This window comes from Spirosoma fluviale, from assembly GCF_900230225.1.
Taxonomy (GTDB): Bacteria; Bacteroidota; Bacteroidia; order Cytophagales; family Spirosomataceae; genus Spirosoma; species Spirosoma fluviale.
The window spans coordinates 1381479-1431395 of record NZ_OCNH01000002.1; the positions used below are offsets into that span (position 1 = coordinate 1381479).

The window sequence follows — 49917 nt, forward strand, 5'->3', positions numbered from 1 at the left end:
TCCGGACGCGCCTGATTGCGGCCATCTGCGGTATTGAGCGAACGTCGTTCAGAACCCAGCAGCAACTTGCTGACTTCGACCCGGTTGAACTGGCGAAAATCATGATATCGGGTTCGCTGCCCGACCGCAAAATGCTGTTTGCGCCACTACCAAACTTTATTTTTACGCGCGACATTGGCATTGTTATCAATGACCATATTCTGCTCAATAAACCCGCCAAACTGGCTCGAACCCGTGAGGCATTGCTAACGCAGTACATTTTCTTTAACCACCCGTTGTTTGCCGGTTACCAGGATAAGATTCTTGAAATACCGGATAATGAACATGCCTTTCTGCTCTCCGACGCCGATTCAAAACGAGACATCACGCTCTCGACGCTGGAAGGGGGCGATGTGATGATGATTGGCAAACGCCACCTGATGATCGGGGTTAGCGAACGCACCACCTTATACGCGGCCCAGCAGGTAATGCGGTTGGTGTTTAGTAGAAATGTGGTCGATACGGTTACCATTCTGCAAATTCCCAAGAAGCGCGACTACATGCACATTGATACGGTGTTTACGCAGGTAAAACGCAATGTATGGGTGTTGCTGGGTTCGCTGGCCCGCACCGGCGACGAAGCGAAGAAGCGCGATGTGATCCACTTTTTCGCCCCTAAAGATGTGTCGGAAGACCTGAAGATTATGCAGTTCATTAAAGGGCTGGAGCATAAACCCATCGAAATAGAGAACCTGGAAGATCTATTGACCGATATCAGCAAGAATGATTTGGGCGCGACCGAACCTGTCCGGTTCATTTATTCGGGCAACAACGAGTTTCCTTTTGGTGCGCGTGAGCAGTGGACAGACTCCTGCAACCTGCTTGCCCTGAAAGACGGCGTGGTGGTTGGCTACGACCGCAACGAAAAAACCGCCGAAGCGTTTCGGGAGGCTGGGTTCGAGGTGATCGGCGCGGCTAAACTACTGGACCGTTTCGAGCGGGGCCAGTCCTCTCCGGAAACTATCGAGAATACGTTCATCATGCTGCCGTCTGCCGAGCTGAGCCGGGCACGGGGTGGTTCCCATTGTATGAGCCTACCGTTGCTGCGGGATGAGGTGTGAGAAAGTCGAAGATGATTCGATCATTAAGCAAGTCATTGGACAAACAAGACTTTGGCGTTAATTTGCTGTTATGTAATTGGTAGCACGTAGTATTTATACACTTACATCTCAATGTGTGCAACCTGTAGTACTTATCTACCTGCAGACTTACAACTTACAACTCATTATATGCAATCACAAGCTACTTCACGCATTCTGATGGTCCGACCGGTAAGCTTCGGGTTCAATACCGAAACTGCCGAATCAAATGCGTTTCAAAATAGTCAACTGGCCGCACAAACGAAGGATATAGCCCAGGAAACCGCCCAGCAGGAGTTCGACGAAATGGCGCGTCAACTTCGGGCTATGGGGGTCGACGTTATGGTCTATGACGATACAGAAGACCCCTACACGCCCGATTCCATTTTTCCGAACAATTGGATTTCGTTTCACGCCAGCGGGACCGTGGTGCTGTACCCCATGCAGGCCGAAAACCGCCGTCTCGAACGCCGACAGGATATTGTTGATAACCTTAACAAAGACTACCACGTTGCCAAAATCATTGACCTGACTCACTTTGAGCAGGAGGGTAAGTTTCTGGAAGGTACCGGCAGCATGGTCCTCGACCGGATGAACCACGTTGCCTTTGCTAGTCTGTCGCCCCGTACGCATCCCGATGTGCTGGCGGAGTTCAGTCGGCAGACGAACTACCGCATTGTGTCGTTTAGCTCTGCCGATGCCGATGGCAAAGCAATTTATCATACCAATGTGCTCATGTGCATTGCCGATACCTTTGCCGTCGTTTGCCTGTCGGCCATTGTCGACCCGGATGATCGCCTGATGGTGCGTCAGGAACTGGAGAAGCTGAACAAGCGAATCATTGACATCTCGCTGGAGCAGATGGCCAATTTTGCCGGGAACATGCTCATGGTAATGACCAACAAAGGTCAAAAACTGCTCGTAATGTCTACCCGCGCTTTCGAGTCGTTAACACCGAAGCAAATCGATCTGCTCGACGATTACACAACGCTGGTGCATTTCGACCTGTCCATGATCGAAAACAATGGTGGCGGCTCCGCCCGCTGCATGATGGCAGAAATGCATTTGCCAATGAAGTGAGGAGTTGGGAGTGAGGAGTGAGGAGTTAGGAGCGAGGAGTTAGGAGTTGCTGACGCCAGTAGTATTCACGCGTCAGCAACTCCTCACTCCTCGCTTCTAACTCCTCACTACTTTTTTCAAACCCTTGCTTGCACATACAAATATAATTTACTATCTTTGTACCCATCATTGAGTAAGAATCTAATGGACGTAGAAACAGTAGTTACCGTAGCGAAAGAGGAAAAATCAGTGACGCGGTTTAGTGCCTGCCTGTTGTTCTCTGCCAACGCACTGTCGCGGGCCATTACGGCAATTGGGGATGAGGAGTTTGGTCGCTTTGGCCTTTGTTATTCGCATGCTTACATGCTGTGCGAAGTGGTTGGCCAGCCGGGAATCACCCCATCTGAACTAAGTGAAACGCTTTACCTGACACCATCGACCATTACACGACTGGTGGAAAAGCTGGAGCAGAAACACCTGGTCCGGCGAGAATCGGAGGGGAAGAAAACGCTGATTTATCCAACTGCCCAAGGCACTGCTCTGCAACCCGAAATCAGCGAAGCCTGGGATCGCGTTGGCGTGCGCTATTCCCAGTTGATCGGTGAAACGAACGTTTGCCAGTTAACCAGGCAAGTATTCAGCGCTGTACAGGCACTCGGCGAGGGTGCTTAAAAAAATTTACTAAAACTATTGTTTGCACATACAACAAAACTTGACTGCCATGAAAACAAAGGAAGAAATAAACGGAACGATCGGTGTGGTAATTGGCCACACAACGGATATAACGAAAGAGGTTTGTCAGTCACTGGCTAAGCAGGGCATTTCAACAATTGTTGTGCAAAAAGACAGTCATAACCACGACGTAGAAGAAGCCCCTGAGCAACACCACTGGTCAGGACAACCAGGCAAAGACCTGTTTTTTAACGGTTGGAAGCTGCTGTTCTGATACACATTACACTGTACATCTCACCTACATCTTATACACATGAAATACGTTATTACCGGCTCGTTAGGGCATACCGGAAAACCCGTAGCTGAAGGTCTTGTTAAAGCGGGCCATCAGGTTACCGTTGTCACCAGCAAACCCGAAAATGCAGAAGCGATTGAAGCTCTGGGAGCCACTGCCGCTGTAGGAAGTGTTGAAGACGCAGCCTTTGTGACGGAAGCATTTGCCGGAGCACAGGCTGTTTATCTGCTCATTCCAGGCAAATGGGCAGTTACGGATTGGCGGAACTTTCAGAACCAGATCATCGATAATTACATTGCTGCCATTGAGGCCAACGACATTCGGTTTGCCGTATTGCTGAGCAGCATAGGGGCCAACTTAGGCGAAGGCACCGGGCCGATCGACGGGTTGTATGATGCCGAGCAGAAACTGGCCAAAGTATCCGGATTGAACAGCAAATTCCTGCGTCCGTCGTATTTCATGTACAATCTCTTTGGGATGATGGGCATGGTAAAAGGCATGGGTATACTGGGAAGCAACTTTGGCGAAGAAACCGTTGTGCTAACTCATACCAATGATATTGCCGACGTTGCACTAACCGAACTGCTGAACCTCGATTTTACCGGGCAACAGGTGCGCTATATTGCCAGCGATGAACGTACGGGTGCCCAAATTGCTCAGGTACTTGGCCAGGCAATTGGCAAACCCGAAACTTCCTGGGTTGTCTTCTCCGACGAACAAACTAAACAGGGCTTGCTGCAAGTTGGGATGAATGACGAGATGGCAACTGAGTATACCAGCCTGGGGCGCTCGCTCCGCGAAGGGAACATGCAGGCCGATTTCTTTGCCAACCGGCCCGCTGCCTACGGTAAAGTAAAACTAGAAGAGTTTGCCCGGAATGAGTTTGCCCCGGCTTTCAATGCCTAAGCCCAGCCACACGGCAAGTAACCTTGGAGGATTTACAGAGAAGGTGCCCCGTGGGCCTTCTCTGTAAATCTTTTTATTTTTCGTCCACCGTATCTACGACAAAGCAGAACCGCTACACATGAAAACAGCATTGATTACCGGCGCAAACGTCGGGATAGGACTAGCGACCGCAAAAGCGTTGGCCCGACGAGGGTTTAACCTGATTCTTCTCTGCCGGAATGAAGCGAAAGGCCGGGAAGCCCTGACAACCCTGCAACGTATCAATCCCGCCGTAACCGTGCAACTGGTTCTTGCCGATTTAACGGATACCGAGTCGATACGTCGGGCGGCAGAACAGGTTAAGGCTACGCACAGCCAGTTGGATGTGCTGATCAATAATGCCGGTTATTCGCCCGACCGAATTGAGTTTGTGGGTTCCATTGAGAAGTCATTTTTCGCCAATCACATTGGCCACTTTGTACTCACGTATCACCTGCTCGATTTGTTGAAAGCCGCTGGCGAGGCTCGGGTTATCAACCTGTCTTCGGCGGCCTATATGCTGGGGAAAGCCTCCCGATTTTTTCAGCACGACAAAAAGTTATCTCTTCTGGCCGCCTATGGCGATGGCAAACTGGCCAATGTGTTGTTTACCAGGGAACTGGCCACCCGCTATGCCGACTCGGGGATTACGGCCTACGCGGTACACCCCGGCGTTGTTAAATCCAACTTTGGGAGCAACTTCACCGGCCCGATTCAGCTGCTTATGTCAATGGCCAGACCTTTTATGCGAAGCCCGGAGCGGGGCGCTGAAACGTCCGTTTATCTGGCCACCGCGCCCATTGATGTGCTTACCCGGAAAGAAGGGAAAGCGGGCGGATCGGGCGGCTTCTTTGCCGATTCAGCACCGAAGCTGGTAAAGCATGTTGATAATATAAACCGACAGGCTACCGACTTGTGGGAAAAAAGTATGGCGTTCGTCTAAGCGGTTTTATAAATAAACAGAGCGAAAACAAAAATGGCGACGCCCAGTCGGTCATCGCCATTTTAAAACCCACTCTATGAGAAATATTATCGTTTATCGGCCGCCCAATGGGAAAATATAGCCGACAGTGCCCTGTCCTAAAATCGTTTTTGAGTCGGTTCTGAATCCTGCATCATCATTACCCAAGGGGTATAATCCACGTACTTCAATCGTAACGTGTCCGGGACCCGCTTTCAACGCGGCTCCAACACCCAGTGCTCCCCCAAAGCCGAAGCGTCCTTTGTCACCGTCAAGGGAGACTGTCTTTCCATTGATACCTGAACTAATTGCATACGAAGCATACGGTCCTACGTTGACAAAGAAACGGTTTCCTTCGTACGTACCCGTCGAAAACTTCACAAGCAAAGGTACCTCAAGTGCATCGACGGCAAAGGTGTCGGTGTATCCAAACTCAGTCCTTTTCACCGCATTTCGGGTGTAATTGATTTCGGGCTGAAAGGAAACCGGACCTGCACCAAAATTGAATGTTACGCCCCCCACAAAACCCAGAGTCGGGTCGGTAAAGGCCTGCTTCTCCAGGAAAAGCGGGTAGGTAACACCCCCGCGAAACCCGATTCGTGTGCCTGACGTAGAAGCTGACGAAGCTGTGCGTTCGGGTTGACTAACCCCCGTTTCTGTCTGATCTGCCGGTTTGCCAGCCTGTTGCGTTTCTGTACGCACAGGTGTTATTGCGGCCTTTCTGTTGATCCCGTGATGTTCGTCGTAAAGCTCCTGCATCCGGTTCGTACTACTGCCTGTTGTCGTACTGCCAGACGGCTTCGTGCTGGCTGGCGAGGTGGCTGCCTGGGGTTTAGTCTGGGCAAACGACAGGCTTACCGATAGAAGCAGAAGGGCTAGAAACGAATGAATCGATTTCATTGAGTACATAGTTGGACTTGATTGTGTAAGATTAGTCGCTAATCTACTAAAATCTATAACAGCACTTAGGAAACGGTAGGTCTTGTTGAGCCTACGGTTCGCTGCTGGCGGCAAACATTTTACCCAAAAGTGGAGTAAGTAGTATAGAAAATCTGTCAGTATGAAAACGGAACATCAGCGTACGGCCCTCATTACAGGGGCGAATAGAGGAATTGGTAAAGAAATTGCCCGGCAACTGGCCCAGCGTGGGTTTGCTGTTTTTATTTGTGCCCGCGATATAATGAAGGGGCGGGAAGCCGCCGAAGAACTTTGTCAGGCTGGTTTAGAAGCTACGTTTATTCAGCTTGACGTAACGGACCCGGTCAGTATTCGAACGGCCTGTGGTACATTTTCTCAAAAAGCTGATCATCTCGATGTCTTGATCAACAACGCCGGTATTTTGGAAGATCATGGGGGAAATATTCTTGAACTGAATCCCGAAATGCTCGACCGTGCTCTGAAAGCCAATGTCAGAGGGCCCATTATGGTGATTCAGGATTTCCTGCAGCACCTGCAAAAAAGTAAAACCGGAGGCCGGATTATCAATGTATCGAGTGGGGTTAGCTCACTGGCCCGCATGACAACCTACGCCCCCGCTTATAGTATCTCCAAAACGGCACTCAACGCCGTAACGAAGCAGTTTGCCGGTGCCTTAAAAGAGCACAACATAACCGTTAACAGTGTCGATCCGGGCTGGGTGCGTACCGACATGGGTGGTCCCAGCGCTAACCGACCCGTTGAAAAAGGAGCTGAAACAATCGTCTGGCTGGCCGCCGATGCCCCCCAGTCCGAAACCGGTAAATTCTGGCATGATAAACAGGAAGTGGCGTGGTAATCGGAACCCGGATTTATTTGATTTTTGTGGTTTATCTGATTAGTTAAAGATAGAACTTTGGCTGATAATCAAGTAAATCATAAAAATCATTTAAATCCCGGTTCAGACAGCATCTTCACGGCCTCATACGCATTGAGCAGTCCACCCGAACGGCTTAAGTTTTTGAAGGGAACGATCTGCTCCGTTCGGCCGGGTTTGCGAACCTGAATGTCGGGTTTATAACTGCTCTTCATCAGGATTTCTTTAACCTGAACGGCCGTCAGTTTAGGAAAGTAAGAGCGGATTAGTGCCGCTACGCCCGCCGTCATGGGTGCCGACATGCTGGTTCCCGAAAAACTGGCGTATTGATCATTGGGCAGCGTTGACAGAATCTCGGTGCCGGGAGCGAAGAGGTCAACGGTCTGAACCCCATAGTTGGACGACCGGCTCGGAAGCCCGTTGCTCAACCGCCAGGTACTGTTGCCAACGACCAGAACGTTCTTCGCCACGTTCCCATTCTCATACCGGGCCGATGGATAGGCCGGGAGGGAGTCGTAGTTTTCGCCGTTATTTCCGGCCGCATGCACGATCAGCACATCCCGTTCTTCGGCGAAGCGGATGGCCGCATCGACCTGCTCCTTAAACGGCGACAGTCGCTTGCCAAAACTCATGTTGATGACCTTTGCTCCATTCTCAACCGCGTACCGAATCCCGTTGGCCACATCTTTATCGCGCTCGTCGCCATTCGCGGGTACGACTGAAACGGGCATGATCCAGACGTTATCGGCCACGCCGTCAATGCCCTTGCCGTTACCGCGTCTGGCCGCAATGATGCCCGCCACATGGCTCCCGTGAACGGCCAATTGCTGCGATTTTCCGATGATCATGCGCGGACTTCCGTAATACCGCTCGGTCGGGTTAGCGGGATTATCGCCAATGGCCGCTCTGGGGTTATAGTCGGGGTTGAACGCAATGAGGGCTTCACTGCCCATAATCTGCTGGAAGCGCGACCAGTTCTTCCGAACCAGTGTCAGGTACGTGTCAAACGAGCCATATTGGGACGAATACGCTTCCGCTAAAATGGATTTTATGGAAAGCGCGACCGAATCTGCACCCGTATCGACCTGCCGGATGCTGGCGGGGGTAAGTTTTGAGTCGGGTAGTTTTTTGCTGATTTGATTGGCTACTTGCCAGAATCGGGCGGTGTCGGCAAAGGCTAAACGCTTGAGTTGGGTAGCCTGATAGCGTTTCAGGAATTGTTTTTTGGCTGTTTGGTAGGTCTCGAACTGTCGTTTCTCGGTTAGGTTCAGTTTGGCCGGGTCCGCTTTATCGTATTTCGCCTTTAGCAGCACATACGTCTGGGTAATTTCGGGCTGGTCGTATTCGGAGGTTGTACCATCTTTCGCCCCCATAAAATTCCAGCCGTTTACGTCATCGGCATACCCATTTTTGTCGTCGTCGGTCCCGTTGTCCGGAATTTCTTTCGGATTTTTCCAGATCACATCCCGCAGATCTTCATGGGTTATGTCAACGCCCGAATCCAGCACACCCACGATTACCGGTACAGATGGTCGGCCTTTCAGCAGTTCATACGCCTGTTCAAGGCTGATCCCGGCAACTGAATCCCGGATGGGGTCCAGGTAAGGCCAGTTGCGGGGTGGCTGAACCAGGTTAAGACGTACCCGCGTAAAAACGGCTTTCGACTCAAAGGCATTCTGCCGTTCGAGACAGTCGTCGCTGATCGGCAGGAGTTTCAGGCCCTCGCCATTATTCACGTACGTAAGTCGGTAAAAACCCGTCACGCTCGTTCCGCAGGGGCTTTGCCCCGAAACTTTCTGCAAGGCCAGCGTGTCGCCCTTTTGCTGGTACAGCATAGTTTCCAGCGGGGTCGTTTCGTTCTTCGGAACAATCGAAAGAGTATCGGTACCAAAGGTCAATACGACCTGAACACCATCGGGGGCCAATACCACACCAGTCCATCGGGTGTTTCGAATGGGTAACTGCGCCTGCGCATTTGTTAAAATGCCTGTCAGAAGTAAGCTAAACAGCAGGCGGGAAAGGGTAGGGGTCATGATTGGTTTTATTGACTTTGGTTTAGAAGTAACGCTTTATGCTCTACAGGAACGGTATCATTGCTCTGCCCGAAGAAAGATACTCTGGATATATTTAAAACGAAAAGGCCCTCCAATTCATTGGAAGGCCTTCTGCATGAAACGTCAACAAACGCCTTACGCTACGATGCGTACCCGAACTGGTGCGGGCACAAGCTGCGTACCGTCGTCCAGCGTTACCAGAAACAGAAACTGAATCTCGGTGTAGTTTGGTAATGCAACCGGCGTTGTCGCTACCGCAGGGTACTTCGTTTTAAAAGCGGCCAGCGTTGTGGTGAATACCGCTGTAGTACCGCTACCGGCAATAGGTGCCGTGTTGAATGCAGTCGTTGCCGTAGCGGCATTCAGCGTAGCCACGTTGATACCCGTAGCCCCACCAACAACTTTGGTGATCTCCCTGATGGTACGGCCGCTCGAAGCAGGAATGGACAGCGTAAACTGAATAGGAGCACCCGCTGCCAGAGAGGTGATAATAAACGGGTTGAATCCGTAAGTCGTTGTTCCGGGGAATGTTACGGGTACCGCCGGACGGTTATCCCGAACCAGATCGCTGTAGATCAGGTCGTCTTTGCAGGAGAAGCTGCCCCCCGCCAGCAAGGCAAGCAACAGTATATTTATGAATGTATTTTTCATCACTATGCGTGTTTAAAGTCGTGAATGATTAGTCGATATCCCACCAAACAGGAATGTTCGATTGGGGAGACGGGTTAGGGAAGCCCGGGTTTCGCTGAACCTCGTTGCTGATGTACACCGCCCGAACTGGCAGGGTACCGTTGATACCAGCCGCATTCTGCGAAAGCTGCAGCGTTGGGTATCCCGTCCGGCGATAGTCATTCCATAACTCTAAACCATTACCCGTGAAGGCAATGTACTTCTGGGTGATGATCTGCGCAATTTTTTGCTCTGTCGTTCCCGTCAGCGTGGCCACCGTTGGGTTAGCAGTCAGGTAAGCCGTAATCTGAGCCGGTGTTAGCCCAGCCAGGGTCATCGAAGCGGTAATGCCTTCGGTGTACAGCGCCTGCGGATCGCCGGGGGTGCCCAGGCGAAGCGCGGCTTCGGCCAGAATGAACGCCCGTTGGAAGTTAGTAACCATTCGAACCGGACCTTCTCCCGAATTTCCCGTAACGTATCTGTTATACCGCGACCAGTTTGCGGTTGGCGTTGGCAGAGTACCCCGGAAACCATTATCGATCGTTACGTAGTTGGGGCCTGGTTTGGTAAAGAAAATAGGCAGACGCGGATCGTTCAGGCTGGTGAGCAGATTCAGGTAGCGCGTGCTCAGGATCAAATCGTTCTGGAATGAACTCACAAACATATAGGTGTAGCGAGGGTCCTGACTACCTACGCTGGAGCCAAAGTTGAAGTTCATGTCGTTGGCGTTGCTCGTAATGTAATTAGCACCCGCCAGCACTTCATTGATTACGCTGGCTGCCAGAGCGGGCTCCTTACGGCTAATCGTCATCGCAAACTTCAACAGCAGCGTGTTGCCAGCCTGCTTCCATTTGGTCAGATTACCAGCATAGATAATATCATCACCGGCGGGCTTGAGGGTCGACGTGGCATCGAGGTCCTTAATACCTTCCCGCACCAGGTCGAACAGGCTTTGAATACCCAGCGTTGCGTTGCCTTTGTAGATATCCTCCTGTTTGTCAAGACGTGGCGTGGTGTTTGCTTCACCCAGTAGCGCCTGAGAATACGGAACATCGCCCCATACGTCAGTAGCAATACTGAAAGTATATGCCTTCATGATTTTAGCAATCCCCGAGTAGACCTTCGAGTTCGTCGCATCGCCCAGTTCGATCAGCTTCTGGTAGTTGATCAGTGGTCCGTTGTATAGTTCACCATTCCACTGGTTGCCAAAGTCGGCACCATTTGTCTGGTAAATATCGTACGTAGCCGGACTATTGGCCGCCCCCGCCAATTGCTGGACCAGCACCGACGAGAAACGGTTCAGCTCATTGGCATTAAGAAACGCACTACCACCCTCGGCCCCGGCCAGCAACACGGCGGGCGTAACCGTCGTAGGGTTGTTGGGGCTTACGTTGACATCTAAATAACTGCTGCAAGCTCCCATTCCCAGAAAGAAGGGGACGAGCAAATAGCTTTTTGGAATTATAAATTTCATGAGTAATTCGAATGAATAGAGTGATTAGAACGTGAGCCGAATGTTACCGCCGAAGTTCCGGGTGTTGGGCGGCCCGTTCAGGTCGAGGCCCTGAATATTACCCGCTCCCTGCGTGTTGACCTCCGGGTCGGCCGGGAAGTTGGGCGCGTAGAAAAACAGGTTACGACCGCTCACACCCACCGAAATGGTACCGAACGGCGTTTTGCCCAGCAACGTTTTAGGCAGGGTGTAGTTCAGTGCCACCTCACGCAGGCGATAGACCGTTGCGTCGTAAACGGCGGCTTCCGATGCCAGACCACCCAACGCGCTCCAGTAGGTTTGTGCCGGTAGCTGGATGTTGTTCGGGCGGAAGGTGCCATCGGTATTCTGAATCACGCCCGGCAAAATGCGCGGCTGATCGCGATCAATACCCGTTACGTACATCGAACCATTCTGGCGGGCATCAACGGCGTTGAACGAGAAAATCTGACCACCCTGACGGGTATCTACCAGTACAGACAGGGCTACGCCTTTGTACGAGAAGGTATTGGTCAGACCCGCGATGTAATTAGGCTGCGGATTCGAAATAACCGCGTTGGCTAAGCCCGGCGCAAACTGCCCCGTTGAGCCATTCACCAGATACTGACCGGCAAACTGACCGGTTGCGTCATAGTATAAGCCATTCGGGTCGGTATTCTGAACCCGGGAGTTAGCTGTGCTGACAATCACACCATACGGATAGCCTTCATAAATAGATGGGGCAATACCGATGAAGGAGTTACCTGATATGTTGGACGACTTAACATTGGGGGCAATGGAAACAACCTTGTTCCGAATCAGGGTGTAGTTCAGCGTGGCATCCCATTTAAAGCCGCCAATTCGTACGGGGGTTGCATTTAAAATCAATTCAACCCCCCGGTTCTGCAACTCACCAACGTTGGTTGTCCGGGTATCGAAGCCCGATGAGTTCGAAACGGCTACGTTGAAAATCTGCTGGGTACTCTTTGAGTCGAAGTACGTAGCGTCAATGCTCAGGCGGTTCTTGAAGAAGCCAAGGTTGATGCCAAATTCGTACGATGTCACAAACTCAGGCTTGAGGTTGTTACTCCCAATCCGGGTATCAATGCTGAAGCCGGGCGTGTTGTTCGGTGCCAATGGGTAAACGATATTGGCAACGTTGTTACCGTAGCTGCTCTTATTATAAACGGTACTCAACTGATACGGGTCTGCATCGCGGCCAACTTTTGCAATGCTGGCCCGCACTTTCGCATAGGAAAGCACGTCGGAGTTGATCTTGAAGGCGTCCGTTGGGACAAAACTAACCGACGCACCCGGATAGAAATAGGTGTTGTTCGCTTTCGGCAGGGTAGACGACTGGTCGGCACGTCCGGATAATTCCAGGAAGAGGTAGTTGTTGTAATTCAACGACAACTGTCCATAATAACCCACCAGACGACGCAGGGTCGAGCTTTCGAATGTACCCGTGAAAACCGTACCGCTGTTGATGTTATAAAAACCGGGCAGCGTCAGGGAGGTAGCATCGGCCGCCGACTCCTGGGTTTTCCGCTGGTTGAGGTTATTACCTAACAGCAGGTTCGCGTTCAGCCCTTCCATAAACAGGTTATCCTTGCGGGCCGTGATCAGCAGATCACCATTCAACTCATTCCGGAAAAAGTTATCCTGCTGAACCTGTCCTGACGGAGCCCGCCCCGAACCAATTGGCAGAATCAACTTACGCCGGTCGGTATAGGTGTCGCCCGTTACCCGGTAAGCAACGTTTAGCCAGCTGGCTACGTCATAGCTTAGCTGGAAGTTACCGAAGAAGCGGTCAACCTGGCTATCAAGACGTTCGTTGTTGACGCTCCACTGCGGGTTGTTTGTAGTGGGGGTGAAGTAGATACTTCTTCCGTCTACACCCTGGTATGGTTCGTTGGCAAGGTCATAACTTCGTGGAATACGGGTGATCTGCCCAAAAGCACTCGCTCCATTACCACCCGGCACCGCACGCGACACCGTTTGTACGTACGTACCCGTACCGCTTACCTTCAATCCGTTTTTTAGTTTCGACTCACCACCTAGCGAAACGTTTGTCCGGTTGAACTTCGTGTTCTGAACGATACCACTCTGGAGGGTATTGCCAATTGAAATGATGTAGTTGCGCGTAGCATCACCCGAGGCAATGTTAACCGAGTTTTGCAGGATACTTCCCTGGCGGTAGAAGTCGCGAACGTTGTTCGGATACGCCTGATAAGGTACAACCTGGTTTTGGTTGTTGGTAACCGATGTAGGCCCCCCTACAAATGGCGGCCCCCAGGAGTTGTTCGACGTTGGTGTAAGCAGGTTGTTTGCTCCCTGGCCGTAGTCGTTCTGGAATTTCGGAATGCCGTATACATCCTGTACGTTGTACGACGAATTGACGGTTACTTCCGTTTTGTTGTTCTGGTTACGGCCCGACTTCGTCGTGATGACAATGGCACCAGCCGACGCCCGCGAACCGTACAGAACGGCAGCTGCCGGTCCTTTTAGTACGTTAACTGACTCAATACTTTCCGGGTTGATGTCGGCCAGACGGTTGGAAGGCTGCGTACCGAACAGCGTGTTTTGTGTGAGGTTAACGTCGTTGCTGAAGATGATTCCATCCACCACGATCAGGGGCTGGTTGCTGCCATTGAACGACGTAATACCCCGAATGTTGATGTTTGTCGATGCTCCCGGCACGCCACTGGAACCCGAAATGTTCACGCCCGCTACTTTACCCTGTAAGGCATTGAGCAGGTTAGGTTCTGAGCGTTGTGCCAGTATGTTGCCACCTATTTCCTGGGTAGCATAGCCCAATGATCGCTTGTCGCGCTCGATACCCTGAGCCGTTACAACGATTTCATCGAGACTTTGCGAGCCCGCTACCAGCGTAACGTTGATCGTCGTTTTGTTGCCGACGGCAATCTCCTGACCAGTATAGCCAATGAAGCTGAACACGAGTCGCGCATTGACTGGTACGCTGATTCGGTAGTTTCCGTCGGCGTCGGTAATGGCGCCACGGGTCGTTCCTTTTACCTGTACGCTCACACCCGGTAGAGTGGAGCCGTCGTCTGATGAAGTGACGCGGCCACTCACGGCAATATCCTGAGCCAGTACTGGCAAACAGAATAGCAGAGAAAGCAGCCAGCTTCCCAATAAAATTTTCTGCATAAGAAAGAATAAGTTAAAACATACGGTCTAACCCCGAAAATGGGGATACAAAGTTAATCTATAGAACCTGAAAACTTGATATTATAACGAAAGGTTTTTGTAATATTCTAATGACGTGAATAGTTTATTTATTTGTAGGTTAAAAAAATGTGGCCAACTCACTCAACTGGTTAAATCTTACATTAAAGTGACTAAACTCTCCAAGTCAATTGAGGTTGGACGGAAATGAGATGAGATCAATTTCAGATCAGATACAAAAGACCGATTAATGCAGCGCTTTTCGTTAAAATATACATTTGTTTAGTGTATAAAAATCTGATATACAGTATTTTGTGATCTTATAGATAAGTAATTTTTGCTTAATATTTACTTAGAGGTATTCCTTGTTTTATAGTAATTTATACTTAGTTTAATGAAAATACTTAGCAAATTTATTTCTTAAAATTAGATAATCACCAATGCTAATATAGCCTAATATTATTGCCTTGAAATGAATAAAAAGGATAGTTTATCCTGTATTATTTTGTAGACTAGTAATCATTTTATTAAGTTTTATAATTGTATAATTTCAGGAAGTACTTAGTTTGGGCGTAGGTTATAAGTAGTAGTAGCGATCAGGACTTTATTATAAAAATTGCATACGCCAGATTTCGACTAAACAGGGAACACGGGTGATACAGAGTGAACGGATTTTGGCAGATAAAGCTTGGCTCCTCCCGGCCGCTGTTACCCTAAAAATCCGTTCAATCTGTATCATCCGTGTTCCCTGTCTTTTTATAAGAAAGCCCTGTATGGTCAATACAGTGTCGTAGCTAGCAGTCAACTGGCTTTGTAGCAAAAGAAGCACCGGCCATTATAGCCGGTGCTTCTTCAAAAAGATAATCTAGTATCAGGCACGAATCCGGACCCGGTACTCTATCGGCACTACCGTCGTGTTATCGTCCAGCGTAACGAGGAAGAAGAACTGCATATCGGTAAAGGTTACAACGCCCCCTGTAGTCGTACTGGGCATAGCCGCCAGTTTTCGAAATGCCAGATAGTTCGCAATTGTTGTTGTGAACGTAGCCGTTTTACCGCTTACTGAAATCTTCGATGCCAGTGTATTTGCAGCCGTTTTAAACGTATTCTGGTTTAAGCTGGCGTTGATGGTCGAAGCACCTACCTGGGTTATTTCCTTAAACGACCTCGGACTGGCATCGGGGAGGGTCATTGTAATGCTAATGTTGCCCCCGCCCGCGATAGACGTTTCCCCAATCGGGATACGCTCGAAATACTTGAAATTGGTAAATGTGATCGCGTTGTCAGTGGCCTGGGCATCGCGGATCGAAACGATATCATCCTTCGTACAGGCGGCTGCAACGAACAACAAAAGAAAACTGGCTATATAACTTAGTTTTTTCATGGTCTTTGTCGTAAAATGAGTTAATCAATATCCCACCATAACCGCTCATCCATCCGTGGGCCAGGATTTGGCACATTGGGATTACGTTGCTGTTCGTTCGAGGTGTACGGCAGACGCACCGGAATAACGGCCGGATTGTCGCCCTGCGCGTTCAGTGGCAAGGCTAGTTTTGGGAAGCCCGTCCGGCGGATGTCGTTCCAGGATTCAATGCCCATGCCGATGTTGGCAATCCACTTCTGGGTCAGAATCTGCCGCAGCCGATTCTGAGTATCGCCGGATAGCGTGACGATTTGCGGATTCTTGGTAAAGTAATCGTTCACATCGGTTAGTGCTACGCCAGCTTTCAGCATAGAGGCTCTGATCCCTTCCTGATACAAGGCCTGGGCATCGCCCGCTACACCCAGCGAAACAACCGCTTCGGCGAGTAAAAACGCCCGGTTAAAGTTGGTAATGATACGCGTTGGGGCTTCGCCACCGGTACCAATCAGGTAAACGCCGTAACGTGACCGGTTGGCTACAACGCTGGGCGCGGCTGTTGTTGCGCCGTTATTAAAGCCTACGTACCGGCTCGTATTGGCTGCCAGCGTAAAGAACCGGCTGATACGCGGGTCATTGTAGGCCGTTAGCGTATCCAGAAACCGCTGGCTAGCCATCAAATCGCCCGTCCGGTTCACATAGTTGAATGAAAAAAGGGCGTTCTGCTTGCCGTTATCCGTCCCGAAGCCTACCTGAAAATCCAGCGCGTTGTCGTTGATCAGACCGGCGGGTGAGGCCAGGATTTCTGTAATGATCTGTTTAGCCTGAGCAGGTGCTTTACGGCTCATTTGTACGGCCAGACGCAGCATAAGGGTATTGCCAAGTCGCTTCCATCTCGACAGGTTACCCTGATAGGCCACATCGTCGGCACCGGGCAAAACCCCTGTGTTTGGTTTGTCCAAATCAGCCATACCTTCTTTAACGAGGTCGAACAGGCTTTGGATCTTCTTCTCCGAACTGCCGAGGTAAATGTCCTGCTGGGCATCTATCCGTGGCGTCAGGACGGATAGTCCCTGCAGCGCTTCTGAATAAGGTACATCACCCCACACATCGGTAGCGATGCTGAAACCGTACGCTTTCAGGATTTTAGCCATGCCGGCATAGGCCGGTGTGGTTTGCTGGGTTTGCTCAATGAGCCGCTGGGCGTTGGTGAGCATACCGGCATAAATTTCGCCGTTCCACTGGTTATCTGAGGCTCCGCGCAGGTTGAATACATCATAAGCGGCTACCTGATTGGCAACCCCGGCCATGTGCTGGGTGAGTACCTCATTGATGCGGTTCAGGTCGTTGGTAGAGGTGAAGGCCGCATCGTATTCAACCGTTGTCAGCAGTACCGAAGCGGGCACCACCGTTGGGTTGTTAGGCGTTGTATTGATATCGAAAAAGCTTTCGCGACAGCTTGCCATTACCGTTAGCAGCGACACAGCGATAAGCGCTTTATATGTTGTTTTCATGAAGTGACAATGATTAGAAAGTAAATCTCAGATTCACGCCGTAGTTACGGGTATTGGGTGCGCTTTGTAATTCCAGACCACGGATGTTGCCAGCTCCCTGGGTGTTTACTTCAGGATCAATGGGCGAGCCGGGGGCAAAATACCACAGGTTACGGCCAACGACCGAGAGGGATATACCACCAAATGGCGTTTTGCTGATCAACGACGCAGGCAGATCGTAGCTCAGCGTTGCTTCGCGCAGACTGTACCGCGTGGCACTGAACACGTTCAGGTCACTCTGCAAGCCGAACGCCCGCCAGTAACTTTGCGCATCCACCTGAATGTTGTTTGGCGTGTAGGTTTTTGTGCCGTCGGCGTTGCTGATCTCAAATACACCCGGTATAATCCGGGGAGCCTGCCGGTTAACGCCCGTAACGTCCAGCGTACCGTTTGATTTATACGAGCCCGACGAGAACTGTACCAACTGCCCACCCTGCTGGGTATCGAAGAGGACACCCAGGGCAATACCTTTATACTTCAGGGTATTCTGGATGCTGCCTATCCAGAGTGGGTTTGGATTGGAAATGTTCTGGTTAGACACTTCCGGATTCCACAGGCCGGTGTTGGGGTTGATGATCCACTGGCCGTCAGGATTCGTCGGTTTTTTGTTACCCAGAATTACCCCGTAAGGCTGCCCTTTTACGATGGAGGGTACGGAGCCCGTAAAGGCGCTGCCTGGAATGGAGAAACTTTCGACACCCGGTGCGATGTCGACAACTTCGTTTACGTTGCGGGTATAGTTAACCGTCACGTCCCAGCGGAAATCTTTAACCCGAATTGGGGTTACCGTCAATAAGGCTTCAATACCCTTGTTCGTCATTTTACCCACGTTTGTGGTCCGTGTGGTATATCCGGTCGATGCCGCCATACCCACGTTTACGATCATGTCTGTACTAACCGAGTTGTAATAGGTAAGATCAATGCTAAAGCGGTTATCGAACAGCCCAAGGTTCAAACCGCCTTCGTAGGAGGTTGTGAATTCGGGTTTCAGGTTATCGCCGGGCCCGATCCGGTTGCTGATCGAGAAGGCGTTCTGGCCGTTGATCGGGAAAGCGATGTTCGATACGTTATTGCCCCGGCTCGTGGTTACGTAAACCGACTGCAACTGATAGGGGTCCGCATCTTTACCCACCGTAGCGGCACTACCCCGTACTTTGAGGTAGGAGAGTGTCGACGATTTGATGGGGAAGATATCCGAAAGGATAACGTTTGCCGAAACAGCCGGATAGAAGTAGGTATTGTTGCTGAGCGGTAAGGTCGACGATTTGTCGAAACGCCCGGTCAACTCCAGAAAGGCATAATTCCGGAACGAGAAACTGGCCTGTCCATAATAACCAGCCAGTCGACGCAGGGTGTTGCTCTCGCCGGTGTTGTTTGAGAAGACGGTGGCGTTGCTGAGGTTATAGAAATTAGGTAACGTCAGGCTTTGACCGTTGGCCGTCACGTTCTGTGATTTCCGCTGGTTGACGTTAAAGCCTAACCGGCCTTCAATATTCAGACCGGGCAAAATATCGTTTTTCTGGCCGGTCAGAATCAGGTCGCTGTTCAGCTCCTGCCAGTAATAAATATCTTCGCCAACGCCACCTACCAGCAGGCGGGCTGCACTGGGCGCAAAGATTTGCTTACGACGGTCCGTATACGTATCAATACCGGCCCGGTAAAATAAATTGACGCCTTTGACCAGATCAACACCAATATTGATGTTACCAATCAGGCGATCGACATTACTGGTCGTGCGGTTGTTTTCCAGTCCCCAGATTGGGTTCTCGTTTGAGCCGGGTGTGCCTGCAAACACACTACGGCCATTAACATCCTGAAAAGGAAGGTTTGGCAGGTCATAGCTGCGGGGTACGGATACCAACTGTCCGAATGCACTACCGCCGTTACCCGTCAGCGAGTTGCTCTGATCCGTATTGCTGTAATTGATCGATGCGCCAACGTGAAATGTATTCGACAGTACCGTGTTGCCGCCGAAACTTACGTTGGTCCGGTTAAATTTCGAATTTCGGACGATACCATCCTGCGCGGTGTTGGCTACCGAAAAGTTGTAGTTGCTGCTGCCACTTGCCCCGCCAATGTTGACGGAGTTCGACAGGATGCGCCCCTGGTTAAAGAAATTCTTTATGTTATCCGGATAAGCCCGATAATTCGAGTAGGCTTTATAAGCCGGTAAGGCTCCTCCCGGAAACAGTGCCGTTGAGTCCAATTGGGTGGGTGTTGTGGCATTGCGGGTGAAAAAGCCATTTTCCAGCGTGGCCGGAGAGCCATAGGCCGGTCCCCAGGAGGCTACACTATTACTCTGGAAGATATTATTCAATCCCTGACCGAAGCCGTTCTGGAAATTAGGCAAGCCATATACGTTCTGAAACGTTAGCCCGGAGTTAACCGTAATTTCGGTTTTCTTCTTGGCATTTTTGCCCGACTTTGTCGTGATCACGATAACACCCGAAGCGGCTCGTGATCCATACAGCGCAGCCGCAGCGGGACCCTTCAGTACGTTCAGTGACTCAATATTTTCCGGAGCAATATCCAGTGCCCGGTTGGATGACTGTGGACCACCCAGTGTGCCATTTGGACCAAGATTAGTACGGTCCACACTGTTACTGATGGGAATACCATCGACGACGAAAAGCGGTTGGTTGTTTCCGGTAAATGACTGAATACCCCGGATGTTGATGTTCGTTGAGGCACCGGCTTCGCCACTGGCTCCCGTAATCTGAACGCCCGATACTTTACCCTGTAAGGCATTGAGCACGTTAGGCTCGCCCCGTTGCGAAATACGGTCGCCATTTACCTGTTGAGTGGCGTAGGATAAAGACCGCGTATCGCGTTCAATACCCAGGGCTGTAACAACGACCTCACCAAGGTTGGTGGCATCGGCCTGCAAAACGACGTTCAGTGTGGTACGGTTGCCAACCGGGAACTCCTGACTTTTATAGCCGATATAACTGAAAACCAATCGACCATTTGCGGGTACGGATACTTTATAATTGCCCTGGGCATCCGTTGTACCCCCCCGGCTAAGACCTTTTACCTGTACACTCACTCCAGGAAGTGAGGAGCCATCGTCTGACGAAGTGACACGACCGCTTACTACTACCTCCTGCGCCATTGCAGGAAAATGTGATAATAGCAAGAGAAGCAAACTTCCTAATAGAAGTTTTCTCATGATAGTTTAGTAGATGAATTAGTTATAAGTAAACAATACTAGGTGCTAAAAGGAATTTATTATTTATAAAGTTCAATATTTTATGTATAAATACATATTATGCTTTGTTTATATGTATGTACATGTAAAATTGACTAATTCTACTAATTCGCTCCGTTTTATGTTATTTTATGTAGGCAAATAGGGTCCGGATGCTAGGCAGTTCCGTGTTGGCGAAGTCGGAGGGTAATGGTAAATGTAGTGCCAACTCCCTCTATGCTATTTACATCGAGGAGGCCCTGTTGTAAATTGATGTATTCCTGACAAATGGCTAAACCAAGACCGGTTCCTTTTATGTGCCCCACATTGCCAGCTCTAAAAAATTTGCGAAATAAATGGGGGAGGTCTTTTTGAGGAATCCCAAGCCCTTTATCACTGACGGTTATCGTGACGGCCTGCTGGGCAAACCGGACGGCCAGTATGGGGTTTTTAGTAGAAAACTTAAAGGCATTCGACAACAGATTCGTGAACACATGCATCATCAGTTTTTTGTCGATTCGTACGGGTACTGCCTGGCCGGTTACTTCCAGCTCCACCAGCCGTTTGTCTTCACGACTGGCAAAATTAAGCGACACCAGTTCCTGAATGAGCGCAACAATATTAGTCGACTCCAACTGTGGCCGAACGTTGCCTTCTTCGATTTTACTGATGGTAAGTGTATCGGCAATCAATTCATCCAAAGCCATCACCTGCTTCAGAATCGTATTTGAATGCTTGTTAATCGAGGGGGTAGACGAATGCGGTGGGTTCACATTGGCGTAATGCCTGACTAGTTCGATACTGGAAATAATAGACGCCAGCGGAGTCCGGAACTCATGAGAAGCCGTGGTAATAAACTGTGATTTCAACGCATTCAAGGTTCGTTCCTTCGTCAGTGTTTCCTCCAGAATCTGCTCCTTCTCCATGGCCATTGTGACATCGGTGGCAACTCCGACATGGCGGGTAGGGATACCCTCTTCGTTGTTGATCGTAAACCGGCGGGCACTAAGCCAGCGAATACTGCCGTCGCGGTGGTGAACTCTGAACTGGAGAACACTATCTGTATTGCGGTCGCCAAAGGCAGCGAGTAAACTAGCCCGATCTTCTTCCACAACCACTTTTGTGAATGAAAATGGGTCTGCGTACAGTTCTTCTGCAGACATGCCACTTAATTTTTCACAGGCTGGGTTTACGTACAAAAATCTGAATTTCTGAATATCGCTTATCCAGAAAATTTCGTCCACATTTTCGGCAATTTGGCGGAATCGCTGCTCACTTTCAAGAAGCGCTTGCTCAGCCTTTTTTCGTTCAGTGATGTCGGTCAGGGTGCCGGTGGTGCCGGTTAGTTCGTCCTGCTCATTGACGGTTATCTGCGCAAAAACCTCTACCCAGCGATAGCCACCCTTTTTATGGATGTAACGGATTACATGCCTGTAGTAGGGTTTTTGCCGGGCAATAAGCGGTTCAAAGAGGTCCTGGCTCCGGGCCTGATCTTCGGGCAGTATGTAATTGAGGAATCGAGTGCCTATCGATTCTTCAATGCTAAAACCGGTGATCTCCTGCCAGGCCGGGTTCAGGTAAGTCCATAACCCTCCGGTATCTGTCTGAAAAACGACCTCCTGCATGGTATCAACCAGCGTTCGGTACCGGCGTTCACTTTCCTGAAGGGCATACTGCGATTGCCGCTGCGTTGTTCGGTCCACGACTACCCCAACCATACGCTGGACAGAATCACAGTCACTATGCAGACGAAGACCATCTACCACGAGAAAATGGATTGACTTTGTGGTGGGTAGAACAACGCGGAATTCGAGGTTAAACCGTTTCCTGCCCCGTTTAACCTCCTCTGTACACGCGTGAACATGGTCTAAATCGTCGGGGTGTACAAAGGATATCGCTTCGTTGATCCGTTGAAAACAGGGTTGATTGGGGAGATTGAAGTACGTGTAAAAATCGGCTTCCAGCTCAAGCTCGTCAGTAAGCAGATTCCATTCCCATATACCCAGTTTTCCGGCTTTGATGGCTAATTCGTTACGTTGCTGAGCATGCAACAGGGCTTCTTCAATCTTCTTTAGATAGGTAATGTCTGTCGTAATATCCACAAAACCCATTAACTCATTCTGCTCGTCGTAAAGCCCGCTTACCGTCGACAGAACCGGAATTCGTTTACCATCTTTCGCAAGGAGAAGATTCTCCCTTCGTAAAAAATTGTGTTTGGTTACGTAAGCGGTCACTATATCTTCACCTGTGAGTGAAAAGTCATCGACGTCGGACTTTAGCTGAGTAATTTGATTTTGGTGGGAAAAAGGATCACGCAGGGCTCCCGGTGTGACTTTGCCGATTAGTTCATTGGCCTGATAACCGGTCAGAGTTTCCAGAGCCGGATTGACCAGTTGAATGATGCCACGCGTATCGGTAGCGGCTATAGCCTGACCGGCATAGGTCAGAATAGCCTGCTGAAGGGCCGATAACTGCTGAACCTGAGCTGTGCGTTCGGCTACCCGTTGCTCCAGTTCCAGGTTGGTTTGCCGGAGTTCTTCTTCAACATCTTTTAGGTGCGTGACATCCTGAATACTCAACAGAACATCTGTGCCCACCTGAAGCATTGAAAAATTACCCCAAAAAGGGCCAGGGTCCAACTCATCGCGCAAATTAAAGTGCTGAGCTTTACCATTCTGGGCCACATCAACCAATCGGTTAAACACGCTGTTTTGCACCAGATGTGGAAATAAACGCAACAGTGAACTACTCAACATGTCTTCCTGACGGAACCCGGTCAGGAGGCAATTTGAGGGGTTACTGATGAGGTAGCGGAAGTCAACGATGTGGCCATCCTGGTAAACAGGCCGCAGGAGGGCTAACGCAATCGGACTATTGTAAATAACCGTTTGTAAAAGCTGGTTGCTTTCAAGTATGGCGGGAGGCTGTGGTTGCGGTATTACTGACGGGCTTGCGCACTCTGCCTGCTCCGGTATTCTTATTTCCTGAAGGTTCACTACAACCTGGCTCTCAAGTCGGGTTAGCGTTAGGGAAAAAAGTCGATTTTCGGCTGGCTGGCTGCATTGACATTCCTGCGAAACACCCGTTTGGAAAACAGTGAGCACCTTTTGAGTAAACTCCGTTTCGGCAATGAAAGGAAGAAACTTACCGATGGGTTGTTGGGTAAACTCAATGGGTGTTCGCCCCAGTAACTCAGCAAATCGGGTGTTAACCAGTTGGTAGTGAAAGATGGTCGTCTTGCCTCTGCGTTTTGGTTTCAGAAAAGCGACTCCCAGCAAAGCGCTATCAAACCATAGCTGTAACATTTTTCTCATGTCAATATTAGGCAATCGAAGCTGGCGAATAATAGATGATCATTATCCGGGCCCTTCCGGACTCTTGACTTGGTTTAAGAATAGATGAGGGTGTGTTGAGAAAAGAGAAAAGTGACTTAATTTTTCTTTATGGTTCTACATTAGAATAAACGTTTACAAACTTAGTAGTAAGTTTAATGAATCAATATAGTTTATGATTATATGAAAAATATAAATTACAAATAACTTACTCTAGCTTCGGTTATACTTGTATTACTATTTATTTGGTTACAAATCTATGTCGTCAGAAACGTATAAGTCGTGATTTAAGACTAACCGACGCGCCCAAATTCGGTGGACCAGTTGCCTACCGCTTCAGGAAAATGCCCGTCTGGTAATGCCATGTGACAAAATTCCATGTATGAAGGGCAAATCCTACGGTATTTTTGTCAATGTTGGTGGCACGATGAAGCATTTAGACGACGATAAGCTACTTTTGTTAGAACATTAGGGACAATAAAACTAAGGCTAAGCCAGCCGGAGTCAATATATCCTACTGGTTTACGTGCGGAATGCCTATTATCCTACAAGTAAAAACCTAAAATCAACTAACTCTATGAATCATCATCAACTTTGTGGTCGCGTGTTACTCCTGGCAGGGCTGTCTGTTCAAACAGCGTTTGCGCAGATGGGAGCACTTACTGCCCGGATGGATAAAACGGCCGAAAGTCTTGAAAAAAAGGTAGTTGCCTGGCGTCGGGATTTTCACCAGCATCCTGAACTAGGCAACCGCGAGTTTCAAACAGCGGCCAAAATTGCCGCCCATCTGCAATCGTTAGGCATGGAGGTTAAAACGGGCGTTGGCAAAACCGGGGTGGTTGGTTTACTAAAGGGCGGGAAACCAGGCCCTGTCGTTGCTCTGCGTGCCGATATGGATGGGTTGCCCGTTACGGAACGCGTTGATCTACCGTTCAAATCAGAAGCCCGGACCGAATACAATGGTCAGCAAACGGGTATCATGCATGCCTGCGGACACGATAGCCATGTCGCGATGCTTATGGGGGCCGCCGAGGTATTGGCTTCAGTTAAAAATGACCTGCGCGGTACAGTTAAGTTTATTTTCCAACCCGCCGAAGAAGGCGCACCCGCTGGTGAAGAAGGGGGCGCTTATCTGATGATTAAGGAAGGCGTTCTCGAAAACCCTAAAGTAGATGCCATTTTTGGTCTGCACATTAATTCGCAGACCGAAGTGGGTACGATTAAGTACCGCCCCGGTGCAACTATGGCCGCTGTGGATGAGTATGCGATCAAAATTAAAGGCAAGCAGACCCACGGAGCCGCTCCCTGGTCGGGGGTAGATCCTATTGTGACTGCCGCTCAGGTTGTTATGGGCCTGCAGACGATTGTGAGCCGGAATGTTACCCTTACCGACAATGCCGCCGTTGTGACTGTTGGGGCTTTGCACAGCGGAATCCGGCAGAATATCATACCGGAAGAAGCCAACATGATTGGTACCATCCGGACGTTCAGCCCCGAAGCGCAGATGCTGGTTCATCGACGCATCAACGAGATTGCCACTAACATTGCCGAAAGTGCCGGTGCCAAAGCCGATGTGAAAATCAATGTCATGTATCCGGTTACGTACAACGACCCCAAGCTGACCGACCAGATGGCCCCAACGCTCGAAGCACTGGCCGGAAAAAACAATGTTCGATTAACGCCCGCACAAACCGGTGCCGAAGACTTCTCGTTCTTTCAGCAAAAAGTACCCGGATTTTTCTACTTCCTGGGGGGCATGACCAAAGGTAAAAAAGTAGAAGAGGTTGCTCCACACCATACGCCCGACTTTCAGATTGATGAGGCTTGTTTTGTGTTGGGCATGAAATCACTCTGCCACCTGACGGTCGATTATATGGAACTCGCCAACAAAGGCGTCGCCGTTAAAGAACTCACCGCGAGCGGGAAATAGTAAATAGATGAAGTAATAAACTGGTGTAGTTGTTAAGCCATTAGGGCACGTTTGCCTGCTTAACAACTACACCAATTTATTGCTCCACCGGTCGATTACGCAAAATCCGGGAAAGCAAACTTGGGAAAAACCGCTTGAGGTAAATGGCATAGGTTTCTTTGCCGCCTATGTATAGTTCTTCTTTCTCCTGGGAAACTGCTCGCAACAGTCGCCGGGCAAATTCAGTAGCGGGCATTCCCTTTTCCTGATTCTCATCCATCTGGCCGTGTGGCTGGCCATTGGCTCCGAGGGCATGTACCGAAATGGGGGTACGTATATAACCGGGGCATACCAAAGTGACCCGCAGGCCCGCATCAAATGTTTCGGCACGGAGCGAATCAAAAAAACCATGCAGGGCATGCTTGCTGGCGCAATAGCCGGATCGTTGCTTGGTGGCCAGTTTACCCGCAACGCTGCTCGTTACCACAAAATGACCGCTGCCCTGAACCAGCATGAGCGGTAAAACAGCTTTGGTAAGGGCAACGACGCCAAAAAAGTTAATGTCCATGATGCGCTGATATACGGAGAAGTCGGTATCTGCTACCGAACTCCGCTGCGTAATACCGGCGTTCTGAAAAACGTAGTCGATTCGGCCAAACCGCTGTTGGACAGCCTCTACAGCCGGAGCCATGTCGTCCGGACGGCTCATATCCAAGGGTAATATGAGCAGATCGGATGCCGATAATCCGGTTTGTTTGGCTACCCGTTCCAATTCCTCTTTCCGCCGGGCCGACAGGATTAATTTAACACCTTTATGACGGGCTATTTCCAGAACAAGAGCTTCGCCAATGCCAGAAGAGGCACCGGTAATCCAGACAACAGCCTCAGAGAAGAGAATGGGCATGATCGCTTACAGGTTAAAATTCAGGACGGCTGATTCCGGTTGAACGACTAACTCAACTAGTTTTCCAATAGGAAGGGCCAGGTTATAATCGACGTGTCCGGCCGGGAAGTCGAAGAGAACAGGGTAGTTGTAGGCCGCAACCGTATCGGCAATGATTTCGTAGGCACCTTTGCCAAACGGCAGGGACAGATTGCCACGCATGTCCGTAAACTGGCCTACCACCAGACCCGCCAACTCGGCCAGTCGCCCGGACCGCTGGAACTGCCTCATCATACGATCGAGGGAGAAGAGCGTTTCGTCAATATCTTCAATGAAGAGAATCTTGCCGCTATAGTCCAGGTCGGTGGGCGTACTAAACGAATTGGTAAGCATAGTCAGGTTTCCGCCTACCAGCGTACCCGTAGCCTGCCCCTGCCGGTTGAGGAGGTGCGCCGGTGTTTCATAATAGGCCGGATACTTACCAAATAGCCACTGCCGTACCGATTCCAGCGATTCGGCCCGGCTGGGATCGCCAAATTGCCGGGGCATGAGGCCATGCAGGCTTACCAGATTATAATTGGTCAGTAAACTGAGCAGCACCGTAACGTCGCTAAAGCCGACCAGCCATTTGGGATTAGCCGTCAGGCCCGATAAGTCGAGACCATCGGCAATACGGTAGCAGCCATAGCCACCGCGAGCGGCAAAGACGGCCCGCACGGACGGGTTATCGAAAAGCTGTTGCAGGTCGTTCCGGCGCAGGTCGTCCGAACCGGCAAAAGGGCCGTCGACAGCCTGTAAGCTAGCCCCTTCAATAACGTTAAGTTGCCAGTCTTCGCGCAGAATACGGAGTCCTTCAGCCAACTCCTCATACGGAAACCAACTGGCTGGTGAAACAACACCGACGGTATCGCCGGGGGAAAGAAAAGGAGGTAAAATCACGTTACGGTAATTGATTTGTCGTTAATGGTATTATCGCATTCGGGGCTTCCTGAACACACGGTTAGTTTAACGGGGCTTCCTGAACGTCATCCAGTTTATTTAAATCCAGTTTCACCGGCATTCCCTCCGTTCCATCGAACATGGGCCGGAACTTATAGCCCCAGAGTACTTCATTGAAGCGGTATGAAAATCGAGTGTGTACACTTTGAACAAAGGTGTCGTCGAGAGCCTGCAAAGAAATCAGAAATTCGGCGTCTGAACGTTCAAGCTCTTCCGGTGTGCAGCCGTACAATGGACTTTTCTCGGTAATGGGGTGAACAATTGTCCAGTTAGTTGGGAAGAACGCTACTTTGCTCCGTTCCAGACTAAGGCCGTAATATTTCCGATACAGCGAGCCGTCGGCGCCGGGTTCCAGCCGCGATAATGACACGCTCACGTCTAGGTTGACAAGCTGGTTGCTCCTGGTATTTATGATTCGGAACATCCAGCCGTTAACGTCCAGGTAAGGCGCCAACACGGCTTGTTTAGAAAAGCGGATATGGGCTACCGAGCGCGAGAAACGCCCGTAAAGCAAACCCGTTGCCAGCGCAAACGCCAGCAGGCCAACCATCGATTCAAAGGCTGCAATAGAACTGGTCAGGAAACTATCCGGCGCAATATGGCCGTAGCCTACCGTCGTGAGCGTTTGCGAACTGAAGAAAAAGCATTTCCAGAATGGACCATATAGGGCCTTCTCACTGGCTGCTTGTAACGTATCGGGACCAGCCAGCATATAGACCCCCGCGAAGAAGGTATTGGCCGTTACATAAAAGACCACCAGCCAGCCCATGAACTGTAACCAGCCCATAGTGATGAGCCGATTATATACATTTAGCCGGTCCCAAAGGGTGCCATTGACACGAACAATGTTAAACGTACCGTCCTGATTAACAAGTCGGGAACGGGAATCTGTTAACTTGGTGCCGAAACCAATGTCGTCACGTCGTACTTCCTGCTCAACTAAATTACTGTCTTTGGCTGTTTGGTTGAAAAGACGTTGGTTTGCCGTATTCATTCTCGTTTATTCGCTGGCGTGTGTGATGAAAGGGGCTGGTAAACAAAGTTATCGCAAATTTGCCCGGCTCTTCATCGCTCAACCTGAATAATTCCTCATTCTACTCACGATATGCACCCAATTGAAACGATTACCGGTTTACTGGGCATCACGACATTACTGGCTGTCGTTGCCCGGCGTTTACGAATCTCTTACCCCATTCTGTTAGTTCTTACGGGACTGTTGATTGGCTGGATACCTGGCCTGCCTCCCGTCATTTTATCGCCCGATGTCGTTTTTCTTATTTTTCTACCTCCCTTGCTATACGCTGCCGCCTGGCAGATCGATAATGTTGAATTAAAGTTATACAGTCGTTCGGTATCGTTTCTGGCCGTTGGATTGGTGTTATTTACCTCCACTGTGGTAGCCCTGGTTGCCATCATGTTCATTCCGGGGTTTTCATTGGCGCAGGGCTATCTGTTGGGAGCCATCATTGCGCCCCCCGATGCAGTAGCGGCATCGTCCGTAACCAAAGGACTCAACATCCCCAAGCGTATCACCACAGTGCTGGAAGGGGAGAGCCTGGTGAACGACGCCAGTAGTCTGATTATCTACCGCTATGGACTGGTGGCTATCCTGACCAGTCAGTTCGTTTTGTGGAAGGCGGGTCTTCAGTTTATTGGTATTGCGCTGGCCAGTGGCGCACTAGGACTGGTTATTGGCTGGGTGATGCTTCGGGTCCATAAGGCCATTAGCCGGGATACCGTCACTAATACGGCCGTAACGCTGCTCATTCCGTATGGCTCTTACCTGATTGCCGAGCAATTTCATCTTTCCGGTGTGCTGGTTGTGGTAACGGTGGGGTTGTTTATTTCGGCTCGCAGCGGACAGGTGTTTACGTATGAAAGTCGGTTGCAGACCAATTCAGTGTGGGCGGTTATGGTCTTTCTGCTCAACGGTCTGGTCTTCATCCTGATAGGTTTGCAGTTGCCTACTATTGTGTCTGAATTAAATGGCTATACGTTAACGCAGGCACTCAACTATGCGCTGCTCATCAGTGTCGTGGCTATTGTATGTCGGATCATCTGGGTTTTTCCGGGCGCTTATCTACCCCGCTGGTTCAGTGCCCGCATTCGGAAGCGCGAAGTCAAACCTCGCTGGCAGCAGGTGGCGGTAGTAAGCTGGGCGGGTATGCGGGGCGTTGTATCTCTGGCCGGTGCGCTGGCGTTACCCCTGACACTGCCCAACGGTCAGCCCTTTCCTGGGCGAGATTTAATCCTGTTCATTACGTTTGGTGTTATCTTTTGCACCCTGGTATTTCAGGGGCTTACCCTGCCCGTATTAATTGATGAACTGGGCGTGCGGGAAAAGATTGATGAGAAAAAAGAAGAACGAAAGCTGCGGCAGAAAATGGCTCTACAGGCGATTACCCACCTGGAAGCCAATCACTCGGCAGGGTCAGTACATGATGATGTGCTGAACTATGTAAAGAACACCTACGAACTGCGCATCAATGAACTGAACGGGATGCTTCGGGCTACCAACGTGTCGGAGCGCCCCGCCGAACTGTATCAGCAGGCAATTCGGCTTCAGTTAGAGCTCCTGACAATTGAACGGACTGTACTGAGCGAGCAACGGAAAGATAGCCAGCTGGACGATGATATACTTCGAAAAATAGAGCAGGAGCTAGATTTAGAAGCAGCCCGTCTTTCTCTGGTACAACCGGAAAAATGAAACTATAACGATAATGTTATATTTAAAATATGCTAGTATATAGGCCTTTATGGGTATATGGCTAAACGGACATTTATTTAGGATTAAAATTATCTCACTGACGTTTAGTAATTAAGTATAAATACTTAATTTGGTCGGAATTTTAAGGGGATCTGCCCGTAACAGACCTTAACGATAGTGAATAATATGAAATTTTATTCTGGTATGATTAGTCTCGTCGTACCCGCTTTTAACGAAGAAGAGAACTTGTCCGTGCTGGTGCATCGGCTGATGGCCGTCATGAACCAATACGAATCCTACGAAATTCTGATTGTCGACGACGGTAGTTCTGACCAAACCCGCCATGTACTTCGGCAATTAAGTCAGGCTTATTCTGTTGTGCGCTTTATCTCCTTCTCGCGTAATTTTGGCCATCAAATGGCGTTGCGGGCGGGCTACGACAACGCTCATGGTGAAGCCGTTATTTGCCTGGATGCCGATCTTCAGCATCCGCCCGAGTTGATTCCGACCCTGATTGAAAAGTGGCGCGAAGGCTATGAAGTTGTTTATACCGTTCGTCAGGCTGATCCTAAACTATCGTGGTTTAAGCGTACCACCTCCAAATACTTTTACCAGTTGCTGCGTAATGTCTCCAACTTGAAAATTGAGGACGGCGCAGCCGATTTCCGGCTCCTCGACCGGAAAGTGGTCGACACACTTAAGCAGTTTAAAGAAAATGATCTGTTCTTACGCGGAGCTATTTCGTGGGTGGGTTTCCGGCAGTGCCGTATCCTCTACGAACCAGCCGCCCGCTATGCCGGTCGGTCGAAGTATTCATTTCGGAAAATGCTGCAACTGGCAGCTATGGGGATTACGTCCTTCTCGACGCGTCCGCTTTATTTGTCTGTCCTGCTGGGGTTCACCATGTTCCTGATGGCCGGGTTGTTCGGTGCAGAAACGTTGTATGAGCACTTTTTTACGGATGCCACGGTTTCCGGCTGGACAACGCTGGTGTTGCTGATGGTACTGATCGGGGGCGTACAGTTCATTATGATTGGGATCATCGGCGTATATTTGGGCAAAACGTTTGTAGAGGTGAAAGGCCGCCCCGCCTACATTATTGGTGATACGAGCGAGATTGAGGAAAGCGTAACGACATGGCAAGCTCCGGTAAAAAATCAGGATCAACTTCAGGAAATATATTATTCACCGTTGACGTAGAGGAATTCGACACGGCTGTTGAGTTCGGGCATGACATTCCGCTCAGCGAACAGATAGCCGTGTCAACAAAGGGCTTGCGCCTGCTGGCTGAACGATTCGACGCCCTCGGTACACCTACTACGCTGTTTACAACGGCCAACTACGCGCTTCACGAACCTGAATTAATCAGGAAACTTGCCGGTAAGCACGAAATAGCTTCCCACGGCTATTTTCACACCACCTTCGAGCCAGCCGATCTGCTAAAGTCCCGGCTGGCGCTCGAAAAACTGCTCAATAGACCGGTAACCGGCTTCCGGCGCGCACGAATGGGCTTTGTTGATCCCGTCGATGTGCAGCAGGCGGGTTATCAGTATAATTCATCGTTACACCCAACTTGGCTGCCCGGTCGGTATAATCACTGGGGTGAGCCGCGTTGTCCGTTTCAGGAAGCGGGTGTCTGGCAAATTCCGGCATCGGTTACCCCGACGCTGCGGCTGCCCCTGTTTTGGCTAAGCCTGAAAAACTTTCCCTTCGCCTATTACAAACAGTTGTGCCGCCAAACCTTGCGAACAGATGGGTTTCTGAACCTGTATGTTCATCCGTGGGAGTTTACGGATTTGGCGGGTTATGAAAAAATTCCGGGTTATGTCCGCCGACACTCACGGGATGAACTCCTCGACCGGGTCGAAAATCTGCTTCGTTATTTAAAACAACACGGCGATTTCAGGACAATGGGCGACTTTGTCCAACATCTTCAGTAAGTTATTCTCCAACAGCCTACTTGTTGGTTACCCTATGATGTCATTTTTTAGAAAGCCACTGTTCAGTGATAACCGATTTATTTTTGGCATCTATGGGATACTGGCCCTGTTTGTAAGCATCCGGACGCTTATTAATATGGACTCGAATAATTACCAGATTTTCTATTATTCGCTTGCCCATCTTATCGACGGAAAGAACCTATACCTGCTTTACCCCGCCGAGTACGGCGACCACTACCATTACGCACCCACCTTTGCGGCTTTGTTTGCGCCCATTTTTGCGCTGCCTTTTTCGGTAGGGCTATTTCTATGGCATCTTCTGTTCACTGCCGTTTGGGTCTATGCCATCTACCGAATGCCCCTTACCCATTCGCAGAAAGTGGTTGCCTACTGGTTCAGTATGCAGGAACTGATCACTTCCCTGGTTAACAGCCAAACCAACCCGCTCATTGCGGCTCTTTCACTGTTTGCCTTTGTAAGTTTTGAGAAACGCCAGCTGTTCTGGGCTGCCTTTTTTATCATTGTTGGCTTTAACATCAAAATATATAGTCTGGTAGCGGCTGCTTTGTTCCTGCTCTATCCGCAAAAGCTTCGGTTTTTGGCGTACATGGTACTATGGGGAGTTGTACTGGGTTTGCTGCCCCTCTTATTCACCTCGCCTGATCAACTGGTTTGGCAGTACGAAAACTGGGTGACCCAACTCATGCTGAAATCCGATTACGATAAATGGGCCAACACGTCTATCCATAAACTCGTCCATTTGACCATCTCGCCCGATATCAGCACGAGTGCAATCATTGGCGCGGGGGTAGTGCTGTTCTGTACGGTGTATTGGCGCGTTCAGCAGTTTAATCAACGTTGGTTCAAAATGCTTTTACTGGCCTCTGTGCTGATTTTTCAGGTTATCTTCAATCCCGTTGCCGAATCACCTACGTATATAATCGCCGTAACGGGTGTTATGATCTGGTGGTTTTACTGCCCGCAAACGTGGCTGGACCGGGGGCTGTTGATAAGCTGTCTGGTGCTGACTGTTTTGTCGCCGAGCGATATTTTTCCGCGTTTCCTGCGCGAACTACTGGTAACACCCTATGCCCTCAAAGCCCTGCCCTGTGTCCTCATCTGGTTTCGGCTCCTTTATCTCATGCACACCATGAAACCAATGCCAGCTACACCGGCAATGGTACCTATCCAGACCCCTTCTCAATCCTAACCTCAACGCACGATTAATTTCTAACGTGTTTTGTCAAGCCTACTTAACTACTTCTTGAATGGCCTCAACATGGCTTGATTTCTGGCAACGTGAAAATGAATTCGACGAGTCGATGTCGACGAATTTCAATTATTTTCTGGAGCGCGTCGAAACGCATATTCCTTTGGCAAAAACAAATCGGGTGCTGGACATCGGCTCCGGGCCGGGCAATCTGGAAGATGCCTGGCACGACCGCGTAGCCGAAATACACGGTCTGGATATATCCAAACGATACAATGAACTAGCCCGCACCCGGCATGTTGATTCACCTAATGTATTTTTTCACGATCTTGACCCCAACGATTACCTGAATTTCAGCCCGGTGGCCAATCGGCAATTCGATGTGATCATTGTGATGAGCGTTGTGCAGTATTACCGGAGTATCGGCGAAGTAGAACAACTTTTGCAGCTAATCAAACGCGTGGCCGCTCCGGGTGCCCGTGCGCTGGTGTGCGATCTGATGGTGGGGGAGAGCTTTCTGAGCGACGTTTTGGGCATTCTGAAACGGTCGCTTTTGCAGGGAAAATTGATTGCTACGCTGAAACTGCTGGTTCGCCTTCGCTTCTCGCATTACCATACCGTTCGCAAGGAAAACGGCTTTCTGGTGATACCCGAAACCGAATGGCTGGCCATGTGCGAGCGGGTAGGCCTGAAAGCGCAGTTTATCAACGAACCAATTACCTTACAACAGGAACGCCGGAATTTACTGATTACCTTCTGACGGAATTATGCCAGGATGGCGCCAGAGGAGATGAATGCCCTTAGATGAAGACGACGTCGTCGATGACGTCCGTACCCATGTCTTTATTCACTAACTGAATAAGTTTCTGCTTGGCATTGACCAGTTCGTTGCGCAGGGGGGCCGATCCAATTTCGATGTAGAGTTTGCGGTCGCGGACGTAAAGCCGGTTCGTACGGGACGCAATGGTTGGCCCCATCATTCGGCCCCAGAATGCTTCAAGATAGGTTTCGTTGAAGCGGGTTTGCAACTGGTAGGCTTTCAATAACTGCCCGATAGCATCTTTTAAAGACGTGACTCCGGCCACTCGGGTGGCATTTTCACGGTTGTAACGATACGTTTGATTCATGCGGCAGGTGTCTTGCCTGCAAAAGTAAAACAATGAATCGACTTAATAGACGGAGAAATTAGTAACCGTACTAAAAAAAGCAGGTTGAGCAGAAAAAAGCCGGGCTGTTTGGATTCGCACGGTTTGACTAGTATACTTGCGGCATCAAGTCATTGCAACGCGTCATTTACCATTCTCGGCGCGCATTGATTTATAAAGAAGCGGGGAGAGATCAGGCTCTGTGAACCGCTGGCAACCTACCACATGGCAAGGTGCTAACTCCTGCCTAAATACATTTAGGAACTATAAATCGGTACTAATCATGCTCTATTTTCAGCAGTGTATGCCTCCGGCCAAATGGCCCTGTCAGGCATAACGAACGTCTCCACTCACCGCTACGAAAACCGGGATGGTTTGTCGTGTGCACTTATTCGCCTGATGTTCGAGGGCTACTGTTGTTGGGAGCAACGCCAACAGCAACGTCTGCACTACCAGCGTCGACTACAAAACCCAGAGCAATAAAACCGTTAACCATTCATAAACATGTCACAACTTCATTTTGATACGCTCCAGCTGCACGCTGGCCAGGAGGTCGACCCCACCACTAACTCGCGGGCGGTCCCTATTTACCAGACCACATCCTTTGTATTCAATGACTCAGCTCACGGGGCCGATCTGTTTGCACTGAAAGCGTTCGGAAATATATATACCCGGATCATGAACCCAACGTCTGATGTGTTCGAGAAGCGCGTTGCCGCTCTCGAAGGCGGTGTGGCAGCGCTGGCAGTGGCGTCGGGACAGGCCGCTCAGTTCATTGCGCTGAGCAATATCCTGAGCGCGGGCGATAATTTTGTGACCACGTCGTTTCTCTACGGTGGAACATACAACCAGTTTAAGGTATCCTTTAAGCGGCTGGGCATCGAAGCCCGCTTTGCCGACGGCGACAAACCCGAGTCGTTTGCCAAATTAATCGACGGAAATACCAAAGCGATCTACCTCGAAACGATTGGCAATCCGGGGTTCAATATCCCCGATTTTGATGCGTTTGCCGCCCTCGCGCAGGAGCATGATCTGCCCCTTATCGTCGACAATACATTTGGTGCCGGTGGCTACCTGTTCCGCCCCCTCGAACACGGTGCCGCTGTGGTGGTGGAGTCGGCTACGAAGTGGATTGGCGGACATGGCACGAGCATTGGCGGAGTGATTGTCGATGGCGGGACGTACAACTGGGGGAACGGCAAGTTTCCGCAATTCAGCGAGCCCTCAGAAGGCTACCACGGCATGGTGTTCAGCGATGTGTTCGGGGTGGGTGGTCCCTTCGGCAATATTCAGTTCATTATTCGTGCCCGTGTAGAAGGCCTGCGCGACTACGGTCCGGCCATCAGCCCGTTCAACTCATTCCTGCTGCTGCAAGGACTGGAAACGCTCTCGTTACGCGTTGATCGTACCGTGCAGAATGCCCTGGCGCTGGCCCAATGGCTGGAACAGCATGAGCAGGTAGAAGCGGTGAACTATCCGGGTCTGGAAAGCAGCCCTTACCATGAGCTGGCTAAAAAGTACCTCAAGCGCGGATTCGGGGGCGTTTTCTCCTTCAAAGTAAAGGGTGGGAATGATGCCGCCAATGAGTTTGTCAACAGCTTGAAACTGGTGAGTCACCTCGCCAACGTTGGCGACTCTAAAACGCTTATTATTCACCCGGCGGCTACCACGCATCAGCAATTGAGCGAACAGGAGCAGGCCAGCGCGGGTGTTGAAATTGGCGTGCTGCGGGTTTCGGCGGGCATCGAACACATTGATGATATTAAAGCTGACTTCGAGCAGGCTTTCGCCCGGATTGCTGAATCGGTTTTAGCCTAGTGTTTGGTTTGGTTTACGATTTACAGTTTACTGGTAACGGCTAAAGTGTAAATCGTAAACCATAAATTTTTTTCGATTGGACCTTTCTTACTTCGATTACAAATATTCGTTCCCGCTCGAATCAGGGGAGAGCCTGCCGGGTTTTCGGCTGGCTTATACCACACGCGGCACCCTCAACAGCGATCAATCGAATGTTGTCTGGATCTGCCACGCCCTAACCGGGAATGCCGATGCCGGTGATTGGTGGGGCGGTATGGTTGGTGCGGGTAAGTATTACGACCTGGCCACTAATTTTGTTGTCTGCGCCAACGTGATCGGTTCGTGCTATGGCTCTACGGGGCCATTGTCGATAAATCCGCAGACGGGGCAGCCCTTTTATCATACGTTCCCGATGATCACCATCCGGGATATGGTGGCGGCTCTGGATTTACTGCGGCAGGAACTGGGTATCGAAAAAATCCATACCTGCATTGGCGGTTCGGTGGGGGGCGAGCAGGCGCTGGAATGGGCCATTCTACAGCCCAATCTGATCGAAAATCTGGTGATCATCGCGGCCAGCGCCATTGCGTCGCCCTGGTGTATTGCCTTCAACGAGGCCCAGCGGATGGCCATCGAAGCCGACCCGACCTGGTCCGAACAGCGCGACGATGCCGGGGCCGCCGGGATGAAAGCGGCCAGGGCTATGGCCATGATTTCGTACCGAAATTACGATACCTATGGCTTTACGCAGGCGCTGGATAACAATGAGCAGCTCGATGGCTATAAATCGGCCAGCTATCAACGCTACCAGGGCGAAAAATTAGTTGAGCGATTCAATGCCTTTACCTACTGGACGCTGTCTAAAGTAATGGATTCGCATAACGTTGGCCGGAACCGGGGCAGTATCCTTAACGCACTGGCTCAGGTGAAATCCCGTACGCTGGTTGTGGGAATTCGGTCCGATCTGCTTTTTCCTCCTTCCGAGCAGCAGTTTCTGGCGCGGCATATTCCCGATGCCACCTATGAAGAAATCGATTCGTTATATGGCCATGATGGCTTTTTAATTGAATTCAGACCACTGGCGGGCATTATCCGTAAGTGGGTGGCGAGTGCCGCTTCGGCTGACGGGGCACCGGTAACCAACTCGTCAACAAGTTTTAGTCAGCCGGTTAAATAACGCAGTATGATTTGGTACGAAGACGAGATTCGACAACTCGAAAATAAAGTAAACACTCTACCCACGCCCACGAATAAAGTCATTTTTTATGGCAGTTCATCCATTCGGCTCTGGACAACGCTGGCGCAGGACTTTCCTCAGCTAGACACGCTGAATTTGGGTTTTGGCGGTTCGACCCTGGCCGCCTGCGCCTGGTTTTTTGAACGGCTGGTGGTGCCCACAGACCCCAAATCGTTGGTTTTCTACGCCGGAGACAATGACCTCGGTGACGGCCGCCATCCGGAAGAAGTATATCTATTTTTTGCGGCTTTTTCGGAGCAGATGACTCGCTTGCTTCCGGGAGTGCCCATGGCTTTTTTGTCGATTAAACTAAGTCCGGCCCGCTGGAACATTGCCGATCAGATACGAAAGACGAACAAATTAATTCAACAGGAGTTAGAAAAAGTACCCGACTGGCAGTATGTTGACATGACAACGCCTTTGCTGGGTCCAGATGGTAAACCCTGTTCAGATTTTTTTGAATCGGATGGACTTCACCTGACATCGGCCGGTTATCGAACCTGGCAACAGGCATTGCAGCAACAGAGCCGGATTTTTTAACGATTTGTTTACCCGCCCAATTGTTGGGGTTCGGGCAAGCCGTTGCAAATTCACGGGTACTTAACGTTATTGTTATGCACCGGGAGTATCATAAATGGTTTAGTCCGAATCTAAACCGTGATATGGAGTTGTTGATCTTGGGCCACGCGGGTGCGCGGGTACTGGTATTCCCAACCCGTCGCGGCCGTTTTTACGAATACGAGTCCTTTGGCCTGGCGGATACGCTGGCCGAAAAAATTGAAAACGGCTGGCTGCAACTCTACTGCGTAGACAGCGTTGATCACGAAAGTGTTTATAACCGGTCGGCTCATCCTCACGACCGTATTCGGCGGCATAACCAGTACGAACAGTACATAATCAATGAAGTCCTGCCGCTTTCCCGTCTGAAAAACCCGCAGCCATTTATGATTTCACATGGATGCAGCCTCGGAGCCTATCATGCTCTCAATATTGCCTTTCGGCATCCGCACTGGTTTGCAAAAGTGGTTGCCTTTAGCGGACGGTATAATCTGTCCGAGCCGGTGGGTGAGTTTCGCGGATTGTTTGACGATTACTACGACGAGGAGATTTACTTTCACAGCCCCAATCATTTTTTGCCTAATCTGGATGATAACGCCCTGCTCGACTCCCTCCGCCAACTCCAGATCGTGATGACCATTGGGGCCGAAGATCCGTTTCTGGGCAGTAACGTAACCCTAAGCTCAGCCCTTCATGACAAACAGATTCCCCATGAATTGTACATCTGGGATGGACGGGCGCATCAGGTTAGCGATTGGCAAAAAATGGCTCAATTGTATTTATAGCTGTGATTTCACAGATTACGGAGATTCGAACCGCACAGATACCAAATAAAACGGGCAATTTTGCTTATAGATCGGGCTGGGGTATTTAGCCGGAAATTGTAAGCAACATGCGTCGTTATAGAATCACAATCTTTGTCGTTGCCCTGGTGATAATCAATATCCTGGGGTTGAGTTTTACCGTTGTTAACAAGGGTAGCTATAAGAACTCGCTCTACTACCGCTTTACGCGTCAACGGTTTGCCTGGATCGTGAGCGACCCGCGCCCCAAAGAGGCCATTCGGGCAGGATGGGCAAGCATAACGATCAAGCCCGAAACGTCTGCAGTAAACGCAGCCTCACCACGCCCGAAGTGGGATTCCGTTCAAACGCGCGCGCTGGTACTAGATAACGGCACGACGCGGGCGGTCATGATCACCGTCGACTTACCAATGATGCCGCCCACGGTTGCGCAAGCGCTGGAACAAAAGCTGCCCAGGCTTGGCTTTGCGTGGAAAAACGTTTACCTGGGGGCTACCGATTCGCAACCGGATCTGAGCGGATGGGCCAGCGATTACATGGGTCAGCGAGAATTTGGTCCCTATGATGAGCAGCGGGCCAATCAGCTGACGGAGGCTATCCTGAAAGCGGTGACGCTGGCTCAGAAAAACAGCACGACCGTCCAGATTGGATATACGCAGGTTGATCTGAAAATACAGCAGCAACTATCTGCTGCGAGCGGTCGGGCCGGGGCAGATCCCCTTCATTTGCTGCAACTCCGCAAACTGACGGGTGAATCCGCACTGATTTATTCCGGTTCCGTAAACCAGATTTCTTCGGAAAATACCACAAATTCGACCGACGACCCCCATTTCTTTCGCTTGTTAACGCAGCAACTTAACAAGCAAACTCGCTGGTTTGCCATGCCAGTGGCTGGACCCGTAGAGGACGCTGACTACTCGGGTCAGGTAAAGGACAAGAGCCAACAGGTAGCCAGTCTGGTTGATCAAATAACTACCTTGCTGGCCAGTCAGCCGCTTCGTACCGACAGTACGTTGATCGCGCAAACAGCCCCGCTCATTCAAAATGACCCCCAGATTCGCGTTAGCCAAAGCTTTCGGCTGAAGCCGTGGCTGGCCAAAGCGCTTTATGGCGATTATCCCGCTGAGCTAAAAGCGTTACGCATTGGGCAAACTGTTTTTGTGGGTTGCCCCGGTGGCGTATCTAATGAACTGGCCGGTGAGCTGCGTGAGTTGCCCATAGCCGATAATAGAAATCTGGTCATAACCAGCTACAACGGCGGCAACCTTGGGCAGATCGTTCCCGACAAACACTACTATGCCGAAAACAGCCCCTATGTCATTGGTCAGATCAATCGTTTCGGCCCGCACACCGCCGAGTTTTTTGCCGACATGACCCAAAGTCTGGTCAGTAGCTTGAAATAGCTGATTGAACGACTCTACTTTCTGACGAAGCGCATGACGGCGATGTCGCCCATAATCAACGTGAGTGTGTTGTCATTGACGGAATAGCGATTCACCGTTTTTAGCGTGTTTAAAAATGTCTGCTCACCTTCGCCGGGGCACATCATACGGGTCATCGCCATTGGTTCGCTGAAACTGATCTTCGGGCCATCGACAACGAGCTTTCCATTAAACGAATTACAACTGGTAGACCCATTGACCCGCTGCGTAGCGGTGTTGAACGTAATGGATGGCTTCTTTTCGGGATACAATCCGTCAAACGCTATTTTCGGCCCGGATATGTAATTCAGTTCCCAGGTACCGTCTAATGACTGACCGGTGTTAGACGATTGCATTTGATTGGGAGATAACGATAGCTTTTCGGTTAGATACAAATAAGGCGGATGGAAGTGATGGGCAAAGATTTTTTCCTCACTATCCGGGTACTTCTTAAAATACTCGCTATCGCCCAGGAGGACGATGGTAGCCCCGGTTCTGACGTAGTCATTGCTGCTGAAATAGTTGGGGGCTACGTAGCCTTTGATGTTTTTCTGAACCGTTTTTGAGGCCAGTCTGCCTAAATATTTCTGGTAGTTCTGCTGAGCTTTCAAGGCGGGTTTGCTCAGGCTATTGTAAATGTAGTTGAGGACGATTCGTTGCGGCAGCTTTTGTTTTTTTATCATAGCGGGTGCCCCTTTAAACGGATTGGTCGTATTCACATCGTTAATCGTCTGGATCGTAAACGGCACTTCAGGTACCCAGTCGGCGGCATTGACAACGTTGTAGGCCCAGCCATTCTGTGTTGCGGCTTCGTATTCATACGCATAATACAGATTACCCGGCTTCGGACCCGCGCTACAGTATGTTTTGAACTGTACATCGGCGGGAATACGCGACTGCTTTTGCAGATTTCTCAGATAGGATGTCAGTAAAAAAGCAATACCACCGCCCTGACTGTGCCCCATGATGATCACATCTTTGATACCCGCCCGGTAGCACGAATCAATTTTTGGGAGAATATCTTTTGCCAGAAAAGCCGTACTCACCAACCAGCCTACATGAACCGCAGCCTTGGGGCTGGATGCGAGTTCGTACTGGAAGTTTTCGGTATCACTAATCTGTAGCGATCCTTTGGCGGGCACCATAGCCGCGTAAAAATTGCTCAGCCAGCTTACACTATTGGCCGTAGTTCCGCGAATGCTCAGCACCGCCACCGATTGCGGGCTGGTCCACAAATCCCACATGTTATCGAGTCCGACAACGGGGGAGCGATAAACCCGCTTGAACTGTTGCGGGGCTGGAAAGGAATTGACATAGGTAGAATCGCCAAACTGGGCTGACACTTTGAGGAGTTCGATGTACTCTGCTTTATCGAAGCCGGGTTTCAGAGACTGCCCAAATACCAGACCGGGCAACACCAGGCAGACAAGGGTGGTAATGATTCGTTTCATATGCAGGGAGGGCAGTTTTTTTGTGAATAAAAACTGCCCCTCTTAACTGATTGTATGCTAAAATGTTAACTAACAGGTAAGCTGGCTTCCAGAATAACCGACTGTGCCTGTCGTAAGGCATTGGCATAGGGCTCCACCAGAATCCGGCCGGGCGGGGTAGTCGACAAATCCGCGTCCCAAAGGCCGGAGCGATGCCAGTAGTCGGTGTGGTCCCAGTCGGGGCGATCCACGATCGGGTACAGACATACGCCTACCAACGGCACTCCCGCCTGCCGAACGGCCGCGCATTCCCGGCCAACCATTTCGATCCAGAACGGTCGGTCAATACCGGGATGGCTGGTTTCGGTGAGGGCAATGGGACGCTCGTAGCGTCGGTACGCTTTCGTGAGCAAGTGCCGAAGTGGTACCCAGCGAGAGTCGGGGACATCGTCATTCCAGCCTAAAAAGGTATGTGTGCCCTCAATCCACTGATTGTTGTAGTAATAGTTGAATCCTAAAATATCGACGTAATCCGGCGATCCGCCCAATTCAGGAGTCAATCTACCCGCCAGCATGTCGACCGACTGAAACTGGTTATCATCGGCAATAGCTGCGTCAATAATCTGCTCCGGGGTCGCATTAAGGGGTGGTACCATTTGTACCAATGGCTCGGTTGTCAGGATGCGAATGGTCGGGTCGATCTCGCGCATAGCCGCAACACCCTCAATGTAGGCGCGCATCAGGCCTACTTTAACTTCCCAACCCTGTTTGGTACAGTAGGGCGATGTGCCAGCCGCATCGCCCCCCAGCCACGACATAAAGCTGACTTCGTTAATGGGCGTGACGATCAGGCTATCATACGGGTACAGGTCGCGGTAAAAACGGACAAAGGCCCGACACAAAGCGGCAAAACGCCGGGCAAACATGGGGTGTAAAGGCGTCAGGTCGTCGGGGTAACCAAAATGGCATAAATCCCAGATCTGCTGAATACCCTGCCGGTGACCTTCTGCCAGCATGTCGGCAACCATGCTCCAATCGTATTGATAAGGCCGTTTTTCAACATGGCTCCATTGAATACCCTCCCGAACGGTGCGGATATTAAATGAATGCAGAAGCGCATAATCTTCATTGAGTAATTGCAAATGGCCCGATGCCCGAAGCAAATCAACGCGGTTGCCGAAGCAATTCTGTTGATCGCTACATTCATAACCACCCCACCAAAAGGACTGAAACGGATTCAGGGACGAAGTATTTGTTGAGTCGAGTACCAAGGAAAGAAAAGTTGATGTACTCAAAGGTGCGAAAAAAGGGAGTTGACGTCAAAAGAGGAGCCTTTTTCTGAGGGAGCGGGTAAAGTATCAAACAGCCTTTGGCTGTTTATTTGCTAAAAACAGCCAGAGGCTGTTTGATACTAGTTTATAGTGCCTTCACGATAGCAATCACGAGTTTGGCAGAATTGCGGGCCGCTGTCGGGTAAAATTTATCGTAGGCAATGTGCGCTTCGGCATCGGCGCGGTCGCTCAGGCTGCGGATAATGAGGTGGGGCACCTGAAGCTGGTAGCATACCTGCGCAATGGCTGCACCCTCCATCTCGGTCGCGTCGGCACCGAAGTCGGCCCGGAGGCTGCTCACTTTGGTAGGGGAGGCCACAAAAACATCGCCCGTAACCACCGTACCCGTCATCACCTTCACAGGCCGGTCGGAAACACCACCCGATGCCAGCGGAATGCCTTCGAGCGAAACGGTTTTGACAACGCGTTCGGCTAATCGCATCAGAACTGAGTCGGCCGGGAAAAAGGCCGGGTTAAACTGTTTTGTAATGGCATTTCGGGTTTGTCGGGTAGGGGTGTTTTTATCGGTGATGGCCCCGTAATCGTGGTGGGCCGTTTGTCCGGCAATCACAATGTCGCCGGGTTGCAGTTCCGGGTTTGTGCCACCGGCAATACCTGTGAACAAGATTCGCTGCGGCTTGAAATGATCCAGCATGAGGGCCGTTGTCATAGCCGCGTTCACTTTGCCGATGCCCGTTTCGGCCACCACAACCCTTTGGTTACCGATTTTTCCGGTGGTAAATACAATGCCATCGACGATTACCGTTTTGGGCTTGGATAATGTTTCTTTAACCAGCTCTACTTCTGCGCCAAACGCGCCGAGTAAACCGGTTATCGGGCGGGGTTTGTAGCGTTGGGCAAAGGAAATTTGGGCGAGAAGGAGGAAGAGTAGCGTTGCTTTTTTCATGTCAGGGTAAGTTAAATTGATACAAGTGTGTGTGGTGTCGGGTTCTTAAACCCGACACAGCGAGGTTTCTCAAAACCTCGTGTATGCCATTAAGGAGGTTTTAAGAAACCTCACTGGCCAGGTCTGAGGACCTGACTCCACAAAAACGCCCTGACTCCACAGGAGCACCAGCGCAAACGCGCTAATGCCCACTCGCTAACGCCAGCACGCAAAACACATCGACAATCCAGAGGCCGAGCGACACTTCGCGGCTCTTGCCAACGGCGACTTTTATGACTGTCCAGGAAAGGAATCCCCATATGAGCCCCTGCGTGATGGAATAACTGAAGGGAATTAACACCAGCGCCAGAAAAGCTGGTAGCGCATCGTCCAACTGCCCCCACTCGATACGTGTAATGGGTTTCATCATGAACGCCCCTACCAGCACCAGGGCCGGAGCTGTGGCAATGGCCGGGATGATGGATAGTAATGGAGATAGGAACAGAAAGGGCAGAAAACAACAGCCCGCCACAATGGCTGTGAGTCCGGTTCGGCCACCCTGCGCAATACCCACCGCCGATTCAATGTAAGCCGTACCGGGGCTGGTGCCAAATACTCCCGCCAGCGTGGTAGCAACGGCATCGGTCATCAGGGAGCGGTTCAGGTTGCGGGGCTGGCCATCATCGTCCTGCAAGCCGCCCGCTTCGGCAACACCCACAAATGTGGAAAGACTGTCGAACAAGTCAGTGAAGGCAAAGGCGAAAATGACGGGCCAGAGCGACCATGATAACGAGCCCATCAGGTCAAGCTTGCCCAGAAGTGAAAAGTCAGGGACGGCCAGAACACCCTGAAAGTTAACCAGCGTCTTCTGCCCGAAATTAATCGCCGAAGCATCTCCCCAGTACCGCCCGATGGGCCAGGCGGCCAGCGTTGTCAGGATAATACCGATAATGATGCCTCCCGGCACATCCCGAACGACCAGCACGCTCATGAGCAGCAGGCCGAATACAAATGTGAGAACAATGGGGTCATTAAAGTTAGCAATGCTTACCAGCGTAGCCGGATTGGCTACGATGAATTTTGCATTCTCGAAGCCAATGAGCGTGATGAAAAGCCCAATCCCCGCCGAAACCGCGTAGCGTAAAGGCTGAGGAATGGCCCGCACGATTGCCGACCGTACATTGAACACAGACAGCAGCAGGAACAAAACCCCCGCCCAGAATACCGCTCCCAATGCAATCTCAGGCCGTATACCCATGCCTTTGACTGCGGTAAACGTGAAGAACGCATTCATCCCCATGCCCGGTGCCACCACAATCGGGTTACGGGCGTACAGGCCCATCATCAGGCTGCAAAAGAACGACAGGAGAACGGTAGCCGTCAAAACGCCACTAAACGGCAACCCGGCCTGACTCAGAATAGCCGGGTTGACCACAATGATGTACATGGTTGCCAGAAAGGTGGAGACCCCGGCAAGGATTTCGGTTCGGCGGGAGGTAATCGTAGTTGGCAAAGGCGTTGTCGTTTATCGTTGATGTGCTAACAATCCACAAACTACAACCCGAACGCCAAAAACTCAAACGGTGGCCAGTAAACTCCCGGCGGCTTCATCGACCCAAATCAGGGCGTTGGGGTGCGTTTGCATGATACTGGCCGGTACTTGTTCGGTTACTGGTCCTTGTAGCGCTTCCTGTAGAACAGGTGCTTTCTTCCCGCCACTCACCAGTAAAATAACTTCTTTGGCTTCGGTCAGATGGCGCAGACCGAGGGTGATCCCCTGACTCAGCGTTGTTTCAGCCTCGAAATATTTTTGACCAACCGTCTTGGTGCTTTCGGCTAGCTCGACCACGTGGCAACCCAGCGTAAACGGGGTTCCCGGCTCGTTGAGGGCAATATGGCCGTTCATGCCCATACCTACCAGCAAGACATCCAGGCCACCCCGCTCGGCAATAACGGCGTCGATGCGCGCGCACTCGGCAGGCAGATCACTCGCTTTAGCGTCGAACACATGCACCTGGTCCAGCCGGAGATTGAGTGGGTTGAACAGGTCACGGAACACGTAAAACGAACAACTGCCGAAGTCGTCCGGCCCGAAACCGACCCATTCGTCAAGCCCAACAAACGTACACTGGCTGACATCGACACGTCCATCTCTCACTAAATTGACGAACCGATGGTAGGTTTCAATAGGGGTATCGCCCGAGGCCAGACAGAGTGTCGCGGTGGGTTTCTGATTGATGATGGCCGCAAGGTGCTCGGCAGTGTGCTGCGAAAGCGTGGCGTGGTCGGGAAATTTTTGGATGGTCATGATTTTTGTCAATTTACTTCAACTCACTCGCCCGTACGTCTTTCGTCCAGCGTTCAGTGCCTTTCTGGTCGTAGACCTTGATATTCAGCACCCGGTCTTTGGCAGGGCCGCTGACACTCAGAATGCCGAAATTGCGGTCGGTTACCAGCGTGCCGTCTACGTAAGTCGGTAGTTTCAACTCGTCGGCCAGGGGTTTTGCCGGGCCGGAGGTGAGGGGCGAAATGGTCAGGTCGTACAGCGGATAGGTGCCGGGACGGTCCAGTTTGTGCAGAATGGAGTGATGACGGTCGCCGGTGAGGAACAGCACTCCCGGAATTTTAGCATCGGCAATGGCTTTGAACAGCCGGTCGCGTTCGGTGCCGTAAATGGCGTAGTTCTCGAACGATTTTGTAGGGTTGACGATCTGCCCGCCCGTAACGATAAATTTGAACGTGGCCTTGCTGAAGGTCAGTGCATCCAGCAGCCATTGAATCTGCTTCTCCGAAAAATAGGCTTTCCCCGGCCCATCGGGCATTTTATCGGGTGCCCGGAAGGTGCGGTCGTCGAGCATAAAAAACTGGCAGTCGTTCCATTCGAAGGTGCCCGCGCAGCTTTCGGGAAAGATGAAGTTCGGATTGGCCCAGAACAGTTTGAACGCATCGAGCGTAACTTCCTTGAGCCAATAAGAGCGGTCGGAGTCGTCGGGACCGTAATCATGATCGTCCCAGATGGCGTAATTGTGCGTAGCGGCCAGCAGCGGCTGCATTTCGGGCAATGAGCGCGTGTGTGTATACCGGCGCAGCACCCCGCTCCGGCTGTTCCAGTCTACTTCGCGGGTATAGGTATTGTCGCCCGTCCAGAGCATGAAATCGGGTTTTTGGGCCGCCAGTGCCGTAAATATCTCGTAGCCACCCCCATAAGGCGTGCCGGGGCGGTCGACATTAGCCTCGTTGACGTAAGTGCAGCTTCCGACGCCGAAGCGAAACATCGGAGGGTCGGTCCGCCATTGCCACAGGCTTTGGGTTTGGAACTTGGTCGGGTAGGGCAGGCTCACCTTCTGGCCCTCGATTAACACGTCGTACGCGTACGTCTTTCCGGGGTCCACCTGATCGGCGAGCAGGTGGGCTGTAAAAGCCGTTTGCCGGTTGGTGTACACTTCGTTGGTTAGGTGCGTCGTGGCCGATGTCGATGCGGGAGCGCCAGCCGTTGCGGAACCCTCAACTTCATGGTAGCGAATCTGAACGCGGGCGGGTTGTTTGGTTTGCACCCAGAGTTTTACCTCGCGCATCTCCGAATAACCCACCATCGGCCCCGACTGAAGCAGGGCTGACGGGGACTTCTGTTTTTGCCCATTTCGCCCATTAACGGCCTGCTTTTTGGCCGTTGACTGACCAAAAGCGGCAATGGGTCCGAAAAGCAGGAGGACTAAGAGAAACTGAATTTTGTACATGGGGGAAAGATGGCGTAATTTTGCGGTTCGTTCAACGAAGTCATGCAACTAAATAACCGTACGTACCAGATTCAGGGTGTCGATGTACTGGATATTGCCGATGAATTCGGCCTTCCTTTATACGTCTATGATGCCGACAAAATTATTGAAAAAATCGGCTTGCTCCGGTCTTCATTTGCCGGCGTCAACCTAAAGATAAAATACGCGGCCAAAGCGCTGACGAATATCTCCATTCTGAAGCTGATGCGTCAGCAGGGCGTGGAAATGGATTCTGTATCGGTCAATGAAGCCCGCATGGGGATGATGGCTGGTTTTGAGCCGGGTCAGATCATGTTTACGCCAAGCGGTGTGTCGTTCGACGAAATCCGCGAAGCTGTTTCTCTTGGCTTACAGTTAAACGTCGACAGTTTGTCCTTATTGGAATGGGTTGGTCAAACCTATGGAACACAGGTTCCTATCAGCATTCGCATCAATCCGCACATCAGCGAGGGGGGCAACATCAAGATTTCGACGGGTCATGCCGACTCGAAGTTTGGTATTTCCATTCTGCAGCGCGACGCCATTCGTGCCATAGTGGAGCAATACCAGATTCCGGTTGCCGGGTTGCATATTCATACGGGTTCTGATTTCAAGAATGCCGGTGCGTTTTTGACCGGTGCCGAGGTCCTGTTCGACCTCGCCAATGATTACCCGGACCTGTCGTTCATTGATTTCGGAAGCGGGTTCAAGGTGGCGTATAAAGAGGGCGATCACATTACGGACGTCGAAGAACTTGGTCTTCAGGTATCGGCCGCTTTCCGGAACTTCTGTAAGAACTACGGCCGTGACCTCGAACTCTGGTTTGAGCCGGGTAAATTTCTGGTGAGCGAAAGCGGGCATCTGCTGGTGAAAACCAACATCGTGAAAGAAAATCCGACGCGTACGTTCGTAGCGGTCGATTCGGGTCTGAACCACCTGATCCGCCCGATGATGTACGACGCCTATCACGACATCAAAAATATTTCGAATCCACAGATTGCAGGCGATCCGGTAACCGAAAAGACCTATAACGTCGTTGGCTACATCTGTGAAACGGACACGTTCGCCACCGACCGCGCTTTGCCAGAAGTAAAACCCGGCGATGTGTTGTCTTTTGAGAATGCCGGTGCCTATGGTTTCAGCATGGCCTCGAACTACAACGCCCGCTTCCGGCCGGCCGAAGTACTGGTATACGAAGGAAAGCCGTACCTGATTCGTCAGCGAGAAACGTTTGAGGACCTGGTGCGCGGCCAGAATATTATAGAATTTGACGAAGTACTAACAGATAAAATTTAACCGCATAGAGCGCAATGTATGCGTCAGGTTCGCAAAGTATTCTTGCGACCTTCGCGCATTCGTTACGAACCTTGCGGTTTAGAACAAAAAGAAATGGGACGCGCATTTGAATACCGGAAAGCCCGGAAAATGAAACGGTGGGGGCAGATGGCCAAAACCTTCACCCGTATTGGTAAAGATATCGTTATGGCCGTGAAAAGCGGTGGACCGGACCCCGACGTGAACGGGCGGCTTCGGGCTATTATCCAGAATGCCAAGGCGGCCAACATGCCGAAGGAAAACGTCGACCGGGCCATCAAAAAAGCCTCGTCGAAAGATCAGGAGGATTACAAAGAAATCGTGTACGAAGCATACGCTCCCCACGGTATTGCGCTGGTGATCGAGACCGCTACGGACAACCATAACCGGACGGTAGCCAACGTTCGGAGTTACCTGAACAAACTCGGTGGCAGCTTAGGCACGCAGGGAATGCTCGACTTTATGTTCGACCGCAAATCCGTCTTTCGGATTACGGCGGAAGGTATCGATCAGGAAGAACTCGAACTGGAATTGATTGATGTGGGTGGCGACGACGTTGAGTTTGACGAAGAAGCCAACCAATATGTTATTTACGGCGAATTCACGGCTTTCGGTAGCATCCAGAAGTTCCTGGAAGAAAAGGGCTACGAAATCAAGCAAGCCGAGTTCGAACGTATCCCAAACGATTACAAAGAACTAACCGATGACGAAGTTGCCGATGTGGAGAAGCTCATCGAGCGGATCGAAGAAGACGACGACGTTCAGATGGTATACCACAATATGAAATAAAAAAAGGCCGGTTTGACCGGCCTTTTTTTATTTGTTCTACCCTATCTCGATCCACTTCCTTCCCGGATAATTTGGACCCAGCTTTTGAGGATCTGGGGGGGAGCGTTACGCTCCAGCTGGGCGTAGTACACCGTGGCCTGATAGTAGTACAAGCCCGTGGGCAACTC

39 protein-coding genes and 1 riboswitch (1 of these 40 cut by a window edge) are annotated in these 49917 nt (G+C 50.7%); of the genes, 20 read left to right on the forward strand and 19 right to left on the reverse strand.

Features of this window, described 5'->3' with window-relative positions; genetic code table 11:
- The 6 genes from CRO74_RS16060 to CRO74_RS16085 all read left to right on the forward strand — a co-directional run.
- On the forward strand, positions 1–1100 hold the 3' portion of the coding sequence (locus tag CRO74_RS16060; protein ID WP_097127029.1) for an arginine deiminase family protein. Its footprint begins 406 nt before the window's first position; only the last 1100 of its 1506 coding nucleotides appear in the window; its start codon lies off the left edge, out of view; it ends in the stop codon at positions 1098–1100.
- A gap of 168 nt (positions 1101–1268) precedes the next feature.
- On the forward strand, positions 1269–2198 hold the full coding sequence (gene ctlX / locus CRO74_RS16065; protein ID WP_097127030.1) for a citrulline utilization hydrolase CtlX: 930 nt from the start codon (positions 1269–1271) through the stop codon (positions 2196–2198).
- 183 nt (positions 2199–2381) lie between these two features.
- Positions 2382–2849 carry a MarR family winged helix-turn-helix transcriptional regulator gene (locus tag CRO74_RS16070; RefSeq protein WP_097127031.1) on the forward strand — a complete coding sequence of 156 codons (468 nt, stop codon included), beginning with the start codon at positions 2382–2384 and terminating at the stop codon, positions 2847–2849.
- 49 nt (positions 2850–2898) lie between these two features.
- Positions 2899–3123 (forward strand): hypothetical protein, encoded by a 225-nt coding sequence (locus CRO74_RS16075; protein ID WP_097127032.1) that lies wholly within the window; start codon positions 2899–2901, stop codon positions 3121–3123.
- A gap of 39 nt (positions 3124–3162) precedes the next feature.
- Positions 3163–4050: an NAD(P)H-binding protein gene (locus CRO74_RS16080; RefSeq protein WP_097127033.1), complete on the forward strand. Its 888-nt coding sequence runs from the start codon at positions 3163–3165 to the stop codon at positions 4048–4050.
- Positions 4051–4168: 118 nt separating this feature from the next.
- The gene (locus tag CRO74_RS16085) at positions 4169–5011 is read left to right on the forward strand and encodes an SDR family NAD(P)-dependent oxidoreductase (protein ID WP_097127034.1); all 843 of its coding nucleotides are present in this window, start codon (positions 4169–4171) and stop codon (positions 5009–5011) included.
- A 93-nt stretch (positions 5012–5104) separates the two neighbouring features.
- On the opposite strand, the gene CRO74_RS16090 is transcribed toward CRO74_RS16085, so the two are convergent.
- Entirely contained in the window at positions 5105–5929 is an 825-nt protein-coding gene (locus CRO74_RS16090) for a porin family protein (RefSeq protein ID WP_097127035.1), read from the reverse strand.
- A 160-nt stretch (positions 5930–6089) separates the two neighbouring features.
- Here CRO74_RS16090 and CRO74_RS16095 point away from each other — a divergent pair, with 160 nt between their 5' ends.
- Positions 6090–6803 (forward strand): SDR family oxidoreductase, encoded by a 714-nt coding sequence (locus CRO74_RS16095; RefSeq protein WP_097127036.1) that lies wholly within the window; start codon positions 6090–6092, stop codon positions 6801–6803.
- A gap of 86 nt (positions 6804–6889) precedes the next feature.
- Here the strand turns inward: CRO74_RS16095 and CRO74_RS16100 are convergent, their stop codons facing one another.
- The 8 genes from CRO74_RS16100 to CRO74_RS16135 form a co-directional block, all read right to left on the reverse strand.
- Positions 6890–8854 carry a S8 family peptidase gene (locus tag CRO74_RS16100; RefSeq protein WP_097127037.1) on the reverse strand — a complete coding sequence of 655 codons (1965 nt, stop codon included), beginning with the start codon at positions 8852–8854 and terminating at the stop codon, positions 6890–6892.
- A 156-nt stretch (positions 8855–9010) separates the two neighbouring features.
- A complete protein-coding gene (locus tag CRO74_RS16105) occupies positions 9011–9526 on the reverse strand; it encodes a hypothetical protein (RefSeq protein ID WP_097127038.1) in 516 nt (171 codons plus the stop codon).
- A gap of 28 nt (positions 9527–9554) precedes the next feature.
- Positions 9555–11018: a SusD/RagB family nutrient-binding outer membrane lipoprotein gene (locus CRO74_RS16110; RefSeq protein WP_097127039.1), complete on the reverse strand. Its 1464-nt coding sequence runs from the start codon at positions 11016–11018 to the stop codon at positions 9555–9557.
- Positions 11019–11042: 24 nt separating this feature from the next.
- A complete protein-coding gene (locus CRO74_RS16115) occupies positions 11043–14186 on the reverse strand; it encodes a SusC/RagA family TonB-linked outer membrane protein (RefSeq protein ID WP_097127040.1) in 3144 nt (1047 codons plus the stop codon).
- Positions 14187–15075: 889 nt separating this feature from the next.
- On the reverse strand, positions 15076–15588 hold the full coding sequence (locus CRO74_RS16120) for a hypothetical protein (RefSeq protein WP_097127041.1): 513 nt from the start codon (positions 15586–15588) through the stop codon (positions 15076–15078).
- Positions 15589–15608: 20 nt separating this feature from the next.
- Positions 15609–17078, reverse strand: coding sequence for a SusD/RagB family nutrient-binding outer membrane lipoprotein (locus tag CRO74_RS16125; protein WP_097127042.1), 1470 nt, complete (start codon positions 17076–17078; stop codon positions 15609–15611).
- A 13-nt stretch (positions 17079–17091) separates the two neighbouring features.
- Positions 17092–20286: a SusC/RagA family TonB-linked outer membrane protein gene (locus CRO74_RS16130; RefSeq protein WP_097127043.1), complete on the reverse strand. Its 3195-nt coding sequence runs from the start codon at positions 20284–20286 to the stop codon at positions 17092–17094.
- Positions 20287–20480: 194 nt separating this feature from the next.
- On the reverse strand, positions 20481–23618 hold the full coding sequence (locus CRO74_RS16135; RefSeq protein WP_097127044.1) for a PAS domain-containing protein: 3138 nt from the start codon (positions 23616–23618) through the stop codon (positions 20481–20483).
- A gap of 595 nt (positions 23619–24213) precedes the next feature.
- Between CRO74_RS16135 and CRO74_RS16140 the strand changes: the two genes are divergently transcribed.
- The gene (locus CRO74_RS16140; RefSeq protein WP_097127045.1) at positions 24214–25566 is read left to right on the forward strand and encodes an amidohydrolase; all 1353 of its coding nucleotides are present in this window, start codon (positions 24214–24216) and stop codon (positions 25564–25566) included.
- A 76-nt stretch (positions 25567–25642) separates the two neighbouring features.
- Here CRO74_RS16140 and CRO74_RS16145 read toward each other — a convergent pair whose 3' ends face one another.
- The 3 genes from CRO74_RS16145 to CRO74_RS16155 all read right to left on the reverse strand — a co-directional run bounded on the left by CRO74_RS16145 (position 25643) and on the right by CRO74_RS16155 (position 28421).
- Positions 25643–26449 (reverse strand): SDR family oxidoreductase, encoded by an 807-nt coding sequence (locus CRO74_RS16145; RefSeq protein WP_097127046.1) that lies wholly within the window; start codon positions 26447–26449, stop codon positions 25643–25645.
- Positions 26450–26455: 6 nt separating this feature from the next.
- The gene (locus CRO74_RS16150; protein WP_097127047.1) at positions 26456–27367 is read right to left on the reverse strand and encodes a S66 peptidase family protein; all 912 of its coding nucleotides are present in this window, start codon (positions 27365–27367) and stop codon (positions 26456–26458) included.
- 61 nt (positions 27368–27428) lie between these two features.
- The gene (locus CRO74_RS16155; protein ID WP_097127048.1) at positions 27429–28421 is read right to left on the reverse strand and encodes an ion channel; all 993 of its coding nucleotides are present in this window, start codon (positions 28419–28421) and stop codon (positions 27429–27431) included.
- Positions 28422–28532: 111 nt separating this feature from the next.
- Between CRO74_RS16155 and CRO74_RS16160 the strand changes: the two genes are divergently transcribed.
- The 5 genes from CRO74_RS16160 to CRO74_RS16180 all read left to right on the forward strand — a co-directional run bounded on the left by CRO74_RS16160 (position 28533) and on the right by CRO74_RS16180 (position 34044).
- Positions 28533–30134, forward strand: a complete 1602-nt coding sequence (locus CRO74_RS16160) for a Na+/H+ antiporter (RefSeq protein WP_097127049.1) — start codon at positions 28533–28535, stop codon at positions 30132–30134.
- 186 nt (positions 30135–30320) lie between these two features.
- Positions 30321–31334 carry a glycosyltransferase family 2 protein gene (locus CRO74_RS16165; RefSeq protein WP_097127050.1) on the forward strand — a complete coding sequence of 338 codons (1014 nt, stop codon included), beginning with the start codon at positions 30321–30323 and terminating at the stop codon, positions 31332–31334.
- The gene (locus CRO74_RS16170; RefSeq protein ID WP_097127051.1) at positions 31271–32074 is read left to right on the forward strand and encodes a polysaccharide deacetylase family protein; all 804 of its coding nucleotides are present in this window, start codon (positions 31271–31273) and stop codon (positions 32072–32074) included. Before CRO74_RS16165 ends, CRO74_RS16170 begins: the two co-directional genes overlap by 64 nt.
- A 34-nt stretch (positions 32075–32108) precedes the next feature.
- Positions 32109–33284: a glycosyltransferase family 87 protein gene (locus CRO74_RS16175; RefSeq protein WP_097127052.1), complete on the forward strand. Its 1176-nt coding sequence runs from the start codon at positions 32109–32111 to the stop codon at positions 33282–33284.
- A gap of 58 nt (positions 33285–33342) precedes the next feature.
- Positions 33343–34044: a class I SAM-dependent methyltransferase gene (locus CRO74_RS16180; protein WP_097127053.1), complete on the forward strand. Its 702-nt coding sequence runs from the start codon at positions 33343–33345 to the stop codon at positions 34042–34044.
- A gap of 40 nt (positions 34045–34084) precedes the next feature.
- Here the strand turns inward: CRO74_RS16180 and CRO74_RS16185 are convergent, their stop codons facing one another.
- A complete protein-coding gene (locus tag CRO74_RS16185; RefSeq protein WP_097127054.1) occupies positions 34085–34411 on the reverse strand; it encodes a DciA family protein in 327 nt (108 codons plus the stop codon).
- A 187-nt stretch (positions 34412–34598) separates the two neighbouring features.
- Positions 34599–34702, forward strand: a riboswitch (SAM riboswitch).
- 231 nt (positions 34703–34933) lie between these two features.
- Here CRO74_RS16185 and CRO74_RS16190 point away from each other — a divergent pair.
- From CRO74_RS16190 to CRO74_RS16210, 5 genes are all read left to right on the forward strand, one after another.
- Positions 34934–36247: an O-acetylhomoserine aminocarboxypropyltransferase/cysteine synthase family protein gene (locus tag CRO74_RS16190; protein ID WP_097127055.1), complete on the forward strand. Its 1314-nt coding sequence runs from the start codon at positions 34934–34936 to the stop codon at positions 36245–36247.
- 76 nt (positions 36248–36323) lie between these two features.
- Positions 36324–37403 (forward strand): homoserine O-acetyltransferase family protein, encoded by a 1080-nt coding sequence (locus CRO74_RS16195; RefSeq protein WP_097127056.1) that lies wholly within the window; start codon positions 36324–36326, stop codon positions 37401–37403.
- A 6-nt stretch (positions 37404–37409) separates the two neighbouring features.
- On the forward strand, positions 37410–38003 hold the full coding sequence (locus tag CRO74_RS16200; protein WP_097127057.1) for a GDSL-type esterase/lipase family protein: 594 nt from the start codon (positions 37410–37412) through the stop codon (positions 38001–38003).
- A 74-nt stretch (positions 38004–38077) separates the two neighbouring features.
- A complete protein-coding gene (locus tag CRO74_RS16205) occupies positions 38078–38806 on the forward strand; it encodes an esterase family protein (RefSeq protein WP_097127058.1) in 729 nt (242 codons plus the stop codon).
- A gap of 107 nt (positions 38807–38913) precedes the next feature.
- A complete protein-coding gene (locus CRO74_RS16210) occupies positions 38914–40227 on the forward strand; it encodes a hypothetical protein (RefSeq protein WP_097127059.1) in 1314 nt (437 codons plus the stop codon).
- Positions 40228–40241: 14 nt separating this feature from the next.
- Here CRO74_RS16210 and CRO74_RS16215 read toward each other — a convergent pair whose 3' ends face one another.
- From CRO74_RS16215 to CRO74_RS16240, 6 genes are all read right to left on the reverse strand, one after another.
- Positions 40242–41696, reverse strand: coding sequence for an META domain-containing protein (locus CRO74_RS16215; protein ID WP_097127060.1), 1455 nt, complete (start codon positions 41694–41696; stop codon positions 40242–40244).
- A gap of 65 nt (positions 41697–41761) precedes the next feature.
- Entirely contained in the window at positions 41762–42970 is a 1209-nt protein-coding gene (locus CRO74_RS16220; protein ID WP_097127061.1) for a glycoside hydrolase family 1 protein, read from the reverse strand.
- Positions 42971–43091: 121 nt separating this feature from the next.
- The gene (locus tag CRO74_RS16225) at positions 43092–43913 is read right to left on the reverse strand and encodes a 5'-methylthioadenosine/adenosylhomocysteine nucleosidase (protein ID WP_097127062.1); all 822 of its coding nucleotides are present in this window, start codon (positions 43911–43913) and stop codon (positions 43092–43094) included.
- Between the two features lie 181 nt (positions 43914–44094).
- Positions 44095–45405, reverse strand: coding sequence for an NCS2 family permease (locus CRO74_RS16230; RefSeq protein WP_097127063.1), 1311 nt, complete (start codon positions 45403–45405; stop codon positions 44095–44097).
- A 63-nt stretch (positions 45406–45468) separates the two neighbouring features.
- A complete protein-coding gene (locus CRO74_RS16235; protein WP_097127064.1) occupies positions 45469–46200 on the reverse strand; it encodes a glucosamine-6-phosphate deaminase in 732 nt (243 codons plus the stop codon).
- A 13-nt stretch (positions 46201–46213) separates the two neighbouring features.
- Entirely contained in the window at positions 46214–47629 is a 1416-nt protein-coding gene (locus CRO74_RS16240) for an alkaline phosphatase D family protein (RefSeq protein WP_097127065.1), read from the reverse strand.
- A 42-nt stretch (positions 47630–47671) separates the two neighbouring features.
- Between CRO74_RS16240 and lysA the strand changes: the two genes are divergently transcribed.
- Together lysA and CRO74_RS16250 are read left to right on the forward strand one after the other, a co-directional pair.
- Positions 47672–48943: a diaminopimelate decarboxylase gene (gene lysA, locus CRO74_RS16245; RefSeq protein ID WP_097127066.1), complete on the forward strand. Its 1272-nt coding sequence runs from the start codon at positions 47672–47674 to the stop codon at positions 48941–48943.
- A 93-nt stretch (positions 48944–49036) separates the two neighbouring features.
- On the forward strand, positions 49037–49750 hold the full coding sequence (locus CRO74_RS16250) for a YebC/PmpR family DNA-binding transcriptional regulator (protein ID WP_097127134.1): 714 nt from the start codon (positions 49037–49039) through the stop codon (positions 49748–49750).
- Positions 49751–49917: the final 167 nt, after the last annotated feature.

Excerpts from the sequence above, each read along its gene's own strand:
- lysA (WP_097127066.1), top strand. The coding sequence starts at position 47,672 with ATGCAACTAAATAACCGTACGTACCAGATTCAGGGTGTCGATGTACTG.
- CRO74_RS16175 (WP_097127052.1), top strand. The coding sequence starts at position 32,109 with ATGATGTCATTTTTTAGAAAGCCACTGTTCAGTGATAACCGATTTATT.
- ctlX (WP_097127030.1), top strand. The coding sequence starts at position 1,269 with ATGCAATCACAAGCTACTTCACGCATTCTGATGGTCCGACCGGTAAGC.
- CRO74_RS16250 (WP_097127134.1), top strand. The coding sequence starts at position 49,037 with ATGGGACGCGCATTTGAATACCGGAAAGCCCGGAAAATGAAACGGTGG.
- CRO74_RS16110 (WP_097127039.1), bottom strand. The coding sequence starts at position 11,018 with ATGAAATTTATAATTCCAAAAAGCTATTTGCTCGTCCCCTTCTTTCTG.
- CRO74_RS16145 (WP_097127046.1), bottom strand. The coding sequence starts at position 26,449 with ATGCCCATTCTCTTCTCTGAGGCTGTTGTCTGGATTACCGGTGCCTCT.
- CRO74_RS16135 (WP_097127044.1), bottom strand. The coding sequence starts at position 23,618 with ATGAGAAAAATGTTACAGCTATGGTTTGATAGCGCTTTGCTGGGAGTC.
- CRO74_RS16225 (WP_097127062.1), bottom strand. The coding sequence starts at position 43,913 with ATGAAAAAAGCAACGCTACTCTTCCTCCTTCTCGCCCAAATTTCCTTT.
- CRO74_RS16190 (WP_097127055.1), top strand. The coding sequence starts at position 34,934 with ATGTCACAACTTCATTTTGATACGCTCCAGCTGCACGCTGGCCAGGAG.
- CRO74_RS16085 (WP_097127034.1), top strand. The coding sequence starts at position 4,169 with ATGAAAACAGCATTGATTACCGGCGCAAACGTCGGGATAGGACTAGCG.
- CRO74_RS16115 (WP_097127040.1), bottom strand. The coding sequence starts at position 14,186 with ATGCAGAAAATTTTATTGGGAAGCTGGCTGCTTTCTCTGCTATTCTGT.
- CRO74_RS16180 (WP_097127053.1), top strand. The coding sequence starts at position 33,343 with ATGGCCTCAACATGGCTTGATTTCTGGCAACGTGAAAATGAATTCGAC.
- CRO74_RS16185 (WP_097127054.1), bottom strand. The coding sequence starts at position 34,411 with ATGAATCAAACGTATCGTTACAACCGTGAAAATGCCACCCGAGTGGCC.
- CRO74_RS16130 (WP_097127043.1), bottom strand. The coding sequence starts at position 20,286 with ATGAGAAAACTTCTATTAGGAAGTTTGCTTCTCTTGCTATTATCACAT.
- CRO74_RS16215 (WP_097127060.1), bottom strand. The coding sequence starts at position 41,696 with ATGAAACGAATCATTACCACCCTTGTCTGCCTGGTGTTGCCCGGTCTG.
- CRO74_RS16120 (WP_097127041.1), bottom strand. The coding sequence starts at position 15,588 with ATGAAAAAACTAAGTTATATAGCCAGTTTTCTTTTGTTGTTCGTTGCA.
- CRO74_RS16105 (WP_097127038.1), bottom strand. The coding sequence starts at position 9,526 with ATGAAAAATACATTCATAAATATACTGTTGCTTGCCTTGCTGGCGGGG.
- CRO74_RS16205 (WP_097127058.1), top strand. The coding sequence starts at position 38,078 with ATGCACCGGGAGTATCATAAATGGTTTAGTCCGAATCTAAACCGTGAT.
- CRO74_RS16070 (WP_097127031.1), top strand. The coding sequence starts at position 2,382 with ATGGACGTAGAAACAGTAGTTACCGTAGCGAAAGAGGAAAAATCAGTG.
- CRO74_RS16155 (WP_097127048.1), bottom strand. The coding sequence starts at position 28,421 with ATGAATACGGCAAACCAACGTCTTTTCAACCAAACAGCCAAAGACAGT.
- CRO74_RS16210 (WP_097127059.1), top strand. The coding sequence starts at position 38,914 with ATGCGTCGTTATAGAATCACAATCTTTGTCGTTGCCCTGGTGATAATC.
- CRO74_RS16075 (WP_097127032.1), top strand. The coding sequence starts at position 2,899 with ATGAAAACAAAGGAAGAAATAAACGGAACGATCGGTGTGGTAATTGGC.
- CRO74_RS16100 (WP_097127037.1), bottom strand. The coding sequence starts at position 8,854 with ATGACCCCTACCCTTTCCCGCCTGCTGTTTAGCTTACTTCTGACAGGC.
- CRO74_RS16095 (WP_097127036.1), top strand. The coding sequence starts at position 6,090 with ATGAAAACGGAACATCAGCGTACGGCCCTCATTACAGGGGCGAATAGA.
- CRO74_RS16125 (WP_097127042.1), bottom strand. The coding sequence starts at position 17,078 with ATGAAAACAACATATAAAGCGCTTATCGCTGTGTCGCTGCTAACGGTA.
- CRO74_RS16140 (WP_097127045.1), top strand. The coding sequence starts at position 24,214 with ATGAATCATCATCAACTTTGTGGTCGCGTGTTACTCCTGGCAGGGCTG.
- CRO74_RS16240 (WP_097127065.1), bottom strand. The coding sequence starts at position 47,629 with ATGTACAAAATTCAGTTTCTCTTAGTCCTCCTGCTTTTCGGACCCATT.
- CRO74_RS16235 (WP_097127064.1), bottom strand. The coding sequence starts at position 46,200 with ATGACCATCCAAAAATTTCCCGACCACGCCACGCTTTCGCAGCACACT.
- CRO74_RS16170 (WP_097127051.1), top strand. The coding sequence starts at position 31,271 with ATGGCAAGCTCCGGTAAAAAATCAGGATCAACTTCAGGAAATATATTA.
- CRO74_RS16160 (WP_097127049.1), top strand. The coding sequence starts at position 28,533 with ATGCACCCAATTGAAACGATTACCGGTTTACTGGGCATCACGACATTA.
- CRO74_RS16080 (WP_097127033.1), top strand. The coding sequence starts at position 3,163 with ATGAAATACGTTATTACCGGCTCGTTAGGGCATACCGGAAAACCCGTA.
- CRO74_RS16165 (WP_097127050.1), top strand. The coding sequence starts at position 30,321 with ATGAAATTTTATTCTGGTATGATTAGTCTCGTCGTACCCGCTTTTAAC.
- CRO74_RS16200 (WP_097127057.1), top strand. The coding sequence starts at position 37,410 with ATGATTTGGTACGAAGACGAGATTCGACAACTCGAAAATAAAGTAAAC.
- CRO74_RS16090 (WP_097127035.1), bottom strand. The coding sequence starts at position 5,929 with ATGAAATCGATTCATTCGTTTCTAGCCCTTCTGCTTCTATCGGTAAGC.